The organism is Azospirillum sp. INR13 (assembly GCF_015390205.1).
GTDB lineage: Bacteria > Pseudomonadota > Alphaproteobacteria > Azospirillales > Azospirillaceae > Azospirillum.
Genome location: NZ_VUOI01000018.1, coordinates 22,501 through 78,241 on the forward strand (window position 1 = coordinate 22,501; position 55,741 = coordinate 78,241).

General features: G+C 68.9%; 51 protein-coding genes, 1 tRNA gene, 2 rRNA genes and 6 pseudogenes (1 of these 60 cut by a window edge). 46 read left to right on the top strand and 14 right to left on the bottom strand.

All coding sequences use genetic code 11. The features are described 5' to 3' along the window. From F1643_RS14040 to F1643_RS14050, 3 genes are all read left to right on the top strand, one after another. Positions 1-888: ribosomal RNA gene (locus F1643_RS14040) — 23S ribosomal RNA — on the top strand; it begins 1,873 nt to the left of the window's first position. Positions 889-1,032: 144 nt separating this feature from the next. Beyond that, positions 1,033-1,148: ribosomal RNA gene (gene rrf, locus F1643_RS14045) — 5S ribosomal RNA — on the top strand. Positions 1,149-1,229: 81 nt separating this feature from the next. Next, a tRNA-Met gene (locus F1643_RS14050) sits at positions 1,230-1,306 on the top strand. 251 nt (positions 1,307-1,557) lie between these two features. Here the strand turns inward: F1643_RS14050 and F1643_RS14055 are convergent. The 3 genes from F1643_RS14055 to F1643_RS14065 form a co-directional block, all read right to left on the bottom strand. Next, complete coding sequence (locus F1643_RS14055) at positions 1,558-3,765, bottom strand: ATP-dependent RecD-like DNA helicase (RefSeq protein WP_194913803.1); 2,208 nt, start codon at positions 3,763-3,765, stop codon at positions 1,558-1,560. A gap of 196 nt (positions 3,766-3,961) precedes the next feature. Next, positions 3,962-4,165, bottom strand: coding sequence for a hypothetical protein (locus F1643_RS14060; protein WP_194913804.1), 204 nt, complete (start codon positions 4,163-4,165; stop codon positions 3,962-3,964). Beyond that, positions 4,165-4,983 carry a DUF123 domain-containing protein gene (locus F1643_RS14065; protein ID WP_206692492.1) on the bottom strand — a complete coding sequence of 273 codons (819 nt, stop codon included), beginning with the start codon at positions 4,981-4,983 and terminating at the stop codon, positions 4,165-4,167. Before F1643_RS14065 ends, F1643_RS14060 begins: the two co-directional genes overlap by 1 nt. Before the next feature lie 375 nt (positions 4,984-5,358). Here F1643_RS14065 and F1643_RS24875 point away from each other — a divergent pair. From F1643_RS24875 to F1643_RS14090, 6 genes and pseudogenes are all read left to right on the top strand, one after another. After that, positions 5,359-5,634: pseudogene (locus F1643_RS24875) on the top strand (DUF6878 family protein); the annotation flags it as partial. Next, entirely contained in the window at positions 5,558-5,863 is a 306-nt protein-coding gene (locus F1643_RS24880) for a DUF6878 family protein (RefSeq protein WP_370540614.1), read from the top strand. The pseudogene F1643_RS24875 and the gene F1643_RS24880, both read left to right, overlap by 77 nt. 11 nt (positions 5,864-5,874) lie before the next feature. Beyond that, on the top strand, positions 5,875-6,234 hold the full coding sequence (locus tag F1643_RS14075) for a hypothetical protein (RefSeq protein WP_194913805.1): 360 nt from the start codon (positions 5,875-5,877) through the stop codon (positions 6,232-6,234). Positions 6,235-6,413: 179 nt separating this feature from the next. Next, a complete protein-coding gene (locus tag F1643_RS14080) occupies positions 6,414-7,361 on the top strand; it encodes an ArdC family protein (protein ID WP_194913806.1) in 948 nt (315 codons plus the stop codon). Beyond that, the gene (locus F1643_RS14085; RefSeq protein ID WP_194913807.1) at positions 7,361-8,305 is read left to right on the top strand and encodes a hypothetical protein; all 945 of its coding nucleotides are present in this window, start codon (positions 7,361-7,363) and stop codon (positions 8,303-8,305) included. Before F1643_RS14080 ends, F1643_RS14085 begins: the two co-directional genes overlap by 1 nt. A gap of 82 nt (positions 8,306-8,387) precedes the next feature. Then, entirely contained in the window at positions 8,388-8,615 is a 228-nt protein-coding gene (locus F1643_RS14090; protein WP_194913808.1) for a hypothetical protein, read from the top strand. Positions 8,616-8,627: 12 nt separating this feature from the next. Here F1643_RS14090 and F1643_RS14095 read toward each other — a convergent pair whose 3' ends face one another. Next, on the bottom strand, positions 8,628-8,816 hold the full coding sequence (locus F1643_RS14095) for a hypothetical protein (protein WP_194913809.1): 189 nt from the start codon (positions 8,814-8,816) through the stop codon (positions 8,628-8,630). 208 nt (positions 8,817-9,024) lie between these two features. On the opposite strand from F1643_RS14095, the gene F1643_RS14100 reads away from it, so the two are divergent. From F1643_RS14100 to F1643_RS14125, 6 genes and pseudogenes are all read left to right on the top strand, one after another. Continuing rightward, a complete protein-coding gene (locus F1643_RS14100; RefSeq protein ID WP_194913810.1) occupies positions 9,025-11,142 on the top strand; it encodes a ParB/Srx family N-terminal domain-containing protein in 2,118 nt (705 codons plus the stop codon). 61 nt (positions 11,143-11,203) lie between these two features. Continuing rightward, a complete protein-coding gene (locus F1643_RS14105; protein WP_194913812.1) occupies positions 11,204-11,593 on the top strand; it encodes a hypothetical protein in 390 nt (129 codons plus the stop codon). A gap of 72 nt (positions 11,594-11,665) precedes the next feature. Beyond that, the gene (locus F1643_RS14110; RefSeq protein ID WP_194913813.1) at positions 11,666-11,896 is read left to right on the top strand and encodes a DUF6117 family protein; all 231 of its coding nucleotides are present in this window, start codon (positions 11,666-11,668) and stop codon (positions 11,894-11,896) included. A gap of 91 nt (positions 11,897-11,987) precedes the next feature. Next, positions 11,988-16,363: pseudogene (locus tag F1643_RS14115) on the top strand (strawberry notch-like NTP hydrolase domain-containing protein). A 13-nt stretch (positions 16,364-16,376) separates the two neighbouring features. Continuing rightward, positions 16,377-17,404, top strand: a pseudogene (locus F1643_RS14120) (toprim domain-containing protein). 300 nt (positions 17,405-17,704) lie between these two features. Then, a pseudogene (locus F1643_RS14125) lies at positions 17,705-18,640 on the top strand (DUF2493 domain-containing protein). Between the two features lie 234 nt (positions 18,641-18,874). Here F1643_RS14125 and F1643_RS14130 read toward each other — a convergent pair. The 3 genes from F1643_RS14130 to F1643_RS14140 all read right to left on the bottom strand — a co-directional run bounded on the left by F1643_RS14130 (position 18,875) and on the right by F1643_RS14140 (position 20,463). Continuing rightward, positions 18,875-19,399: a hypothetical protein gene (locus F1643_RS14130; RefSeq protein ID WP_194913814.1), complete on the bottom strand. Its 525-nt coding sequence runs from the start codon at positions 19,397-19,399 to the stop codon at positions 18,875-18,877. Beyond that, positions 19,386-19,718 carry a hypothetical protein gene (locus F1643_RS14135; protein ID WP_194913816.1) on the bottom strand — a complete coding sequence of 111 codons (333 nt, stop codon included), beginning with the start codon at positions 19,716-19,718 and terminating at the stop codon, positions 19,386-19,388. Before F1643_RS14135 ends, F1643_RS14130 begins: the two co-directional genes overlap by 14 nt. A gap of 121 nt (positions 19,719-19,839) precedes the next feature. Then, positions 19,840-20,463, bottom strand: a complete 624-nt coding sequence (locus tag F1643_RS14140) for an arsenic resistance protein (RefSeq protein ID WP_370540611.1) — start codon at positions 20,461-20,463, stop codon at positions 19,840-19,842. Positions 20,464-20,941: 478 nt separating this feature from the next. Here F1643_RS14140 and F1643_RS14145 point away from each other — a divergent pair, with 478 nt between their 5' ends. The 4 genes from F1643_RS14145 (at position 20,942) to F1643_RS14160 (ending at position 28,304) form a co-directional block, all read left to right on the top strand. Beyond that, on the top strand, positions 20,942-22,510 hold the full coding sequence (locus F1643_RS14145) for an ATP-binding protein (protein WP_194913819.1): 1,569 nt from the start codon (positions 20,942-20,944) through the stop codon (positions 22,508-22,510). Further along, positions 22,444-24,558 carry a hypothetical protein gene (locus tag F1643_RS14150; RefSeq protein WP_194913820.1) on the top strand — a complete coding sequence of 705 codons (2,115 nt, stop codon included), beginning with the start codon at positions 22,444-22,446 and terminating at the stop codon, positions 24,556-24,558. Before F1643_RS14145 ends, F1643_RS14150 begins: the two co-directional genes overlap by 67 nt. A gap of 54 nt (positions 24,559-24,612) precedes the next feature. Then, entirely contained in the window at positions 24,613-26,952 is a 2,340-nt protein-coding gene (locus tag F1643_RS14155) for a hypothetical protein (RefSeq protein WP_194913822.1), read from the top strand. Positions 26,953-27,146: 194 nt separating this feature from the next. Beyond that, complete coding sequence (locus F1643_RS14160; RefSeq protein ID WP_194913824.1) at positions 27,147-28,304, top strand: hypothetical protein; 1,158 nt, start codon at positions 27,147-27,149, stop codon at positions 28,302-28,304. A 14-nt stretch (positions 28,305-28,318) separates the two neighbouring features. On the opposite strand, the gene F1643_RS24885 is transcribed toward F1643_RS14160, so the two are convergent. The 6 genes and pseudogenes from F1643_RS24885 to F1643_RS14180 form a co-directional block, all read right to left on the bottom strand. After that, the gene (locus tag F1643_RS24885; protein WP_370540615.1) at positions 28,319-29,104 is read right to left on the bottom strand and encodes a 3'-5' exonuclease; all 786 of its coding nucleotides are present in this window, start codon (positions 29,102-29,104) and stop codon (positions 28,319-28,321) included. Between the two features lie 65 nt (positions 29,105-29,169). Beyond that, positions 29,170-29,757, bottom strand: coding sequence for a UvrD-helicase domain-containing protein (locus F1643_RS24890; RefSeq protein ID WP_370540616.1), 588 nt, complete (start codon positions 29,755-29,757; stop codon positions 29,170-29,172). After that, a pseudogene (locus F1643_RS24895) lies at positions 29,705-30,541 on the bottom strand (UvrD-helicase domain-containing protein); the annotation flags it as partial. The pseudogene F1643_RS24895 and the gene F1643_RS24890, both read right to left, overlap by 53 nt. 224 nt (positions 30,542-30,765) lie before the next feature. Beyond that, the gene (locus tag F1643_RS14170; protein WP_194913828.1) at positions 30,766-33,000 is read right to left on the bottom strand and encodes a RecQ family ATP-dependent DNA helicase; all 2,235 of its coding nucleotides are present in this window, start codon (positions 32,998-33,000) and stop codon (positions 30,766-30,768) included. 4 nt (positions 33,001-33,004) lie between these two features. Then, on the bottom strand, positions 33,005-33,553 hold the full coding sequence (locus tag F1643_RS14175) for a hypothetical protein (protein ID WP_194913830.1): 549 nt from the start codon (positions 33,551-33,553) through the stop codon (positions 33,005-33,007). Positions 33,554-33,834: 281 nt separating this feature from the next. Then, positions 33,835-34,104: a helix-turn-helix domain-containing protein gene (locus F1643_RS14180; protein ID WP_194913832.1), complete on the bottom strand. Its 270-nt coding sequence runs from the start codon at positions 34,102-34,104 to the stop codon at positions 33,835-33,837. A gap of 220 nt (positions 34,105-34,324) precedes the next feature. Between F1643_RS14180 and F1643_RS14185 the strand changes: the two genes are divergently transcribed. The 4 genes and pseudogenes from F1643_RS14185 (at position 34,325) to F1643_RS14200 (ending at position 37,933) form a co-directional block, all read left to right on the top strand. Then, a complete protein-coding gene (locus F1643_RS14185; protein ID WP_194913833.1) occupies positions 34,325-34,966 on the top strand; it encodes a hypothetical protein in 642 nt (213 codons plus the stop codon). A gap of 357 nt (positions 34,967-35,323) precedes the next feature. Next, complete coding sequence (locus F1643_RS14190; protein ID WP_194913835.1) at positions 35,324-35,866, top strand: flavin reductase family protein; 543 nt, start codon at positions 35,324-35,326, stop codon at positions 35,864-35,866. Positions 35,867-37,006: 1,140 nt separating this feature from the next. Next, positions 37,007-37,304, top strand: a pseudogene (locus F1643_RS14195) (DUF736 domain-containing protein). Between the two features lie 356 nt (positions 37,305-37,660). Further along, positions 37,661-37,933 carry a hypothetical protein gene (locus F1643_RS14200; RefSeq protein ID WP_194913896.1) on the top strand — a complete coding sequence of 91 codons (273 nt, stop codon included), beginning with the start codon at positions 37,661-37,663 and terminating at the stop codon, positions 37,931-37,933. A 681-nt stretch (positions 37,934-38,614) separates the two neighbouring features. Here F1643_RS14200 and F1643_RS14205 read toward each other — a convergent pair. Continuing rightward, positions 38,615-38,887, bottom strand: a complete 273-nt coding sequence (locus F1643_RS14205; RefSeq protein ID WP_194913836.1) for a helix-turn-helix domain-containing protein — start codon at positions 38,885-38,887, stop codon at positions 38,615-38,617. Positions 38,888-38,998: 111 nt separating this feature from the next. Between F1643_RS14205 and F1643_RS14210 the strand changes: the two genes are divergently transcribed. The 23 genes from F1643_RS14210 (at position 38,999) to F1643_RS14305 (ending at position 55,729) form a co-directional block, all read left to right on the top strand. Continuing rightward, a complete protein-coding gene (locus F1643_RS14210) occupies positions 38,999-39,268 on the top strand; it encodes a DNA -binding domain-containing protein (protein ID WP_194913837.1) in 270 nt (89 codons plus the stop codon). A 213-nt stretch (positions 39,269-39,481) separates the two neighbouring features. Continuing rightward, on the top strand, positions 39,482-39,784 hold the full coding sequence (locus tag F1643_RS24900; RefSeq protein WP_370540612.1) for a transcriptional regulator domain-containing protein: 303 nt from the start codon (positions 39,482-39,484) through the stop codon (positions 39,782-39,784). After that, positions 39,768-40,256 (top strand): DUF2285 domain-containing protein, encoded by a 489-nt coding sequence (locus F1643_RS14215; RefSeq protein ID WP_370540613.1) that lies wholly within the window; start codon positions 39,768-39,770, stop codon positions 40,254-40,256. The genes F1643_RS24900 and F1643_RS14215 overlap by 17 nt, the downstream gene beginning before the upstream one ends. Positions 40,257-40,392: 136 nt before the next feature. Further along, positions 40,393-40,638: an AlpA family transcriptional regulator gene (locus F1643_RS14220; protein WP_194913840.1), complete on the top strand. Its 246-nt coding sequence runs from the start codon at positions 40,393-40,395 to the stop codon at positions 40,636-40,638. A 12-nt stretch (positions 40,639-40,650) separates the two neighbouring features. Further along, positions 40,651-41,451: a replication initiator protein A gene (locus tag F1643_RS14225; protein ID WP_194913842.1), complete on the top strand. Its 801-nt coding sequence runs from the start codon at positions 40,651-40,653 to the stop codon at positions 41,449-41,451. 211 nt (positions 41,452-41,662) lie between these two features. Continuing rightward, positions 41,663-42,301: a ParA family partition ATPase gene (gene parA / locus F1643_RS14230; RefSeq protein ID WP_194913843.1), complete on the top strand. Its 639-nt coding sequence runs from the start codon at positions 41,663-41,665 to the stop codon at positions 42,299-42,301. After that, on the top strand, positions 42,298-42,531 hold the full coding sequence (locus tag F1643_RS14235) for a chromosome partitioning protein ParB (protein WP_194913845.1): 234 nt from the start codon (positions 42,298-42,300) through the stop codon (positions 42,529-42,531). Before parA ends, F1643_RS14235 begins: the two co-directional genes overlap by 4 nt. Next, positions 42,528-43,181 carry an AAA family ATPase gene (locus F1643_RS14240; RefSeq protein ID WP_194913847.1) on the top strand — a complete coding sequence of 218 codons (654 nt, stop codon included), beginning with the start codon at positions 42,528-42,530 and terminating at the stop codon, positions 43,179-43,181. Before F1643_RS14235 ends, F1643_RS14240 begins: the two co-directional genes overlap by 4 nt. A 357-nt stretch (positions 43,182-43,538) precedes the next feature. After that, positions 43,539-44,279, top strand: a complete 741-nt coding sequence (locus F1643_RS14245) for a hypothetical protein (RefSeq protein ID WP_194913848.1) — start codon at positions 43,539-43,541, stop codon at positions 44,277-44,279. Further along, a complete protein-coding gene (locus tag F1643_RS14250; protein WP_194913849.1) occupies positions 44,276-44,623 on the top strand; it encodes a hypothetical protein in 348 nt (115 codons plus the stop codon). The genes F1643_RS14245 and F1643_RS14250 overlap by 4 nt, the downstream gene beginning before the upstream one ends. Positions 44,624-44,633: 10 nt before the next feature. After that, entirely contained in the window at positions 44,634-46,112 is a 1,479-nt protein-coding gene (locus F1643_RS14255; protein ID WP_194913850.1) for a type IV secretory system conjugative DNA transfer family protein, read from the top strand. A gap of 16 nt (positions 46,113-46,128) precedes the next feature. After that, positions 46,129-46,473 (top strand): hypothetical protein, encoded by a 345-nt coding sequence (locus F1643_RS14260; RefSeq protein WP_194913851.1) that lies wholly within the window; start codon positions 46,129-46,131, stop codon positions 46,471-46,473. After that, a complete protein-coding gene (locus F1643_RS14265) occupies positions 46,470-47,507 on the top strand; it encodes a CpaF/VirB11 family protein (RefSeq protein WP_194913853.1) in 1,038 nt (345 codons plus the stop codon). Before F1643_RS14260 ends, F1643_RS14265 begins: the two co-directional genes overlap by 4 nt. Beyond that, positions 47,491-47,784, top strand: coding sequence for a hypothetical protein (locus tag F1643_RS14270; protein ID WP_255542798.1), 294 nt, complete (start codon positions 47,491-47,493; stop codon positions 47,782-47,784). Before F1643_RS14265 ends, F1643_RS14270 begins: the two co-directional genes overlap by 17 nt. Before the next feature lie 337 nt (positions 47,785-48,121). Next, positions 48,122-50,248 carry a conjugal transfer protein TrbE gene (locus F1643_RS14275; protein ID WP_255542799.1) on the top strand — a complete coding sequence of 709 codons (2,127 nt, stop codon included), beginning with the start codon at positions 48,122-48,124 and terminating at the stop codon, positions 50,246-50,248. After that, positions 50,182-50,592 carry a hypothetical protein gene (locus F1643_RS23325; RefSeq protein WP_255542800.1) on the top strand — a complete coding sequence of 137 codons (411 nt, stop codon included), beginning with the start codon at positions 50,182-50,184 and terminating at the stop codon, positions 50,590-50,592. The genes F1643_RS14275 and F1643_RS23325 overlap by 67 nt, the downstream gene beginning before the upstream one ends. Beyond that, entirely contained in the window at positions 50,589-51,494 is a 906-nt protein-coding gene (locus F1643_RS14280; RefSeq protein WP_194913854.1) for a hypothetical protein, read from the top strand. The genes F1643_RS23325 and F1643_RS14280 overlap by 4 nt, the downstream gene beginning before the upstream one ends. Before the next feature lie 3 nt (positions 51,495-51,497). Beyond that, complete coding sequence (locus F1643_RS14285) at positions 51,498-51,692, top strand: hypothetical protein (protein ID WP_194913856.1); 195 nt, start codon at positions 51,498-51,500, stop codon at positions 51,690-51,692. 6 nt (positions 51,693-51,698) lie between these two features. Then, positions 51,699-53,012, top strand: coding sequence for a type IV secretion system protein (locus tag F1643_RS14290; protein WP_194913865.1), 1,314 nt, complete (start codon positions 51,699-51,701; stop codon positions 53,010-53,012). Next, positions 53,009-53,608 carry a hypothetical protein gene (locus F1643_RS14295; protein WP_255542801.1) on the top strand — a complete coding sequence of 200 codons (600 nt, stop codon included), beginning with the start codon at positions 53,009-53,011 and terminating at the stop codon, positions 53,606-53,608. The genes F1643_RS14290 and F1643_RS14295 overlap by 4 nt, the downstream gene beginning before the upstream one ends. Then, a complete protein-coding gene (locus F1643_RS23330) occupies positions 53,572-53,778 on the top strand; it encodes a hypothetical protein (RefSeq protein WP_255542802.1) in 207 nt (68 codons plus the stop codon). The genes F1643_RS14295 and F1643_RS23330 overlap by 37 nt, the downstream gene beginning before the upstream one ends. Beyond that, positions 53,775-54,731, top strand: a complete 957-nt coding sequence (locus F1643_RS14300; protein ID WP_194913866.1) for a TrbG/VirB9 family P-type conjugative transfer protein — start codon at positions 53,775-53,777, stop codon at positions 54,729-54,731. The genes F1643_RS23330 and F1643_RS14300 overlap by 4 nt, the downstream gene beginning before the upstream one ends. Further along, positions 54,728-55,729, top strand: a complete 1,002-nt coding sequence (locus tag F1643_RS14305; protein ID WP_194913867.1) for a TrbI/VirB10 family protein — start codon at positions 54,728-54,730, stop codon at positions 55,727-55,729. The genes F1643_RS14300 and F1643_RS14305 overlap by 4 nt, the downstream gene beginning before the upstream one ends. Positions 55,730-55,741 lie beyond the last annotated feature (12 nt).

Here is a 55,741-nt window from a genome sequence, read left to right on the forward strand (position 1 = left end):
CACCAACTCAGCGAAATTGAACTCTCCGTGAAGATGCGGAGTTCCCGCGGTCAGACGGAAAGACCCCGTGCACCTTTACTACAGCTTTGCAGTGGTGCTAGGGACTTCATGTGTAGGATAGGTGGGAGGCTTGGAAGCCCGGGCGCCAGCCCGGGTGGAGCCAACCTTGAAATACCACCCTTGAAGTCTCTGGCATCTAACCGTGGCCCGTGATCCGGGTCCGGGACCCTGCATGGCGGGTAGTTTGACTGGGGCGGTCGCCTCCCAAAGTGTAACGGAGGCGCGCGATGGTGGGCTCAGAGCGGTCGGAAATCGCTCGTCGAGTGCAATGGCATAAGCCCGCCTGACTGCAAGACTGACAAGTCGAGCAGAGACGAAAGTCGGCCATAGTGATCCGGTGGCTCCACGTGGACGGGCCATCGCTCAACGGATAAAAGGTACGCCGGGGATAACAGGCTGATGACTCCCAAGAGTCCATATCGACGGAGTCGTTTGGCACCTCGATGTCGGCTCATCACATCCTGGGGCTGGAGCAGGTCCCAAGGGTTCGGCTGTTCGCCGATTAAAGTGGTACGTGAGCTGGGTTTAGAACGTCGTGAGACAGTTCGGTCCCTATCTGCCGTGGGTGTCGGAGTTTTGCGAGGATCTGTCCCTAGTACGAGAGGACCGGGATGGACATACCTCTGGTGCACCGGTTGTCACGCCAGTGGCATGGCCGGGTAGCTAAGTATGGACGGGATAACCGCTGAAAGCATCTAAGCGGGAAACCCACCTCTAAACCAGAGCTCCCTTGAGAGCCGTGACAGACCATCACGTCGATAGGAGGCATGTGGACGGGCAGCAATGCCTGAAGCTAAGCCTTACTAATCGCTCGATCGGCTTGATCTCGACACCACAAACCGCGCCATGCGCAGCAGCAAGCCTGCTTGGAAAGGCCCTGCTTGACGCAACGCCGCCGGTTCGATACATCCTCAATCACTTGCACTGAACAGCGATACGCTTCGGAACAGCGTCGGTCTTGAGCCTTGGTGACCTGGTGGTCATGGCGAGGTGTCAAACACCCGATCCCATCCCGAACTCGGCCGTGAAAAGCCTCCGCGCCAATGGTACTGCGTCTTAAGACGTGGGAGAGTAGGTCGCCGCCAGGTCACTCAGGCTCAAGAGACGTCAAACCGAAGCTCAAATCGCCGGCATCGTCACGACATCCATCACCCTATATGAGAGACATCCGCGGGGTGGAGCAGCCCGGTAGCTCGTCAGGCTCATAACCTGAAGGCCGCAGGTTCAAATCCTGCCCCCGCAACCACTTCCAAGCCCTTGAAAACTAACGGTTTTCAAGGGCTTTTCCATGTCCGCGAAAAGCCCTCTCGCGCCCGTCCGTGGCAGCGTCGTGGAAGCACCAGGGCGGAAACTCCCGGATAGATTCGGCGGCCAGAGTTGCGCCATTGCGATGGCTGGCACGTAGATACTGCATACCTTGAGGGGTGAAATTGCCCCTGGAAAGGGCGAGGCCGGTGGGGCGGGGGCTCTCGCCGAACCGTGGCGGCGGGGACTGCGTCAGCGATTCGCCAGCCAGTCGCGCAGCTTCGACCAGCGCCGCCCCTCGTCCGAGGTCCGCACCGCGAGCGCCAGCGCCCGCTTCTGGCCGACCAGCACCACCAGCCGCTTGCCCCGCGTGATCCCGGTGTAGATCAGGTTCCGCCGCAGCATCATGTAGTGCGTCATCGCCACCGGAATCACGACGGCGGGATACTCGGAGCCCTGCGCCTTGTGGATCGTCGTGGCGTAGGCCAGTGTCACCTGGTCCAGCTCGCCGAACGGGTAGGGGACGAGGCGGCCGTCGAACTCGATGGCCAGTTCCCCCTCCTCGGCGTCCAGCCCGACGATGGTGCCGATGTCCCCGTTGTAGACCTCCTTCTCGTAGTCGTTCTCGGTCTGCATCACCTTGTCGCCCACCCGGTAGGTCCAGCCGAACTTCTCGACGGACGGCTTCGACGCGTCGCCGTTCAGCGCCTCCTGAAGCGCGAGGTTCAGCCCGCGGGCGCCGAGCACGCCGCGCTGCATCGGCGCCAGCACCTGCACGTCGCGCACCGCGTCCAGACCGAAGCGGCGGGGGATGCGCTCGCGCACGATCTCCACCACCTTGTGGGCGCCGTCCTCCGGATCATCGGCGGCGACGAAGTAGAAGTCGCTGCCGCCCTCCGCCGGCACCTCCAGGTCGGGCATGCGCCCGGCGTTCACCCGGTGAGCGTTGATGACGATGCGGCTTTCCGCCGCCTGCCGGAAGATCTCGCTCAGCCGCGCCACCGGAACGGCACCGGAGCCGATGACGTCGGCCAGCACCTGCCCGGCGCCGACCGAGGGCAACTGGTCGACGTCGCCGACCAGCAGCAGCGCGGCTTGCCAGGGCAGGGCGCGCAGCAGCGCCGCCATCAAGGGGACGTCGACCATCGAGGTCTCGTCCACCACCAGCAGGTCGCACTCCAGCGGGGCCTCGGCACCGCGCCGGAAACCGCCGTTGGCCGGGTCGGTCTCCAGCAGCCGGTGGACGGTCTTGGCCTCCAGGCCGGTGGTCTCCGACAGCCGCTTGGCTGCCCGCCCGGTCGGCGCGCACAGCGCCACGCGCACACCCTTGGCGGTGAGGATCGTCAGGATCGAGCGCACCAGGGTGGTCTTGCCGACGCCGGGGCCGCCGGTCACCACCAGCACCTTGGAGGCCAGCGCCCTGGCCACCGCCTCCTTCTGGCTGGCCGCCAAGGCGATCCCAAGCTTCCCCTCCGCCCAGGGAATCGCCTTGCCGGCGTCGATCACCCCCCAGGAGGGGGCACCGTCGGCCAGGGCTGTCAGCCGGTCGGCGATCTCGCGTTCGGCGTGCCACAGGTGCATCAGGAAGATGCAGCGCCGCTCCTTCACCGTGTCGGCGACCACGCTGCTCTCGGTGATCTCCAGCCGCACCGCCTCGGCCAGCGTCGGCTGCGGGATGTCGAGCAACTCTTCGGCCAGCTTGAGCAGCTCATCCTCCGGCAGGCCGCAGTGGCCGTTGGACACCGCCTCCAGCAGGGCGTAGGAGACGCCGGCCCGCGCCCGGATCATTGAATCCTTGGGAATGCCCAGCCGTTCGGCGATGGTGTCGGCGGTGCGGAAGCCGATGCCGCGGATGTCGCGGGCCAGCCGGTAGGGGTTCTCGGTCACCAGCGGGATGGCGTCGGCGCCGTAGGTCTTGAAGATGCGCACGGCGCGCGAGGTGCCGACGCCGTGGCTCTGCAGGAAGACCATGATCTCCCGCACGATCTTCTGCTCGGCCCAGGCACGGGTGATCTTGGCGATGCGCTTCGGCCCGATGCCGGGCACCTCGATCAGGCGCTGCGGCTGGGTCTCGATGATGTCGAAGACCTGTTCGCCGAAGGTGCGGGCCAGCTTCCTGCCGTAGACCGGGCCGATGCCCTTGATCAGGCCGGAGCCGAGGTACTTCTCGATGCCCTCCAGGGTGGTTGGCGGGGCGGCGCGCAGGAAGGCGGCGCGGAACTGCGGGCCGTGCTCGCGGTGCTGCTCCCAGCGGCCCGACGCCTGGATGTATTCGCCGGGGGAGACGGAGGCGGCGTGCCCGACCAGGGTGACGAGATCCTTGTGGCCGCGCACCTTGACCCGCAGCACGCAGTAGCCGTTCTCGGGGTTGTGGTAGGTGACGCGCTCCACCAGCCCGGACAGCGGCTCGCGGTCCTCGGCGGCAGAACGGGTCGAATCGGAGAGCGGCGGCTTCGGCATGGCCCTTGAGCATGGAGCAGCGGCGATGTGCTGTCACCCGGTCCCGACCGCGAGGCACGCGGAGCTTCACCATGGTCTCCCCTGAGGTGGGGAAGACGATCCGGCACAAGCTCCGCTTCTTCAGCGGGGTGCCGGCTGTCCAGGTGCCCTGATCGGCTCAGCGTTTGCGGTGTGAACAGCGCCGTGCTCACCCTTTTCACAGTCGTCTGAACAGGGTCGGATCGGTGAGCGCGGAGACCGCAATCAGCCGGCGGTCCCCACCGTTCGGTGCCGCGGACACGAACGCGTGCGGTGGCCGACCGGGACGGTTGTCCAGAGCCATCACGATGAACACCCGTGACGGCTGGCCGACCTTGGTGAACTGGTCGCCGATCGAGACGCCTGCCGGACGCCCGAACATCAGCGGTCCTCCAGCCGGCGCGCGAGCTCGTCGATGAGGTGACCATAGCGCTCCGGCGGGAGATGCCGCGGGCTGGCCGCCATGGCCCGCAGCGCGGCGTAACCCGCCGCGGTGAAATGGGCGCGGGGAAACCCCCGATCCGTTTCGGCGATCGTCACCAGCTCGCGCTCCAGCAGGCTCTGGACGATGGCCGGGAGCTTCGGTTCGCCTCTCCGCGGGCCGGTCGCCCACCGTTTCAGGAGGATGCCGTCCGCCAGCCGCGGCGGTTCCGACCAGCGGCTCATGAACGCGCGGCGGATCAGGTCGCGTTCGGCGGCGGTGAAGTCCACGGTATCGGTCATGGCCGCGACCGATAGCACCCGGGCGACGTCCGGTCCAGCGGCGGTCGGGGAAACATCGGGTGCGCCGAAGGGCAGCGCGACGCCATCGGGCCACGCCAGGAGATGGCTCCGGCAAACGGTGCAGTCGCTGCTGCCGAACCCCGGGATCGGGACCGGCAGGGCGGCGAGGCGTGCGACCAGCGCGCATTCGTCGCCGGCGGGAAAAACCCAGCAGCCGGTCACGGTACCCGCTGTGGTCAGGCGGTCGATGTGCCAGCGAACGCTCTTGTCCCGGCGCATGTGACGGCCAACGCGGGCACGCAGTCCACCCGGGCCGCGGGCGCTGCCGCAGTACAGGTACCGCCCCGGCGGCAGAATGGCCTTGGCCCGGCCGGGCAGGGCGACGTCCATCGCCTCCGCCAGCCTGACGAGCAGAACATAGGCGCCGGCGACGGAAGGGACCGCTTCCGCTGTGCGGTGGAACTGGGAAGCCTGCATGGACATCATCACCGCCACTTCAGCGTGGCTGCCGTGAGGCGTCAACGGGAGACCGCCGGTTTCGCCCTTGATCGGAAGGCCGCGTCCGCGATGACTTTCTTCGTCTCCAGCTTCACCGACCGGGTGCGCTGCATTCGGCCGGTCCTCCGGATGGGCCGGGCCCGCCCCCTTCCTCCCGGTATCGATCCCGTCACCGACGGCTGAGGGTTCTCCCGCTCCATACCACGAACGGCCCGGCGTCAGAGCCGGGCCTTTGTCTGGCCGTCCGTCCTGCCGGAAGGCGTGGGACGGGGAGGGAGAGGGCCGAGGCGGTGTTTGCGACGGGCTTGGGGGCTGGGAGACAGGCTTCCGGCCGGCCTGTCGCGGAGACCGGACATGTGCGCTTCCAACCACGACGAGACCATCGGCGGGGTGCCCGCCGCACCACCGGCCGAAGCCGAGCCGGCCTTGTGGCAGGCCCGGGCCGAGGCGCACGGCCGCCTCGCCACCGAGGCCCGCACCCTCAACAAGGACGCCGTCCTGGCGGCGCTGGCCGCGGCGGGGCTCTCCATCGTCACCGTCACCTTCGACGGCTATGGCGATTCCGGCCAGATCGAGGCCATCCACGCCCAGGCCGGCAAAACCGAGATGCCGCTACCCGACGGCACCGCCGAGATCGTCACCCCCGCTCTGGGACGGCTCGGCCCTGGAGCGGCGGCCCCTGCCGCTGGGCGAGGCCGTCGAGGCGCTGACCTACGACCTGCTCACCGCCACCCACGACGGCTGGGAAGACGGCGACGGCGCGTTCGGCGTCCTCGTCCTCGACGTTTCCGGGCGGGCGGTCCGCCTGGAATACAACGAGCGCTATACCGCCAGCGACTACTACGAGCATGACTTCTAAGGGAGGCCGCCATGGCACACGCGTATCATCATGCCCTGTCGTCGGCACGCACCTGGGGAGGGACGGCGGACGAGTACATGGCCCTGCACCAGTGGATCGACGGCTCGAAAGCCATAACCGCTGATTTCCGCCACCGGGCCCTGCGCCATCACGCCGAGGGCATCTTCCTGCTGGAGACGCTGTACGGCGTCACGCTGACGCTGTCCACCGGCCGCGTCGTGCCGGTGCGGCTGATCGGGGAGCAACACGTCCGCGAGGACCTCGGCTTCATCCCCGGCTTTGCCGACTGGGTGCGCTGCATCCGGCCGGAACCCTGGATGGGGCGGGCCCAGCCCCTGCACCACGGCGTCGATCCTGGCGACGGCGGCTGACGGCCTGCCCCCTTTCCATCTCGAACGGCCCGGCATCAACGCCGGGCCATTTTTTGTTTGGCCATCCTGTCGGCCGGCAGGAGGCGGGCGCACCAAGAGGGAGAGGGCCGAGGCGGTGTTCGCGACGGGCTTGAGGGCTGGAGGACAGGCTTCCGGCCAGCCCGTCGCGGAGACCCGCCATGCCCGACACCGCGCCAACCGGCCGCTCCGGTTCCGACCGGACCAGCCTCTACGCCGAGATCACCGCCCGCATCATCGCCGAGCTGGAAGCCGGCCGGCTGCCCTGGGTGCAGCCTTGGGGAACCCCGGCCGCCGCCGCCCCGCTCGGCCTGCCGCGCAACGCCGCCACCGAACGCGCCTACACCGGCGTGAACGTGCTCATCCTGTGGGGCGCCGTCGTCGCCCGCGGCTTCTCCGGCCAGAATTGGCTGACGTTCCGTCAGTCCCTGGCTCTGGGCGGCCACGTCCGCAAGGGCGAGCGCGGTACCACCGTCGTCTACGCCGACCGCTTCATCCCCGACGACGAACGCCGCCGCGCGCGGGACGCCGGGGACGAGCCCCAGGCAGTCCCCTTCCTGAAGCGCTTCACGGTCTTCAATTGCGACCAATGCGAGGGCCTGCCCGAGGGCATCGCCGTGGCGCCGCCGCCGATCCCGGAGGGACTGATCCTGCCACGGGCCGAGGCGCTGATCCGGGCCAGCGGCATCAAGTTCCGCATCGGCGGCACCCGGGCCTTCTACAGCCCCCAGCACGACTACGTGCAGGTGCCGCCTCCGCAGGCCTTCTTCGAGCCCGTGAACTGGCACAGAACGGCTCTCCATGAGCTGAGTCACAGCAGTGGCCACTCGGAAAGGTTGAATAGGGATCTGTCCGGGTCCTTCGGCTCCCGCAAGTACGCCTTCGAGGAGCTCATTGCCGAAATTTCGGCCGCCTTTCTCTGCGCGGCGCTCGGCATCGTCCCCACCGTCCGCCACGCCGATTACCTTGGGGCGTGGTTGGACGTCCTTCGCGCGGACAATCATGCCATCGTCCGCGCCGCCAGCCAAGCCAGCAAGGCGGCCGACTATCTCCTCGGCTTCCTGCCCGAAACCGTCCCCGTGGCCGGTGACGAGCGGGAGACCGTGTGATGGGCGCGCTCTCCTCATGGTGCCCGCCGCCTGAGCCGGCGGCGGAGGCAATCCGGCTGCGCGTCCTCAGCCTCGGCGCTGGTGTCCAGTCCACCACCCTGGCCCTGATGTCGGCGCACGGCGCCGTCGGCCCGATGCCCCACTGCGCCGTCTTCGCCGACACCGGTTGGGAGCCGCAGGCGGTCTATCGCCACCTCGCCTGGCTGATGGCACCGGGCGTGCTGCCCTTTCCGGTCCACGTCGTCTCGGCCGGCGACCTCCGGGCCGACCTTCAGGCCGGGGTGCGGGGACAACGCCGGGCGTCCATCCCCGCCTACACCCGCACCGTCATCCCGCCCGGGACCGTGGTCCCGCTCGTCGGCGAGGACGGCCAGGGCGGGACGGTCGTCGTCGGCACGCGCGTCCTGCCGGCCGGCCGCGTCACCATCGGCATGATCCGCAGACAGTGCACCGGCGACTACAAGGTGGTGCCGATCCGCCGCAAGGTGCGCGAACTGGCCGGGATCGCCGGCCGGCGCTCGCCCAAGACCCCGGTGGTGGAGGCGTGGCTGGGGATTTCGCTGGACGAGGCGGCGCGCATGAAGCCGTCGGTCGAGGGCTGGCAGGTCAACCGCTGGCCGCTGGTCGAGCGGCGGATGACGCGGCGCGACTGCCTGCTCTGGCTGGCCCGGCACGGCTATCCGGAGCCGCCCCGCAGCGCATGCATCGGCTGCCCCTTCCACTCCGACGCCCACTGGCGGCGGCTGCGCGACGGCGATCCCGACGCCTGGGCCGACGCGGTCGCGGTGGACCGGGCCATCCGCACCGGTTTTCGCGGCATCCGCGGCGAGGTCTATCTCCACCGCTCGGCCGTGCCGCTCGACGAGGCGGACCTGGCGACCGATGCCGACCGCGGCCAGCTCGATCTCTGGCCCAACGAATGCGAGGGCCTGTGCGGTGTGTAGCTCCTGGTTCCGAAGGGAACGAGGACCGTCCGAAGCCGGCCCTGCCTCCCTTCCCGACGCAGCCCTTGCCGGAGGATGTGTGATGACCCCTGTGAAACAACCGGCCGCGTCCTGTTTCATGGTCGAGGTCGTGTTCTCGAACGCCGGTGCGGTGTACGGGATTGAGACCTACCCGGTCGAAGCGGCCGACCGCGCCGAGGCGCGCGGGATCGCCCTGCGGCGATCGGAAGACAGCCCCTACGACGACGCCCGCATCCCCGATCGTCGGCGCACGGCGCGGGTGAGGCGGTCCGTCATGACGGCGCGGTGACGGACCGGGCGTTCAGGCGGGTGGCCTCCCGGACGCCTCCGGGGAGCGGCACCACGAGGCGATGGTGCGCACCACCCGCAGGGCCTCGGCGTTGTCGTCGATGCACACGTGGCGCCGCAGTTCCGCCACCGCCGACCATTCGCCGCGTTCGTCGTAGGCCCGGCGCACCGCCGCGGCCATCACCTCGTCCACCACAAACACAAAACCCTCTCCGAACGCGCGGCTGCCTTGGACGGGATGATGCGCGTGGCGGTGCCCTCCCGGCAAGCGGCCGTTCGGGCAGGAAAGAGAGCGCCGGCCGCTTGCGGAACCGTGCCGCAGGGAAGAGGGAAAGGAGGGCGGACATCGGGGTGACGGATGAGGAGGTTGGGAGAAAGGCTCCCGGCCGTCCGTCGCGGAGAAGTTCGATATGGCCACGCCCAAGATCGTCCTCAACACCTCGCGCGACATCCCCTTCAACAAGCTGGTGCTGTCCCAGGCCAACGTCCGCAAGGTCAAGGCCGGCGTCTCCATCGAGGAGCTCGCCGAGGACATCGCGCGGCGCACCCTGCTGCACAGCCTCGCCGTCCGCCCGGTGCTCGACGCCGAGGGGGTCGAGACCGGCGTCTTCGAGGTGCCGGTCGGCGGCCGCCGCTTCCGGGCGCTGGAGCTGCTGGTCAAGCAGAAGCGGATGAGCAAGACGCAGCCGGTGCCCTGCGTCGTGCGCACGGCCGGCCTTGCCGAGGAGGACTCGTTGGCCGAGAACGTCCAGCGGGCACCCTTGCACCCGCTCGACCAGTTCCGCGCCTTCCACACCCTGCGCGAGGCGGGGCTGGGCGAGGAGGAGATCGCCGCCCGCTTCTTTGTCGCCCCCGGCGTGGTGAAGCAGCGCCTCAAGCTGGCCGCCGTCGCGCCGGCCCTGCTCGACGCCTACGCCGAGGACCGCATGACGTTGGAGCAATTGATGGCCTTCACCGTCAGTGGCGACCACGTCCGTCAGGAGCAGGTGTGGGAGGCGCTGTCGCGCGCCTACAGCCGCGAGCCCTACCAGATCCGCCGGCTCCTCACCGAAGGCGCGGTGCGGGCGTCGGACAAGCGGGCGCTGTTCGTCGGCGTCGAGGCCTACGAGACGGCCGGCGGGGCGGTGATGCGCGACCTGTTCCAGCACGACGACGGCGGCTGGCTGCAGGACCCGGCGCTGCTCGACCGGCTGGTCGCCGAGAAGCTGGAGGCCGAGGCCGCCACGGTGCGGGCGGAGGGCTGGACGTGGGTGGAGGTGGCGCTGGCCTTCCCCTACGGGCACAGCCGGGGGCTGCGCCGTCTGGTTGGCGAGCCGGTACCGCTGAGCGAGGCGGAGCAGGCGACCTACGACGCGCTGCACGCCGAGTACGAGCGGCTGGAGGGGAGCGAGCCGGCGGAAGCGGAGGAGCTGGATCGGGTGGCGCACCGCCTCGCCGAGATCAATGTGGAGCTGCGGGCGCTGGAGGAGCGGCCGCTGGTCTACGAGACCGCCGAGGTGGCGCGGGCCGGGGTGTTCGTCAGCGTCGACGTCGAGGGCCAGCTCCAGGTCGACCGTGGCTACGTGCGGCCGGAGGACGAGGCGCCGGTCGAGCCGGTGGCTCCGGCCGGTGGCGAGGAGACGTCCGCCGTCCCGGCCGGTGGCGGGCCGGTGGCCGCCCAGCCCGCCGCGATCGCCGGCGGTGCCAGCGTGTCGGCCCCGGTGCCGGTCACCGAGTCGGCCACCGCGGAGGAGGACGAGGGGCTGCGGCCGCTGCCCGAGCGGCTGCTGATCGAGCTGAGCGTGCACCGCACGCTCGCTTTGCGCGACGCGCTGGCCAACGATCCCGACACCGCCTTCCTGGCGGTGCTGCACGCGCTGTGCCTGCGCACCTTCACCCAGCGCCCCGGCGCCTCCTGCCTGGAGCTGGAGCTGAAGAGCGCCGGCTTCGGGTTGCAGCCGCCCGACCTCGCCGCCAGCACCGCGGCCCGGGCGATCGACGCCCGCCAGCGCGCCTGGAGCACCCAGCTGCCGGGCGAACCGGCCGCCCTGTGGGAAATGCTGGTGGGGTTCGACGGCGACAGCCGGGCCGCCCTGTTCGCCCATTGCGTCTCCTTCGGCGTCAACGCGGTGCACGAACCGTGGAACCGGGCGCCGCAGCGCGCCGCCCACGCCGACCTGCTGGCCGCGGCGGTCGGTCTCGACATGGCGGCGGCCGGCTGGACGGCGACAGTGGACAGCTACCTCGGCCGGGTACCGAAGGCGCGCATCCTGGAGGCGGTGCGCGAGGCGCGTGGTCCGGAGGCGGCGCAGCTGATCGACCACCTGCGCAAGCCGGACATGGCCAAGGAGGCCGAGCGGCTGCTGGCCGGCAGCGGCTGGCTGCCCGAGCCGCTGCGCCGGCCGCTGGAGCCGGCGGCCGACGGCGATGCCGGCGCGGAGGGCGATGCGGAGGGCGGCGACGCCTCCCTGCCGGCCTTCCTGACCGGCAACGGGGAGAGCCCGGACGGTGGGGACGATGCGGACCGTACCGAGGCGGCCGCCGCGTGACCCGGAAGCTGCGGAGCGGCTCCGGCCGCTCCGCCTCCGTCCTCGTTTCTGGAGGTTCGTCATGACCGAGCCCTTCGTCACCCTGGTCGTGCGTCTGCCGGCCGCCGCTCTCGCTGGCGGCGCCCCGGTCCTCGTGATCACCACCGAGGCCGTCGTCATCGTGATGCCAGCCCACGGTGAATCCGCCCTTCCGGATCGGGGGATGCAGCGGGAGCATGTCCTGCTGCACCTGGCCGAGGAGAACGTCCGGGAGGAAATCCGTACCGTGATCGAGACCGACAACACGCTGACCCGGCTGGCGCCGGAGATGGTCGGCGACGCCGACATCCATGCCGCCTGCCGGGCCGTGGCTTTGAGCGCCGACTTCAGCGAGGAGCATGGCGCCGCGCGGTTCCGGGCGGCGCTGGCCGCCATCCGTGCGGCCGAACGCCGCCTTGGCTGCCTCGCATGATCCGTACCCCTCACCTTGTCCCTTGTCGAGCCCGGCCGCCGCGCCGGGCTCCTGTCTTCTGGGAGAACCGCCATGCCGATCCCTGACTTCGTGAAGGCGAATTTCGAGACGCTGCTGCGCGCCGCGGCGGCCGGCGATCTGGCGTTGGTGCAGGGCACCGACGCCCGCACCGGCGAGACCCGTTTCATTCTGTGCGCTGTCGCGCAACGCGGTGGCGAGGTGGTGCTCACCCCCTTCGGGCATCTGGCCGACGGGAACGCATTTGAGCTTTACGACCCGCCGTTCGATCCCGGCGGCGGGTAGAGGGCGAGGAGGGCGGGGGCGGGGTGAGCCGGAGCGGATCGAGAGAGCGTCCGCCGGCCGCTGGTCTCCCCGCTCTCCCGGACCCTCCGCCATGACCCTGACCGCCGACCTCCGAACCGATGCTGCCGCCCCCTGTTCCCCGCCCCCGGTGGACACCGCGGCGGCCCTGCTCGCCACCGCGGAGCGGCTGCTGCCCGGCCTCGAACGCGGCCGGGCCATCGACGCCGGCACGCTGCGCGCCGCGATGACCGCGGCGTTCGGCGGTTCCGACGCCGAGGGCGTGTGGAGCTGGAAGCTGGCCTACGACGCCGGCGAAGCGGCGCAGGTGCTGTTCCTGCGCCGCTTCGGTCCGGCCATGCAGGCACGCGCCGCCAGCCCGGCGGCGTTCCTGGCCATGCTGGAGCGGGTGGCGATGCTGCTGCCCAGCCAGACCCGCCGCTCCGAGGAGAGCCAAGCGCGACAGCAGTTCTCCACCCCGCTGCCGCTGGCCGGCGTGGTGGCCGCCGCCGCCGCGCTCACCCCGGCCGACCGCGTGCTGGAGCCCTCGGCTGGCACCGGCCTGCTCGCCGTCTTCGCCGAACAGGCGGGGGCACCTCTTGTCCTCAACGAACTGGCGGAAGCCCGCGCCGCCCTGCTGGAGGGCCTGTTCCCCGGCGTCCCGGTGACCCGCTTCGACGCCGCCGCCATCCACGACCATCTCGATGCCGCGGTCCGGCCGACGGCGGTGCTGATGAACCCGCCCTTCTCGGCGCTGGCGGCGGTGGACGGCCGGGTGGCCGACGCCGCTGTCCGCCACCTCGCCTCGGCCCTGGCCCGGCTGGCCGAGGGCGGGCGCCTCGTCGCCGTCACCGGCGCCGGGCTGGCGCCCGGGCATCCAGCGTGGCGCGACGCCTTCGTTCGCTTGCAGGAGCGGGGCCGTGTCGTCTTCTCCGCCGCCATCGACGGCCGGGTCTACGCCCGCCACGGCACCACGGTGGACACCCGGCTGACGGTCATCGACCGTGTGCCTGCCGACGACCCGGCGGTCTTCCCGGCCTCGCCGGGCATGGCCCCGGATGCCGCCACGCTGCTGGACTGGGTCCGGCGCGGCGTGCCGCCGCGTGCTTCCGTTTCCGCGTCGGCAGCGGCTCCGTTGCCGGTGCTGGCCCGCGCCACGGTGGCACGGCCCGTGCGCCGGGCGGCGGCTGTGCCGACGGTGTGCACGCCAGCGTCCGGCCCGGTGGTCGCCGAGTTGGAATACGAGCCGCGCGACTGGACACCGGAGGCGGGCGCCCGCCTCACCGCCGTGCTCTACGAACCCTACGCGCTGCAATCCATCGCCATCCCCGGCGCCCAGCCGCACCCGACGCCGCTGGTCCAGTCCGCCGCCATGGCCGCGGTCGCCCCGCCCAAGCCCCGCTACCGCCCGCACCTGCCCGCCACCCTGGTCACCGGCGGCGTCCTCTCCGACGCCCAGCTGGAAAGCGTCATCCTGGCCGGCGAGGCGCACGCCGGTCATCTCGCCGGCGCCTGGACGGTGGACGAGACCTTCGACGTCGTCTCGGCCGCGCCGGACGATGCCGCGGACGCGGTGCGCTTCCGCCGTGGCTGGTTCCTCGGCGACGGCACCGGCGCCGGCAAGGGCCGGCAGGTCGCCGGCATCCTGCTCGACAACTGGCTCAAGGGCCGCCAGCGGGCGCTGTGGATTTCCAAGTCCGACACCCTGATCGAGGACGCCCGGCGCGACTGGTCCGCCCTCGGCCAGGAGCCTCTGCTGGTGACCCCGCTGTCCCGCTTCCGCCCCGGCGTGCCGATCGCCCTGGAGCGCGGCATCGTCTTCACCACCTACGCCACCCTGCGCGGCGACGGCAGCGAGGGCGCTGCGCCGCGCGTCCAGCAGATCGTCGACTGGCTGGGCCGGGAGTTCGACGGGGTGATCGTCTTCGACGAATCCCACGCCCTGCGCAACGCCGGCGGCACCGCCGGCTTCGGCCGCGAGGGCAGTGCTGCCGTCCCTTCCCAGCAGGGCCGGGCCGGCCTGCGCCTCCAGCACGCCCTGCCGGACGCCCGCGTGCTCTACGTCTCGGCCACCGGCGCCACCACCGTGCACAACCTCGCCTACGCCCAGCGCCTCGGCCTGTGGGGTGGGGCGGACTTCCCCTTCGCCACCCGCGCCGAGTTCGTCCAGGCCATCGAGGCCGGCGGGGTCGCCGCCATGGAGGTGCTGGCCCGCGACCTCAAGGCTCTCGGTCTCTACGCCGCCCGCTCGCTCTCCTTCGAAGGGGTCCGTTACGAGATGGTCGAGCACCGGCTGACACCGGGACAGGTGGCGATCTACGACGCCTACGCCGCTGCTTTTCAAGTGATTCATACCAACTTGACCGCGGCGCTGGAAGCCGCCAACGTCACCGGGGCTGGCGGCACCCTGAACCGCGCCGCCAAGGCCGCCGCCCGCTCGGCGTTCGAGGGTGCCAAGCCAAAGATTTTTCAACCATCTGATCTCGGCGATGAAAACGCCGACCGTGCTCAAGTCCATCGAGCGCGACCTTGCCACCGGCTATGCCGTGGTGGTGCAGCTCGTCTCCACCGGCGAAGCATTGATGGAACGCCGCCTGTCTGACATCCCCACCGAGGAGTGGGACGATTTGTCGATTGACGTCACGCCGCGCGAACTCGTCCTCGAGTACCTCGTCCACTCCTTCCCGGTGCAGCTGCACGAACCCTTCACCGACGCCGACGGCAATCTGTCATCGCGCCCGGTGTGGCGCGACGGCCAGCCGGTGCCGTGCCGCGAGGCGGTCGAGCGGCGCGCCCGCATGATCGAGCGGCTGGCGGCGCTGGAGCCGGTGCCGGGGGGCGCTCGACCAGATCGTCCAGCGCTTCGGCGCCGCCATGGTCGCCGAGGTTACCGGCCGCTCGCGGCGCATCGTGCGCAAGACCGATCCCGGCGGGGACGAGCGGCTGGTGGTGGAGAGCCGCCCCGGCTCGGCCAACCTCGCCGAGACCCGGGCCTTCCTCGATGACGAGAAGCGCATCCTGGTCTTCTCCGATGCCGGCGGCACCGGCCGCAGCTACCACGCCGATCTCGGCGCCAAGAACCAACGGCTGCGGGTGCATTACCTGCTGGAGGCCGGATGGAAGGCCGACGCCGCCATCCAGGGGCTGGGCCGCTCCAACCGCACCAACCAGGCGCAGCCGCCGCTGTTCCGTCCGGTCGCCACCGACGTGCGGGCGGAGAAGCGCTTCCTCTCGACCATCGCCCGCCGGCTCGACACGCTGGGCGCCATCACCCGCGGCCAGCGCCAGACCGGCGGGCAGGGCCTGTTCCGCGCCGACGACAATCTGGAATCCGTCTACGCCCATGCCGCCCTGCGCCAGCTCTACGGCCTGCTGCACGCCGGCAAGGTCGAGGGTTGTTCGCTGGGCGCGTTCGAGGCGGCGACCGGCTTGGCGCTGTGTGACCGCGACGGCGGCCTGCGTGAGGAGCTGCCGCCGATCACCACCTTCCTCAACCGGCTGCTGGCCCTGACCATCGGCTTGCAGAACACGCTGTTCACCGTGTTCGAGCAGTTGCTTGCCGCGAAGATCGAGGGGGCCATCGCCTCGGGCACCTACGACCGCGGCGTCGAGACGCTGGTGGCCGACAGTTTCACGGTGACGAACCGGCGAACGCTTTACACCCACGCGGCGACCGGAGCGGAGACCCGGCTGTTCATGCTCGCCCGGCGCGACCGGAACCAGCCGCTGGGCCTGGAGGAGGCGCTGGAGAAAGGGACCGGACCGCAGGCGCGGCTGCTGGTGAATGCCCGCTCGGGCCGGGCGGCGGTGGCGGTGCCCGCCGCCGGGCTGATGCTGGACGACGGCACGGTGGAGCGCCGGGTGCGGCTGCTGCGGCCGATGGAGCGCCTGACCGTAATGGTGGCCGAGCTGGCGCAGAGCCACTGGCGCCCAGCCGAGCCGGAGGCCTTCGCCGCCGCCTGGGAAACGGAGGTCGCCGTGGTGCCGGAGTTCTCGACCAGCACCCTGCATCTGGTGACCGGGCTGCTGCTGCCGGTGTGGCGGCATCTGCCGGACACGAACCTGCGGGTGGTGCGGTTGCAGACCGACGACGGCGAACGGGTCATCGGCCGGGTGGTGGCGCCGGACGCCCTGGCCGAGGTCGAGCGCAATTTCGGTGCCGGCGCCGGTGCCGTGCCGGTGCCGTCGGCGGAGCAGGCCTGGGCCTCGGTGCTGGAGGGGCGGGCGGTGCTGCATCTGGCCGACGGGCTGCGGCTGCGCCGGGTCACGGTGATGGGCACTCACCGGATCGAGCTGTCCGGCTTCAGCGAAGGGATGGTGGAGCGGCTGAAGGCGCTGGGGCTGATGTCCGAGATCATCGCCTGGACGTTGCGTCTGTTCGTGCCGGTGGGCGAGCGCGGGCCGGCGGTGTTCGCCGCCCTGCTGGCCCGCCACCCGCTGCTCCGTGTTGTCGGCCGGACGGGGCCGTGAAGGGGCCGGCGCCATGTCCGTTGCGTCGGAGATGGCGCAGCGCCTCGCGCGGGAGGCCGAGGCGGTGTGCCGCCATTACCTGCCGCATGGGCGGCGGGAAGGACGTTACTGGCGGGTCGGTGACGTCCACGGCACGCCGGGGGAGAGCCTCTACGTCCGGCTGCATGGGGGTGCTATCGGCAGATGGGCCGACGCTGCCACCGGCGAGCACGGTGACCTGCTCGACCTCATCGGGCTCAACCGCGGTCTCGATCGGCTGGCCGCGGTGCTCGACGAGGCCCGTGTCTTCCTCGGTTTCGTCGCGGGCGCCGCCGGAGCCGCGGTGGGAGCCTCCAGCCCCCATCGGATCGCCGGAGGCCGCCCGCCGCCTGTTCGCCCGCTCCCGGCCGCTCGCCGGCACGTTGGCCGAAGCGTATCTGCGCAACCGCGGCATTCCGGATGTCCGGAAATACGGCTCCCTGCGCTTCCAGCCGCGCTGCTGGTACCGCGACGCCGATGACCGGCTCGCCCAAGGCCCGGCGCTGATCGCTGCCGTCACCGGTCTGGATGGCGGCCTCACCGGCGTGCAGCGCACCTGGCTCGACCCGTCCGGCCGCGGCAAGGCGGCGATGCCGTCACCGCGCCGGGCGCTGGGCCAGCTGCTCGGCAATGGCGTCCGCTTCGGCACGGCCCGCGACGTCCTGGCGGCGGGGGAGGGCGTCGAGACCATGCTGGCGCTGCGCACCGTCCTGCCGGCCGTGCCCATGGTCGCCGCACTGTCGGCCGGCCACCTCGCCGCCCTGTGCCTGCCGCCGATGCTGCGCCGCCTCTACATCGCCCGCGACAACGACGCCGCCGGACGCTCGGGCGGCGGAGCGCCTGGGGAACCGCGCCGAGGCCCTCGGCATCGAGGCGCTGGTCCTGGCACCGGTGCTGGGCGACCTCAACGACGATTTGCTGGCGCACGGCATTGCGGCGTTGCGGGCGCATCTGCGGACCCAGCTCGCCCCGGAGGATGTGGCGCGCTTCTGGATGGGCGGCGGCTGGCGGTGGGGAGCCTGAGCCTCGGCGGACGGTCGCCGGTCGGAGCGGGCGGATGCAGGTCCCGCCGGCGGGAGGCCGCGGCCCCGGCCTTCCAGCGGGCGATCGGGCGGCCGCCGGGCCGGCTCCGCAACGGCGGGGAGCAACTTTCTTCCCCGGCCGGCCAAGCCGGCCTTCCTCGCGGGACAAGAAAGCCGCCCCCCGCCGTCCTCCGCTGGCGCTGCGGCCCAAGAGGGTGCGGACCCGCCCCGCCCGCCGCTGGGGGATCGCCACGAAGGCCGCGACGGGCGCGGCCGATCCTCCAGCCGAAGGGCAGCCGCCATGATCACCGACACCGATGCCGCCGGGCTCCGCCACGCCTCCTCCCCCACCGACCACGCCCTGACCGAACTCCAGCTCTACGGCCACCGGCCCTTCGAGGACGATCCCGATCCCCGTCCGCTGCCCGACGAGACCGCCATCCGCGCCGCGCTGGCCGACGTCTTCGACGCCCTGGTCTCCACCCTGCAGGACACCCGCCTGGAACCCGACTTGGCCGACCTGCTGTGGTCCACCGTCAACCTGTTCCACCGCGCCGCCGACCGCGTGCAGCGCGAGCTCGACGACAACGAGGACGCCCAGAAGCGCAGCCAGCGCGAGCAGGACGGCTCGGAGATCCGCTCGGTCGAACTGGAACGGCTGCTGGCCGAGGGGCTGACCTTGATCGAGCGCCGCACCGCCATGGAGGCCTTCCGCGACCACGCCGCCGAGCTGTTCGAGGTCCACACCGGCTCAGGCTGGCGACCGCGTGCCGGTTCGCTGGTCAGCCACCGCACCCTGACCGCCGCGCTGATCGACAGCCGCGACTTCCTCGCCGCCAAGCGGCGGGCCGAGACCGAGCCGCTGCTGCCCGGCGGGTCCCCGCATCGCCCTTCACCGGCGGGGTGGAGTGCAACGACCACCACCGCATCTGGGCGGTGCTCGACAAGGTGCGCGCCAAGCACCCCCGACATGGTGCTGCTGCACGGCGGCAGCCCGAAAGGGGCCGAGCGGATCGCCGCCTGCTGGGCCGAGCACCGCAAGGTGGTGCAGGTGCTGTTCCGCCCCGACTGGGCTCGCCACGCCAAGGCCGCCCCGTTCAAGCGCAACGACCGCCTGCTGGAGGCGCTGCCGATCGGCATCGTTGCCTTCCCCGGCTCGGGCATCGCGGCAAACCTCGCCGACAAGGCCCGGCGCCTGGGCATTCCGGTCTGGCGCTTCGGCGACGGCGGCGCCTGAGCGCCGCCAATCCGGCGATCCGCACTGGCGGATCGCCGACTTTCCGTAAATCCGTTGTCCTGGACAATCCGGATCGGCGGCTATGCGCCGATGGTGTTGAAAAGCCGGGTTCCGGTACCCGGTCTGCTCGAGCCCCCGTCGGCGTTGCGCTGAGCCTCCTCAAGGCCGCTCCGCCGACAGAGGCCGAAGCGGCGTTGTTAGGCTGCAGCTGCTCCGCGCGCTCCTGCATGCGTGCTACGGCCCCGGAAATCGAGTCGATGTCGGGAGCGAACAGATGGGGCATTGCGTCGAGCAGCCCGCGGCAATTCGAACAACCGGTTCCGCGCAAGATGATCGAGCGCCAGCGTCCGGGCGGGACCGTGTGACCAAGCGATCGTACCGGCCAGCGTCGGGAAATGGGTTTTCCTTTTCGATCCCGCGGATCCAAAGCCATGGATCCAGGCGCGTGATCCCGCCATCGGTGACGTGCCACAACGGCTTGTAGTCCCGGGCGAAGGTCACGGTGGAACCATCCTTGAGCGTCCAGTAGCCATAAGGCAACCACAGGCGGCTCGGAGCGAAATCCTCCAGCGGCACCCTCGGGGTCACGACCTCGAAATCGGCGCATATGCCGTAGCCCGTATCGTAGAAGAGGTGCGTGGGTCGTCCCATCGATTTCAGATAGGCCGGGGTTCTGTTCGAGCCGGGTGCCTTCACCCGGACGATGGTGCCAGCCTTGCCGCGCCCGGGCGGACCGAAGAACCGATCACGCCAAATCATGGGTGCGGAGCCTGAGGGCGTCGTCGAGTGTCAAATCGCCCAGCAGGCGGGACTTGGACAGCGCATACTGCACGTCGCCATGATCGGCCGCCAACCTGTCTGCGACCGAGAAGATGATGCACTTGGCCTGCTCGAGATTTATCCGCGTGGCAGGCACCGGGCTGACCAGCGTGGACGAGACCATATCGTGCCAGTCGCGGTAACCGATCGCGCCTGCGACCGCCTCCTGTGCAGCTGACAGTTTCACATGGTGCGCGTGGCGGGCGAGCAGCTTTGCGGCCGCCTTGGGCCGGTTGAGATTGGAGAAAAAGAGTCGCATGTGAACCACTCCGGCGGTGCTTGAAGAGGCGTGTCCACTAGGCCCGCGCGCACCTGGAAGGGTCCGGGTCGCGATCATACTCCTGCCCTCGGGCTGTGCCAATGTGGACGGCATGGCCGGATCAGCCGTACGCAGGATGACGGACTTCTCGACGCGGTTCAACTTTTACAAGCCCGAACGGGTCAACGAGTGCCTCGTACGAGTCCCGCGTCGCGGTGACGATTCGCACGACGGACAGTATGACTGCCACCTTGACCAGCACCTCGACGACCGTAGTCAGAGCTGTGCCTGAGTGCAGGCCGAAGAGGCTGACCGCCGCCGCCACAGCCAGTTCAAAGAAGTTGGACGCGCCGATGAGTGCCCCCGGCACCGCGACGCACCAGACAACCCCCAGCCGGCACGACAGCCAGTAGGCCAGCCCGGCGTTCAAGTAGACCTGGATCAGGATCGGCACCGCCAGCAGCAGGATGACCAGCGGTTGCGCCAGCACCTGTTCTTCCTGGAAGCCGAACATCAGCACTAACATTGCCAGCAGCGCTACCAGCGGTACTGGCTGGCGCCTCGTCAGGATCCCCTTCAGGACGGTCCTGTCGCCCGCCGCCAGTGGGCCGCGCCGCCATAGCTGCGCCACCACCACCGGGACGACGATGTAAAGAGCACCACCGAGGAGCAACGGCGTGTCCCACGGCACGGTGATCGACGCCACTCCAGCAGCAGCCCGACGATGGGGGAAGGCGAACACCATGATAAGGAGGCGCTGCTCTCTTTCTACTGAGACGCGAAAGTGGTACGGTACCGGCCGCGGTTAAGGTGGTTAGTGACGGGCGGCGGACATGACGGACGGCATAGGGGAGGTTCCGCCAAGCGCGACGGTTCCGCAGACGCGCGAACTCGCCCGCCTATCCTTTCAGGAGACCATTCAGTCCCTTCTGGCTGGATGCACCTTAAAGCTGGCAACGGCGATGACTTTTCCATTGGTGAGTCCGCGCGGAAGATTCTTGCCTTTTATGCTCCACCGGCTCGACGTCTCTTGTGGGAGAAGGAAGCGAAGCAGGGATCGAAGAAAGAGGCACTGGAGCTTCTTGATGCGCTCAAAGCTCCACTGACTCATACGGACGCACCTGCGCTATCCGGCAGTGCTGCTGTGGTCGAATGGCACCTCGTCCGAGTGGTTATCAATCAGTTTTGGAGGACTGCACCGCCATTGTGATTCGGCGGGCAACGTGCCGGAGCCGATCGTCATTGACCTAGGCCAGCCCATCAATCTGCTGCGCGGTCGCAACGCGGCTGGAAAGAGCCAGTTCGCCCGCGCGCTCACCTGGGGGCTGACGGGCATATTCCGCGTGCGCAGGCTGAACCCGAGCCCGCGAGGCATTGACCAACACCTACACCCTGCCGCCGCGGACAGTTCAGGTAGGCGCGACAGTGTGTCGTTGCCGGTAATCGTGCCATTTCCAGAAGGGAGTGATCTCGCCTGCCGGTCCGACGGCAAGCCCCTGCTCGCCACCTCCGTTACCATGACGTTCGAGGCCACCGACGGCACGGCTCGTGTTTGCCTGCGACGCACGCTGGCGGCGGAGAAAAAGGGATTCTCCTGTCCTCTGGAGGTGATCGATCCTGCTGGTAGCGTGCGACCAGTGGCCTCGGTGCACGAGGTGCTTGGCGTGTCGGAGATCGCAGTTGAGGCTGCGGCGCTCACCATGGCCCGCCTGCCGGTGCTGCAGCTGGATAGCCCTAACGCGCTGACACGGGGCATCGCCGTCCTAACGGGACTCCATCCCCTGAAAATCCTGGGAGAACGGCTGAAGACCACTGTCCGACGTTACGTCAAGACTGAGATTCCAAAGGACACGAGCAAGACGCTGAAGGAGATTGAGGGGGCCTTCCAGAAGAAGGTGGATCTTATCTCTCAGCAGTTTCGTCTGGGCGAGGCGCTGCCGGCTGAGGTGCTTCCCGCGCCTCCAGCGGCGGCCGACGAAGGCGCCGCCTGCGCGGCTGGCCTGACCGCGCTCGCCGCCGAGCTGAATCGCCGTGACACGGCGATGCGTGAGGCCATTCGCGCGGCCACCGGCCTGGACGTCGAGGCAGCTGACCTAAAGGTTTTGCGGAAGAAGATCGATGCCGCCCGCCAAGCGCTCCACCCGGACAATCTTTCCCGGCTAGCGGAGTTCACCACGATCGAGCGCATGCGGACGCTATCCTCCGCCGACCTTGACTCCGCTGAGGCGCTGCTGGCCAACGCCCAGGTGCTGGCTAAAGCATTCGCCCGGTTGGACGCGGACAAGCGGCAAGCAGCGCGGCGGCGCCTCTACACCGCCATTGACCAGTGGCGCCACGCCAACAACGTAGAAGCCTCCTGGCCGCCGGATTGCTGCCCAGTGTGTGCCTCGGACCTTTCCGGCAGGATAGACGGCGTTCTCGGCAAACCCGTACGCGACGCGTTGACGGAGGCCGAACGGGACGAGGCGGCCTTGAATCTGGATGCTGATGACTGGAACCGCCGAGCGCGCCAAGATCTTCACGAGGCTTTGCCCCTCGCGGTTAGGCAGGCGTTGGACGCGCAGACCGGCACCGCGCCATCGGATCTGTTTCGCACCGCCTACACCACTGCGGCCGCGCGAACTGCTGGGCTGACCGGCGACCTTGCGCCACTCGCAGCCGAACTTGAGGCGGAGGTCGCACGGTCGCCGCGGCGCTCCCTGCCGATCCTGAACCGGTCTCGCTGGTGCTGCCGGACAACTTGCGCGGGTGCGCGTTCGAAGCTATGGCGAACCGGTTGCTTCAACTGGTGACTCAGGCGCGTTGGTGTCACGCAGCAACAGCCGACCTCACGCGCATCTGCGCCGCCCTGTTCGCAGAGCTTGGCGAGGATGGCGACTTAGCCACAGCCGGCATTATGACCCGGCGGCTGGCCGCTATTGACCAAGCGCTGATCAGCGCCGACCCGCTGGAGGCAGCCAAGGCGGCGCTGAGGGACCTGAAATCGCTGAAGGATGGGTGGGATGCCGGCCGGTTGACGCTTAGGCTCGCCACGCAGGCCGTCCCTGCGGTGGATGAACTAGCTAAGCTGGACGGTGTGGTGTCGGCACAGGTTGATGCTCTGCTGAGCGCGCTCGACGGCCGCACGGTAGCATGGACGGATCGCTTCTACCTGCCGACCTCCAGCACTGCACCAGCGCTGCGCGGCACGCGAATCAAAGATGGCTCCCTGCACCTGCCTGCCGAGCGCGGTGGGGTGGAGGGCGAGGGGCGCGAGCTGCTGAACGGCTCTCGCCTGCGCACCCATCTGTTTGCCTTCGCGCTCGCCTTGGCCGAACAGATCCGGCGGCGCGACGGTGGCCTGTCGCTGCTGCTATTAGATGATCCGCAGACATTGTTCGATGAGACGAACCAGCGTCAGCTTGCCAAAGGGCTAGGAACTCTGCCGGGCGACGGTTTCCGCCCTTTGGTCGTCACATTCGACCACCACTTCGCGGCCAGCTTGTTCCGCCAAGTACTCCGCCCTGACATGATCACATACTTGGAGATCACACCACGCTCGACCGGGCGGGATCGTGTGCGCATCGCTCGCCACCGCCTGCACATCGACCGTGAGCGAGAGATGTGGCGGGCTGAAGACCACGACCCGGTCCGGCTTGTGGCTTTCTGCACGGAGGCGCGGCGGACCTTGGAATGCGCGTTCCGCGACCTAATCTGGCCGAGTAGCACCGCTGTGACTGGCGACGAGACGCTGCAGCCGCTACGTGAAAAGCTGCGCGCTCTGACGCACCGCGCTGACGTGTATGCTGAGAAGCCGTTCAAGGATCTAGTGGGGCACGCAGCTTTTGATGACCCCATGTTCCGCAATGGAATTAATTGGGCAGCCCACTTCCCGTCGGAGCAGGTGGTCTTCGCCCATGCCGAACGGGTAGATGCCCACCTGGACGCGCTGCTGCGACTGATCGATGCTGGGCAGGCCCTTCTGGATCGCGCGTTGACCAATGCCCCACTGCCTGCTGTCGCGACGATAGTCCCGTTTCCCATTCGCCCATGTCCGGCGGCAAAGCTGTCAGAAATCGGGCGAGCTGCGGCGCAGGACGGCACTGCCGTAAATGGCGAGGCGGTGGAGGAGGCGAGCGGACCCGTGCGGTTGATACCAAGCCGCCATCGTCTGCTCGCGATTGGGCGTGGACTCGACTGGTTACCTGGCGTGCTGACCGCTGGAGACGTGATCGTCGTAGATGCTGACGAGAGACCGGAAAAGGGCCTTGCAGTTGTGTGGGACGGGGAGCGGCAAACACCATTCGTCGGCTGGCTCCAGCCCGGTCGAGGTGTGGAAAGCACGATCGTCCTGCATGGCACGCCCGTCCAGCGCATGGCCAAACGGAAGGGTTTTGCTCGGGTTTTTGACAAGGATCGGTGCACGGTACATGGGGTCGCTGGCATCCTGTTCGCCAAAGCGGCGGCACCTGCGAAGCCTCTTGATTTCCATGACGACGACACGCCATTTGCCGGCATGGAGGGGGCGGTATTGATCGACGCGGGCTGGAGCGCGGCGCCGGTGCTGCTGCCGGGACACCATGTCCTGGTCGGACCAGCATTAGGCAGGGTCGATTTGACTGATGCTTTGGCCGGCCGCGTCTTCGCCGTGCGTCTCGACAATGGTGACCAGATGGTAAAGCGTATAGGCAGCGCGCTGGACCGCGCAGGCGCGGCCCGGGTTCTGGAAAGCATCGGTGAGGAAGGGGATTCGCCGCCGGTGCGTCTAGCTGAAGGGACCGGCCCTGAATTTGCCCATCTGCCCGCGGTAGACGAAATGCGTCCAGTGCTTGGCTACTGGTTCGCCGCTGCCGGTTGGTAGCTGGCGGTTGCCGCTGCAGCCGGGCTGATGGAGTGAGGAACAGTGGAGCAAGGGATGGTTGACTCCGCAACAGATCTCGTTCTGACGAATCAGCAGCCAAAGCGTGTGGCCCACGGCCCTTGGTCCGATCTGGCACTGCATACGATTGGTTGGCGGGCGTTCCAGGATCTGTGCTCACAGGTCTGCGAGGTAGTTCTCGGTAGACCGGTGGAGATTTTTCGAGAAGCGCAAGATGGCGGCCAGGATGCGGTTTTTCTAATTCCAGCTAAAGACGTCGAAAGAGATGCTATCGGGAGTGTACAGTGCAAGCATAGTTCGGAGCCAGGGAAGACATTAAGGCTGTCTGATCTTACACCTGAGCTCGATCACGTCAGAGAACTCGTTCGTCTCGGGCAGGCCGATACCTATGTCTTTATGACAAATATGGGCGTCAATGCGCCTACAGCAATAGAAATTCGCCAGAAACTGCGCTCCATGGGCGTACGAAAAGCACATGTGCTCGGAAAACAGTATATTGTTCGCACAATTCGGAGCAGTCCGCGCCTTCGAGCTTTGGTACCTCAGATTTATGGTTTGGGTGATTTGACGTCAATACTTGATGAACGCCTCTCACAACAAAGCCGCGCGCTGCTCGATCACTGGATTCCGAAGCTGAAGGCTTACGTGCCAACCTGCGCCCATCGCTCGGCAGTGAAAGCGTTGTCAGAACACGGGATCGTTTTACTCCTTGGGAATCCTTCAAGCGGTAAATCAGCCATTGGGGCGATACTATCAACAATAGCCTCAGAAGACCCCAATCATACGGTCTTGGCTCTGACAAGTCCACGAGACTTCGAGGCGGGCTGGAATCCAAACGATCCGGGAAGGTTCTTCTGGATTGACGATGCTTTTGGGCCAAATGTGCTTCGAGAAGACTATGTTCAAGACTGGTCATCGGCATTTCGCAAGGTGCAGGCGGCAATCTCAAAGGGCAATCGGTTTCTTCTGACCTCCCGCAAGCACATCTATGAAGCAGCTAAGCGACGGCTTGGCCAGCGCAATCTTTCCGTATTCATTGATGGAAGTGCGCTCGTGGATGTCACCGAACTGTTGCCTGAGGAAAAATCGCAAATCCTATATAACCATATCAATTATGGTACTCAGAGTCAAAGCTGGAAGGCAGGCGTAAAGCCACATTTGCAAACAGTAGCCGCAGCCCCCGGATTTTTGCCAGGAATAGCCGAACGCCTTGGTAATCCTACCTTTACGAAGAGTTTGGCTATTCGCAGAGAAGCTCTGGTAAGGTTCATGAGTGAGCCACGCGAACACCTCATAGATACTATCAACGCCTTAGATGAGGTCTCCCAAGCAGCTCTTCAGCTGGTGTACGTTCATCAGGGAGCGTTCGACTCAGGCGCACCGGATCAGGCCGCAGCCCAGGCAGTCACGGACCTCACGGGTATCACGCTTCCGCGGATCCTCGACAGCTTCTCCGACCTAAAGGGTTCCTTCTTGCGGGGGCCGGCATCAGGCGACCGGGTCTGGTCGTTTGCTCACCCGACGATCGCGGACGCCCTAACGGAAATTCTACGGGGGAAGCCGCACATGATGGAGGCTCTACTCCGGGGCGCCACCATCGACACGATCCTAAGCAGCTTCGTTTGCGAAGGCTCTGCCTCGATTCGTGATGCTCTCACACTCCCTGCAACACTGAACGCTCTTCTTGTTACCCGACTACTGAATACGCCTGATGAGATTGGTCGCACTTGGTCGCTATTCTGGTTCTTAGCCTTTCGCGCGAGTGATGCTGTTTTTCGAAGCGTCGTCCAGGCTGATCCAACTATGCTCGAGCGGAGCAGCTGGAGCGGTAGCACGATCAAGTATGACCCAAGAATCAACGTCCACGCACGTGCCCATAGCGCCGGCTTGTTGAACGACTTGCTGAGGGAAGTGTCGGCGTCGAAGTTGGAGGAAGCGGCACAGATCAACTTCGACTTATCATACTTCGATAATCCGGAAATCATGAACTTGATCCCACCGATGCGCTTAGTCTCCCTTGGCATCAAATTGCGGACCTGCTCCCTTCTGAATACCGAGGAGCGGATCTCTGACCTTGCCGATGAGGCCGATCTCGATGCGGAACCAGATAGCCATTTCGACGTGATCTCTAGCGCGCTACAGACACTTGAAGGCCTAACCGACGATGAGGAAGCGGTACATCTAATCAGCTCCGCCCGACAAAGGATCAGCGACGAGATTGAGCGGCTGGCTGAGCGCAAAAGGGAACGTGAAAATGAAGACGAAGATGATGTTGATTGGACGCAGATTTCTACTGTATCGCAGAGAAAAGATCAGATTGGAACGCCTTTTGACAATATCAATGTCCGATCTATATTTGATGATGTTGATCAATAAATGAATCACACATTCATTTCAATTAATATTGACTAACGATCTCCAAAGTGTATTTGATAATTTTCAATTATGATTGTTGTGGATAGTAGGGTGTGGAACGTGTTTCGGCCGTGTGAACAATGCCATATCATCAGTAATCATGGAAAGAGGAATATACAATTATGATAATCAGACGGAAGTGGTGTTTATTATTCGTGACTTTTTGGCTGTTGATGCTTCCTAAGCACGCCGCTTTGGCTCAAACTACACTAACCGGAAGTAAGTCTATCTTTGAAATCTGGATGCCTGCGGTCGCTGCATTGGTGGGGGGCTTGATCAGCGGTATATTGGGGCCGTTGTTGAAAGATGTTGTTATCCAACGTTGGAATGAACGTCGTGCTGATAAGAAGTTACAAGATCAGATCGAGCGGAGTTATTTTGCTCCAATCAGCGCCAGCGCAGAAAAGGTAATTTGGAGAATGTCCGAGATTATTTTGGAAAAGAGAGCGCATTTTCTTTTGCTTAAGACATGCCCTAGGAATTTTAGTCAATATAAACGCATCAGCACTTTATACAGGATCGCAGCGTTGCTCGGCTGGATTCGCGCGATTAGTCTGGAGCTTAGCGCCCTGCCGCGCGGCGGATTTGGCGCGACCTCACCAGTGTTCAAGGCGCTTGCGAAAGTGCAGTCTGCCTTAGCTGATGGTCACGGCGTCGAGAAACGACGAGTCCGTTCGTTTTGCACGGGTTGTGGCATTGATGTATCAACGCTTACCGAAAGTCAGTTCGCTTCACTTGCAGCCAGCTTTGAGGTAGCTATGTATGCCTTGGCGACTGACGAGCTAAGGAAAAATCATCACCATCTTGTTGATTCTACAACTTTACAGCAGGAATTTGTCTGTCGTGGGTTATTAAAATTATTGGAAGATCATGGGCTTAATCATTCGCTTGAAGATCAAAAATTTCTGTCGTCTATTCCAAGTTTGATTGGTTTCCTCGGCTACCGTGAAGCGCTGATTTATCGGGAATGGCAAGATGCGATCGGCGATGCTATGATTGTGAAAGACGAACTCTCAACGGCGCGACGCTATCGCATCATTGGGTTTGAGGAATTTGAGCGATTGATCGCCTCTGGAACTTTCAACTGGATCGAACCTTTCCGAGAGTTCATTGAGGATGTTGATTTCGAAACTCCCGACCTGACCGACGAGCGACCTAAGCATCTACGTGATTTGGCTGAGGGTGTTGCGGCGGTGCTTGTCGCCATTTCAGACAGCAGCCAGGGTGAACTCGTTAACCCTGAAGCCCTGAAGCGGGCTCGCCAAATTTTGGGATCCCGGCATAGTGACAAGAACTCGATGAGCGTCACCTGAGAGTAGGTGTGATGTCAACGGACAGAGTGCGTCCAGATTTCAATTACCGGGAGCTCCCAGCTTTCAGTCTTGAGCTGGCCGCGCCAAGCCTCCGCGCAGTCTTTCCGATGCCGGCGAACCACGGCATGCACACGGACCTGTTCAACCGCGGAGATCAGACAGGACCAGTGCCGGCTGGCCGCTTCCGAAAGGCGCGCAATCACCGTGCCGTCAGCGCTGAGCACCGACACCCGGTCCGTCGCCGAGCGTGCCGCCCGCAAGGTCACCGCGTCGCCCGGCCGTAGGGCCGCCATCGCCCGGTGAACGGCCGCCGTTGCCGGCTGGCGGCCGGCAAAGTCGATGTGCAGGTCGCCGAGCCCGAGTACGGTGCGCTGGCGGCTGAGCACTCTCCGGTCGGCACGCCCGGTGTCGGCGCAGGCAACACAGTCGACGCCATCGAGCAGCGACAGATGCGGATTCCTCACATCCGCACGGCGCATCAGGCACAACGTCTCCCTTGCTCGCGTCATGCCGACGTAGAACAGCCGCCGCTCCTCCTCGCTGTCCGCGGCAGCCCTGTCCGATGGCCGGCCGTCCCATCCCCCGTCAAGGAGGATGACGTGCCGGAACTCCAGCCCCTTTGCGCCGTGCAGCGTCCCGATGTGGATGCCGGCGCCGGTCAAGCGCTCGCGGCGCAGCTGGGACAGCCCTTCATACAGGGCCTCGCGCACCGCTTCCGGTTCCGCCGCCCGCCCGGCGCTCGTCGTCGCCCAGCCGCCGAGCAGTTGCTCCACCAGCCCCCACCATGGCGAGGCGCTCATCTCCTGGCGCAGGTCGGCCAGCTGCGCCTGCAACCATGTTCCGTCAACCCGTGCGGTCGTCGGCTTCAACCGGTCGAGGAAGGCCACCACCTCGCGCAGCCGGTGCAGGGGAAACCGGTCGGACGTGGTGTCGTAGGCGGGATCGCAGGGGATGCCGGTGTGGTCGCACACCGCGTGGAACGGCGCCAGGACGTGGCGTTGACGCGCCAGCACGGCGAAGTCGCTCCACGACGTGCCGGAATGTCGAGCCCGCCGCTGCTCGATGACGTCCAGCACCGCACCGATCTGATGCGCGATGGTCTCCACCGCCAGGACCCGCACGGTTCGCCCGCCGGATCCTCGGCCCGCGCCCGGTCGATGCGGATGGGGTGCTCGGTCTTCATCCGGTCGGTGTTGTGCCGGATCAAGGTGTTCGACGCGGCGATCACGGCGGCGGTGGAGCGGTAGTTCTCCACCAGATGGTGAACCTCCGCCGTGTAGTCGGCCTGGTACCGGCGGATGAACGCGACATCGGCGTGACGGAAGCCGTACACCGCTTGGTCGTCGTCCCCGACGGCCATCAGCGCGATCCGCGCTTCGGGCATCCTTCTCCTGGCGGCCGGCGATGGCGGAGACGAGGTCGTACTGCTCCTCGTCGATGTCCTGGTATTCATCGATCAGGATGTAGCGGTAGCGCGCCAGCAGCCGCTCCCGCACGTCCTCGGCGTCGAGGCCGGGAAAGGCGCTTTCCCCGCGCAGAAGTGCTGTGGCGTCGCCGATCACCCCGGAGAAGGGATCGGCGGGCGCGCTGTCCGGCCGATGTTCCAGGCGCTCGGCGACGCTCGCCCCAACCAGGCGCATGGCCAGCGCGTGATAGGTGTAGGCGTCGATCCAGCCGGCCTCGTCGCCGATCAGGGCGCGCAGCCGCCGTCGGATCGACAGGGCGGCCGCGTGGTTGTAGCACAGCACCAGGATCGCCTGCGCCGGCACCCGCAGCACCCGCATCAGGTAGGCGCAGCGGTGGACGATGACGCGGGTCTTCCCGACCCCGGCCCGGCCAGGACCAGCAGGTTGCGCCCGACCGGCGCGGTCATGATCGCCTGCTGCGCCGGATTGGCGAGATCGGTGACGATGCGGGCATAGCTGTCCGCCGACACCGGGCGGGCCAGTTCGGCGCGCCGGCCCGGGAAGTGGCGGGCGAGCAGCCGATCCTCCGGCAGGGCGAAGTAATCGGCGGCGAAGGCCGCCGCCCGCTCCGGGCTGGCGAGCCCCAGACGGGCGTATTCGCCCATGGCGTGGATCTGGGAAGGTGCGGCCGGCGTAATGGCGGGTCAGCGGTTCATGGTCGTCCTTGGTGTAGCGCCGCCCCCGCGCCGCCTCCGGCAGCCGCAAGCTCAGACCCTGGCGGAACACCGACAGGCCACCTTGCAGCAGGATCACCTTCCAGTCGTGCAGCATCAGCAGGGCCGCCTGGACCGCGGCGACCGGATCGGTCACCTCGGCGGCCAGCGTCAGGTCACCGGTCACCGCCTGGGCCAGCTCCTCGACGGCGAAGGGCACCACCGTCTTGCCCGCGCCATCGGTGGCCCGGCCGGCCGCCAGCAGACGGTCGAGCACCAGGGAGGCGACCGCTTCCTGCCGGCGCAGGCCATCCTCCAGGCTCTGCCACGTTCCCGACAGCGTCAGGCTGTACCGCCAGCGTGCCACCGTGGCGAGACGCAGGCGCGCGCTGCCCCCACGTTGGTGTCGGACAGCGTCTTCAGCAGCCGCAGAACCACTTCGGGCTGGCACTCGGCGCAGCCCCGGTCGCGCAGCCGCTGGGTGGCCGCCGTCAGCGACAGGCACAGCTCCTCCCCATCCGGCGCCTCCTCCCGCAGCATCGCCAGCAGGCTGCGGGCAGCACCGGAAAACTGGGCCAGGACGCGGCGCGAGGCGTTGACGCCCGACGGCCGCACCTGTGCGGTCAGCACGGTCCCGCTCTCGATCAGGCCGTGACCGGCCATCGCGGTCAGCACCGTCAGCACCTTGGCGGTCGCCTCCTGCGGCGGGCCGGCGGTGTCGGCCGCCAGGGGATCGAGAGCGGCCAGCGTGTCGACAGTCAGCGGGTGCTCCTCGCTGGGATCGGCGGCGACCGCCACCAGCGTGCGGAAGATGGCCATCCACTGGGCCACCGTGGCCGCGGGCAGACCCAGACGCTCGATGGCGGTGCGCGCCTGCTCCAGCGACAGCGGCTTGGGCCGCGCGGTGATGACGGAGGTCCGGTTTTCGGACCGGATCACCAGCCCGGCGCGCTCCAGCCAGGACAGCGCCGTCTTCACCTTGGTGTCGGCGTCCGAATCGTCGGCCGCGAAGCCGAGGTCGAGTTCCGGATCGGCCACCAGCTCGCCCGCGGTGGCCACCACCTCGTCCTTGCCCAACCGCTGCGACAGCCGCCGCACGCCCCGCAGGATCTGTCCGATGTCGCGCCGCCGCAGTTCCGACCGGGCGGCGAGGCGAAACTGGTCCTCCAGATCGTCGGGATCGAACAGCAGCACGCAGGCCGCCGGCAGCCCGTCCCGCCCGGCGCGTCCGGCCTCCTGCGTGTACGCTTCCAGCGAGCCGGGCACATCGGCGTGCACCACCAGCCGCACGCTGTCCTTGTCGATGCCCATGCCGAAGGCGTTGGTGGCGCATACCACAGGGATGGAGCCGCCGATGAAGCCCGCCAGGACCTCCGCCTTGTCGGCGGCCTTCATGCCGGCATGGAAGGCGGCGGCCGGCCAGCCGTATCCCATCAGCGCGTCCCGCAGCTCCTGGGTGCCGCGCCGGGTAGCGGCGTAGACCACAGCGCAGGCCGACGCTCCGCCCCGCCGGACATGCTGCTCCAGCAGGACGGCGATGCGCTCGACCTTCTCCGCCGGCGTGATGCTCTCGACGGCGAAGGTCAGGTTGGAGCGCTCGGCGCCCCCGGCGTACAGGTCGAGTTCTTGCCCCAGCCGGTCACGGATGTGGCCGCGGATCTCCTCGACGACCTCGTGCTTGGCGGTGGCGGTCAGGCAGGTCACGGGTGGTGGCGGCGTGCCCTGGCGTTCGGCCAGTTCGGCGATGAAGCGCGCGGTGTAGAGATAGTCGGGGCGGAAGTCATGGCCCCACTTGGACAGGCAGTGCGCCTCGTCGAACACCCAGGCGCCGATCTCCCGCTGCTCGATGGTGCGGACGACGGACGGGTTGCGCAGCTGTTCGGGGGACACATAGAGGAGCGCGATGTCGCCCTGGCGCACCCGGTCCATCACCGCCCCCCGTTCCGGCAGGGTGAGCGCTCCGTAGAGCGCGGCCGCCGCCGCCGGCCGGCCGGTCTTGCTGCGGAAATTGTCCACCTGGTCCTTCATCAGCGCCTGCAGCGGCGATACCACCACGGTCAACGCCCCGGTGCGCTGGTGGCGGGCCAGGGCCGGCACCTGGAAGCACAGCGACTTGCCGCCGCCGGTGGGCAGCACCGCCAGCGCCGGCCGCCCGGCGAGGCCGGCCTCGACGATGCGTTGTTGTAGGCTCCCGCCGTCGGGCGCGGCCGGCTTGGGCCGGAAGACGTCGAACCCGAAGGTCTCCCGCAGCCAATGCGTCGCGCTGAAGGCGGTGCGGCACCACGCGCACGCGGGATCGTCACACGGTGTGTCGCGCAGGTCGCGCAGCAGCGGCCCGACCGCCGGGTGCTGATGACGCACCCAGGCCGGCAGCACCGAGGCGCCGCCCGCCACGCCGAGCCACGCCAGCGCGTGGGCGAAGGCGAGGCGCGCCGCGGACGGTTCCAACTCGGCCGCAGCGAGGCGGGCGGACGCGGCCGTGCACACGCGTGCCGTCGCGCACTGCATCCACAGCGTGAAGGCCGCGGACGCTGTCGGCGGCAGGGGGGCGCCGCACAGGCCGAGCAGGTCGGCCATGCCGCTATGGCCTGGGCCAGACAGCGCGAAGCGGTGGAACGCGGCAGCGTCCGGCGTCTGCCGCCACCAAGCGGACAAAGGCATCGATCTCGTCGCGCAGCACCGCCCGGCACAGCCGGGCGTCGGCGACCGGATCGTTCACCGCATCCTTCTCGAGCTTGTAGCCCTTGATCAGCCGGTGGTAGGGGTTGGCCGGGAAGGCCAGGGGCGAGAGCACCAGCGTGTCCACCACCGGCAACGTCCATGCGGCCAGTCCCGGCACCGCATCGCGCAGGATCGGCAGGTCGTGCGCCAGGATGTTGTGGCCGGCGATGCGCTCGGCGCCGCGGGCGAAACCGTCCAGTCCAGCGGAGGCGAAGGGCCTGGAACCACGCTTCTCCCATCGGAAGATCCGGTCGTCCAGCACCGCGCCGACCGCATTCGGGCGCCCGCCACGGTCGGCTTCGACGTCGATGAACAGCGTCTTTGCCAGATAGGTGTCCACGCTCGCATCGGACAGCGGGGCGCGGGATTGCCGTTTCCTGAGGAGCGCGTCGAGAGCTTGGGACAGCAAGGAGGAAGTTCACTTCAAAGGCGATGCAACCGTCGCGAAAACTTCTACAGCGTGCGGATGCACAACCACAACGACGTTTTTCCGCTTTGTCTTTTCGGCGGCGATCCGGATACCCGGAATGATGGATTTACGGGGAACCGGCGGCCCGCGAAAGCGAACCGCCGGATCATGCCTCAAGGCGTGGTCCGTGTGGGCAATGGCACCGGTGGCGACCGGGGCGGTCCGACCGGCCGGTACGTCCGATGGGGTGACGGTGGGAATGGGTGCGCCTTTGGTGCGCCTCAATTCCCACCATGGTTCGGCCCCATCGGCGGCTCGGTGCCTTTGCGCAGGCGGACGCCGACACCTTCACCATTGCTGGGGATGAAGATGACGCCGGCCGCCTCGAGCGCGTCCTTCAACGCCCGCAGAATGGCGGGTATGGGGGTGCGCCCGCCTTTCTCGAAATGCGTGATGGTGCGCAGGCTCACGCCGCTCGCCTCGGCGAGCTGCTGTTGGGTCATGTTCACCAGACCGCGGGCGGCGCGGCATTGAGCGGGCGTCAGGTTCATGTCCCGGATGGTAGGCGGGTACGCAGAAAGCGCAAGGAGACGGAAAATACGCTTGCGCTCTATACGCATAAGTGCGAAAAATACGCACTCATCTGAACCGTCAGGAGCTCGGCTTCGCGTGGGTATGCCCCTGGTGTCCTGGCCGACAGGCCCAAACTCCCATGCGAGTCGGTCGCTGAAGCGACGCTGACTGACCCAGCTGGAAGGGAGGGGACCGATCATGCAACGGGAGACGCGCACGCCAAGAGCGAGGACCAGCAAAGCATCACGCCGCTCCGCCTTGTCCGCGGCGATCCGGGTGCTGGAGGCCGCCCCGGACGGGAATGGTGCGGAGCCCCTCCTCGTTCTCTGGAGGGAATGGCGGGCTGCCTTTCCCCTGTCGGAGCATCTCTGCCGTGAGGCGCAACGTCTGGAACGTCACCTGATCGGCCGCATCGGCTTGCCGGCCATCGAGATCCCGATGAGCGATCCCGGACGGCCGATGGTCCGGGCAACGGATCCGCGCCAGATCGACCGGGTGCTGGGCACGGCCCCGGAGACATTGGCGCAACGCCGCCGCCTGAAACGCGCTCTGGGGGCGGCGCGTGCCCGTTGGAACGCCGAAGCCGCCGCCTGTGGGCTCACCGCGGCCATCCGGTCGGAGGTTGCCGCCGACCACCGCGTCGATGAGCTGCTGCGCATCGCCGCCGTGACGCCGGCCCACTCGCTGGTGGGCGCGATTGCCAAGCTCGTTGTCATCGAGCAATGGGGAGAGCGGGAACCGGAGGGCGACGACCTTCCCTGGCCGTTTCTGGGCAGCGTGCTGTCCGACCTCGTCACCCTGGTGGCGGCGGAGCAGCAGCGTCCGACGCTGTCCGGCTGAGCCGGTCGCCGACCCTTTTCCTGAATTGCGGCAAAACACCCGTGGCGCCATCTGGACACACGCTCCGTTTCCTTTCGGACGGATGGTGCGTCTGTCGGGTCGCGCCCTGTCGGCCCTGTGCACCGATGATGGCGTCCGTCGGCCGAGGCGCGGGCGCCTTTCCCTACCCAATTGCCCCCCCAATTGCCCCCGCGGCGGCGGAAAGGCCGTGGGCGTTGAGCAAGGCGTTGACCGGCGTGCATCCGCCGGCGTAATCAGGGGGGCGTGCGCAGCGGGCCTCTCATGTCCACCGGGCCTGCCGCCTTCTCCACCTCACGGCTTTCGCAGGAACGCATCGTTTGCGGGAGGGAGGCAGGGTTGGAAGAGCTGCCGATCGGCAAGGCGTTCACGCTGATCGAGCCGGGGCCGGTCGTCCTGGTGACGACGAGCGACGGCCGCACGGACAACGTGATGACCATCTCCTGGACGATGGTGCTGGATTTCACGGCGAAATTCGCCATCACCACCGGGGCCTGGAACCACTCCTACGCCGCGCTTACCAAGACGAAGGAGTGTGTGATCGCGGTCCCCACGGTGGATCTCCTCGACACCGTCGTCGGGGTGGGAACCTGTTCGGGGAGGGACACGGACAAGTTCGCGAGGTTCGGGCTGAGCCGTGTGACGGCGCAGCACGTCCGGGCGCCGCTCATCGCCGAGTGCCTCGTCAACATCGAATGCCGCGTCGCCGAGATCATTGGGCATCACGACATCGTGGTGCTCCAGGGTGTAGCCGCCCATGTCGACGGCGGCCGCAAGGAGAAGAGGCTGATCCACGCCGTCGGCGACGGCACGTTCGTGGCGGATGGCCGGCGTTTCGACCGGAGAGAGGCGATGCGGTCCAAGCTCCCGGGTGGTGTGTAGGCCTACCGGCCGGTCCATGCTAACCCTATGCCGCGGATGCGGATGATGATGGCGTTCGTCGGCCGAAGGGCCGTGCCATGGGCAGGGAGCATCTCCAGGAATGCGCGTCCTGCGGACGTTCCCATATGATGGTGCAAAGCCGCCGCTCCCGTTGTCCACCGAAGGGTAACCGAGGTCCTTCGTTACAAGCGAACATGGCGCCCGCGCGGGCAAGCCCACGCGCCGGGCTCTCGTGAATCGAGCCTCCTGCGGAGTCTCGAGTCTGACGACCGTCGATCCCTGGCGCATCTCCCGCGACGTACCTTCCTCCTGCAAGGGTGGCGACGGCAGGATCCGGGTCCGGGTGCAGGGCGATCCCAACCGTGATGGGGCTATCGGTTTCCTCCGACGACACTCCGTCATCGTCAGCCTCCGGCACCTTACCCATGGCGATCGCCCGCCACCGGCCATTCCCTGTGCCTGAAGGTTTCAATTCGCCGTGGCTGTTCGTGGTGCTTCGTCGCTGTCCATGCGGACACCCGCGGCTTCGAAGGCCCGCCGGAGACTGCCCGGCACATAGCCCCGCGACGAACCCCTGCCGAGTTCGAAGGCGCGCCACCGCCGACACCGACAGCGTCGCCTTCTCGGCGAGGGCTTCCTGCGACCATCCCAGTTGACGCCGGAAGAACCGGCACCGCTCCGGGGTCATGCATCCATCTCCGATCAACCGCTCCATCGGGCGACGCTACCACGGCGGGTGGGAGCCGTTCATGGTCCTTCTCCCAGGCGAGGCCATGTGACCGGGGAACCGTGCCGTTTCCGGCACGATTGCATCCGGCGTTGCGCTGCGGCGCCGTGAGCGGTGTCGTCTCCGGCGGAACGGCTCGCGGCTCGACCACGGCGGCCTTTCCTGCTGGCGACCCTGACGCCGGGTGCGGCTGCGGGGCAGCCCGACCTCGATCCCGCAACGGCCGTGGGCCGGCCTTCTTCCCCGCCGTGCTCGGCTGCGCCTGTGCGCGGCTTCCTCGCGAGGCAAGAAGCCCGGCCCCCGGCCGTCCTCCGCTGCGCTGCGGCCCTTGCGCGTGCGGGCCGGTCGCTCGGCGCCCTTGTGATCGCCATCAAGGCCGCGGTGGTCGCGGCCGAACCCCGCAGGAGGCGACTATGGCTCAGATCGGCACCTTCATCCGCAACGACGATGGCTCGTTTGCCGGGACCATCAAGACGCTCACCCTCAACATCAAGGCCCGTTTCGTCCCGGCCGCGAAAGGACAGCGACAAGGCTCCCGACCTTCGCGCCGTGAGCAATGGGATCGACATCGGCGCGGGCTGGCGCAAGACCGCCAAGGAGACCGGCCGCGACTACCACTCGGTCAAGCTGGACGACCCCAGCTTCCCCGCCCCGATCTACGCCAGCCTGGTCGAGGTCGACGGCGGCTACGCCCTGATCTGGTCCCGCTGAGGTCGGCCACCGGTTGCGGCGCTCCCCCGGGGCGCCGCGGCCGGCTCCGGGCCACGACGGACGTGCTGGAACGCGCCAAGCGGCTGGCACCGCCGCTCGTGAAGGCCGTGATCGCCGTGCGACCGATCGCGGGCCGAGATGGGGAGCCCCCGTGCTCCCGAAGGTCCGTCTGTCTCTTCAGACCTCCCAGCCTACCATGCCGGTGCGGCCCGCCTCGAGGACGAGCGGTCCCCCCAAAAGGCTGCGCCTTTTGGCTCCCCCGCTCGCCGGCAGGCCGGTCGCCTGCGGCGATCCTCGACCCGGACCGCCCCGGCATCGTGACGCCCCCTCGTCTTCAAAACCAGAGGAGGGGAACGATGCTCACCATCCACGACCAGGTCAGGGAACTGCGGGCCGAGCTGGCGTCCTGTGCCCTGACCCGCCGCGAACGCGCCCAGGCCCGTGCCGAACTGGATCGGCTCCTGGCCCGGCAGGCGAGGATGGACCGCACCGCCGACGCGCTGGTGTCCACCGAGGCGGCGCCGTGCGCCGCAACCAGGAGGCTCGTTGCGCGGCCGGAGGGCGCCGGCCGGTGTCGTCGGCTCCCGAAGACGCGAGCGGGGCCGATAAATCAGCAGCCGGCCCCATAATTCTGCGAACATGGCCCCTAACCGTGCGACTGGCGGCCCTTTATTTTGCGACTGGCGCATAAGCAGCTCGACGCCGTGGCGCGCTGATGCGGCGTCGGACCCATGTGCAGAGAGGGTGCACGGCACGATGCCGGCCGCATCGACGGCCAGTTCGACCGGTCTGCCGTCGCGCACATCGGCCATCCGTCTGTCCGGCGGTGCGCCAGCGATCCTCCTCCATCTCCGCTGGTCGCCGTCATCGGTCGCACGGCTCCTGTCGGTTTCCCATAAAAGGTGAATGGCAGCGGATGAATGATTGAAACGTTCCTTAAATCGTGGACTCGTGTCCCTTAAATCGTTGAACGGGATTTTCTTTTATTCGTGGACTCGCGCATCGGTGCGGCCCCATCGACGCGGGTCTGTCCGGCGGGTGCGCCGGTGATCACCGCCGGTCGCCGCCATCGGGCGCGCAGCTCCTTCCTACCTGGATTTACGGAGAACCGGCGATCCGGATATCCGGCTGTCCGTCGATCCGGGACTCCGGAGCGCCGTGAACACGGGAATGCACTCCCGGCCACTGCCCCGATTGGCCGGCATACGCCTAAAAAGTCACGCACCTCTCCCGGAAACCGTTGGCATCGCCAACCCTTTCGCCCCAAAAGCAATGGTGGTGGACATGGGGTGTCCTACCCACGTATGTCGTCACGCACCGCCGTCACCGTCTCGGGTGGGGCCGGCCAGTTCGGAGAGGAAGGGGTGATCGGGGGGCAGCGCCAGCAGATCGCCGGGAAGCACCTTCAGCGCCCGCGCCAGCCGGCCGAGCGTCACCACACTCGCCTTGTGCTCGGCCCGCTCGATCTGGCCGACGTAGCTGCGGTCGATGCCCGACAGGTGCGCGAGTTCCTCCTGCGTGATGGCACGCTCACGCCGCAGGCGCCGGAGGTTCGCGGCCAGGATATCGGGCAGGTCTTCCATCGCCAGGATGGAGCCCCATTGAGGAAAAAGTCTCCACGGGATACATCTCCCATTCGGCCGCCGGCCCATGGCCGGCGGGTAGTCTCCAACACCGAAGGAAGGAGCCTGCGCATGAGGAAGCCGCGCATCGACGCGCCGGTGTTCGACGTGGCGCCCACCGGCGAGGCGCTCACCGACTACGACCGGCTGCATCTGGTCACCTACCTGCGCCTGCTCGACGCCGCGGCGGACGGGGCCGACCCCGACGAGGTCGCCCGGATCGTGCTGCGCATCGACCCGGACGAGGAACCCGAGCGCGCCCGGCGTGCCCACGCCAGCCATCTCGCTCGCGCCCGCTGGATGACCGAAAGCGGCTACCGGCATCTGCTCGTTTCGAATTAAGCCGCCATCGCCGCACGGCGCGTCCGGCAGTGCCGAACGCCGGCTGGGCGGCTCTTTTCCTGTCCGATCAAGCGTTTCCTCCCCTTTCGATCGGGGTATGCTGGTTGCATCGATCCCCCGATACGCCGCGCTGGCCTACCGATCCGGTCGGCGCTTCGCAACCTGAGCGTTTGGGTGCGCATCCGTCCCTTCATCCCTGACGAGGACGGTTTCATGACAGGCACGAGAGACTGGCGGTCCGCCGCCGCCTACACCGACACGGCAGCGCTGCCGGTGGCGGGCTGGGCGTGGGAGTTCCTGCGCCGCAATCCCGAGTACCGGGCCGCGACGCGGGCCGCCGCGCCGCGCTCGGCGGAACATGCCGCCGTTGGCCGGCGCTGGGGGTTGTCCTTTCGCCGAGGACCCGGATCGCTCCGCCCACGACACGGCGATTTTCTGGACGCCCGACCTGCTGCCGGACCTGGTGCGGCTGGTCCCGGTTCCCAGGCAGCCGATCCCCGTGGCTCCGGACGCTGACCCGCTGGCCGGACCGGGGCGGCGGGCCGTGCTGCCGACGCCGGACGGCTTCCACGTGGTGATCGCCGACGGTGCCCGGGAGCGGCGCTTCCTGGTCCTGGCGCCGGACCTGCCGCCACCGGGAACGGCGCTGTGGGCCACCGTGGCGTTCGACCGGCCGCGGGCGCCGCAGGTCGCCGGGATCGAGCGCTTGGCGGCGCTGATGGCGGGCCGGCCGCCGCCGCCCGAGCTGACGCCCATCCAGACCGGCCTGCTGCGCCACGCCCTGCAGGCGCTCGACGCCGCCCTGGCCGGCGCCAGCCTGCGCGACACCGCCGAGGCGGTGTTCGGCGAGCGGCGGGTGGCGGCCGACTGGTTCCGCTCCAGTCCCCTGCGCGACCAGGTCCGCTACCTGGTCCGCCGCGGGCGGCGGCTGATGGCCGGCGGCTACCGCGAGCTGCTGGCTGGCCGCCTCGGGCGCGGCCAGCGGTAGACCGCTCTGGGGAGGGGCCGGGGGACTCCGGCCCCGCCGGTCTTTCCCCTCCCCGGCGCTTCCGTGTTTCCGCGAGCCTTCCGCCATCGCGCCCCGCCGCTCCCGGCGGCGCGCTCCGGAACACGGAGGCTCGACCATGCACGACAGCACCGACGACCTGCCGCACCGCTTCCTGCGCACGGCCGAGGCCGGGCGCTTCCTCGGCCTGTCCGGCCGGACGCTGGAGAAGCACCGCGTCTACGGCACCGGCCCGCGCTACCGCAAGATCGGCGGGCGCGTGGTCTACGCGCTCGACGACCTGAAGGCCTGGGCCGACCGGGGCCTGCGCACCTCCACCTCCGACCCCGGTGCCGGCGCCGTGCGGCCGGCCCGCCGTTCGTGACCGGAGGCGGCCATGGAGAACGCTTCCCTTCCCGCCCGCCGCACCGACATCGCGTTGCGCGACGTGGCCGACCTGATGGTCTGGCCGTGGTTCAGCCTCGCGAAATCCCCACGCCACGCGCCCATCACCTTCGAGCAGGGGGCGGTGCGCATCCGGGTCGAGCCGGCGGGCGACCTCGGCATCGCCACCCTCTGGGACGCCGACGTGCTGGTCTGGGCGGCCAGCCAGCTCACCGAGGCCCTCGACGCCGGCCGGACGCCCACCCGGCATCTGGAAACCCCGGCGTATCCGCTTCTGCGCTTCCTCGGCCGCGGCGTTGGCCGGCACGACTACGCGCTGCTGCGCGCCGCCTTCGACCGGCTGGCGGCCACCCGGGTCGAGACCACGCTGCGCGCCGGGCCGGAGGGGCCGGCCCGTTTTTGCTGGCTGGAGGGGTGGGAGCCGACCGCGGCCGGCGTCCGCCTGACGCTGCCGGAGTGGCTGTTCACGGCGGTGTGCGAACGCCGGGTGCTGACGCTGGATCCCGGTTACTTCGCCCTCACCGGCGGGGTGGCGCGCTGGCTGTACCGGCTGGTGCGCAAGATGGGCGGTCGGCAGCGAGGCGGCGGCGCCATCGGCCTGCGCCGCCTGCACGCCCGCAGCGGCAGCCCGATGCGTCCGGCCGAATTCGCCCGTCACATCCGGCGGATCGCGTCCATCGGCCTGCCGGGCTACCGGCTGTCCATCGAGCGGGGCGGCGGCGAAGAGCGCCTGCTGTTCTCCGAGCGCGACCCTTGGCGAACCTGTCCACAGCCCCTTGTGAACAACCTGTGAATGATGACGGGACATCGAAACTATCGAAAAACGGGAGATCGCCATGCCGACTCGCGGGGGAACGCCACCCCGACTCGGAGTCAACCCCTTGTCCCGCCTCACCGATTCGCCCCTATAACTTTTATAACGTTACTAATAACAGACTCTTGGCGGCTGACTCCTCGACTCCTCCGCCTGTGGATAAGTCCTCCGGAGCGGGGAGGGCGCAGCGATGATCGTGGCCTTCCTCAACCAGAAGGGGGGTGTCGGCAAGACGACGCTCGCCCTCCACCTCGCCGGCGAGTTGACCCGGCGTGGCCATCGCGTGCTGCTGATCGACGCCGATCCCCAGGGCTCGGCGCTCGACTGGGCCGAGCAGCGCAACCGCGAGGGGCTGCCCCGGCTGTTCGCCATGGTCGGGCTGGCGCGGGAGACGCTGCACCGCGAGGTGCCCGACCTGGCCTCCGGGGTCGAGCACGTGGTCATCGATGGGCCGCCACGGGTGACGGCCCTGGCGCGCTCGGCGATCCTGACCGCCGAGCGGGTGCTGATCCCGGTGCAGCCCAGCCCGTTCGACGCCTGGGCCTCGGCCGAGCTGTTGCGCCTGCTCGACGAGGCGCGCGGCTGGCGGCCCGGCCTGTCCGCCCGCTTTCTGCTCAACCGCTGCATCGCCCGCACCCGGCTGCTGGCCGATGCCCGCCGCGAGCTGGCCGGGGTGGTGCCGCCGGCGATGGCGGCGTCGGTCGGCCAGCGCGTCGTCTTCGCCCGCTGCGTGCGCTCCGGCCGGCTGGCCTTCGAGAGCGAACCGGGTTCCACGGCGGCGCACGAGATCGCGGCCCTGGCCGCCGAGCTGCTGGGGACCGGGCCATGACCGGCGGGCGGATCGGCTTCGGCGCCCGGCCCGGCGCACCCGACGCCTGGGTGCGCCGGGGCGAGGGCGGGCCGGCCAAGGCGGAGATCTACACCGCGCGGCTGACGGTGGACATCACGCCGGAGCTGCGCGGGCGGATCCGGATCGCCGCCTTCCGGCGCGGCGTCACCATGGCGGCGCTGCTGCGCGAGGTGCTGGAAGCCCGCTTCGCCAGGGAGGAGGGGGCATGATCGCCGCCCTGGTCAACCTGGCGCCGGGGGTGGGCCGCACCACGCTGGCGGTCAACCTGGCCGGCGAGCTGGCCCTGCAAGGCAAGCGGGTGGCGCTGCTCGACGTCGATGGCGCCTCGGGCGTGCGGGAGTGGGCGGGGATGCGCCGGCGCAACGACCTGCCGGCCCTGTTCGACACCGTCACGATCACCAGCGCTCAGCTGCGCTGCGGGCTGTGGGGGCTGGGCACCAGCTTCGACCACGTGGTCATCGACACCCCGGCCCGTTCGCCGGCAACGGTGCGGGCGGCCCTGCTGGCGGCGGAGACGGTGCTGGTGCCGACGCTGCCGGACCGGGAGGCGGTGGGGCGCTGTGCCGCCACGATGCAGCTGGTCGTCGAGGCGCTGGCGGCCGAGCCGATGCTCAGTGCGTCGCTGGTGCTGACGCGGGCGCCGGAGGAGCTGCTGGTGGAACCGGGTACCGAGGCTCAGGTGCTGGGGCTGCGTCTGCCGGTGTCGGCGGCGGTGGTGCGGCAGCGGCTGGCCTTCGCGACGAGCCGGAGCACCGGGCTGCTGGTGCCGGAACTGGAGATGGCCGGGCGGGCCGAGGCCGACGTCCGCGGCCTCGTCTCGGAGGTCTTCGGCCTGGGATCGGTCCCGGTGGCGGGCTGATCGGGCAGGGCGGCGGCCCGCTTCGCCCGCGAAGGAACGCCGATCGCACTATGGCGCGCAAAGACAGGAAATCGGACAGTGTGTCCAAGCTTCGGCGGGCTTTCGTGAGCGCGTGCGGAAGAAGATAAATCAACGGTCAGCAAGATAAAGGGGCGGTTCGCCGTCGTTCGTGGCCGTTGATTTCCTTAGAGTTTTCCTGTGTACGCGCTTTTTTTGGCGAACATTGGCGAACCTGTCCTTTGAAATCCCGTCATACCTTTGAGTTCTGTTCAAGACATGGCCTTCGACGCATCGTCGATCCGGTTTTGTCTTCCGGCCGGCCCTGGAGCCGGTCCCGGTTTGCGGAGGAGTACTGGCATGCGGTGGCGCGGGTCGATCTTCGACGGCCTCTCGGCCGACGACGGCTTCAAGGCCCGGATGAAGGCGCTGGCCGACCGCGGCCGGGCGCTGGCCCGTGGCTACGTCCGCCGCTCCGAGCGCCGGGTCCGGGTGCGGGCCGCGCCGGCCAGTCCGAACGCCTACGCCCGCCCGGTCAACGTCAAGCTGCTCTACCACGACCGCGCCCGCGGCGCCTTCCCCAACTCGGTCGCCGTGCTGGCCAACTACCTCGCCAAGGACGGCCCGCTGTTCGACCGCGACCGCCTCGGCATCGACAAGGGCGAGGTGGCCGCCGCCTGGTCGGACGACCGCCGCGTCTTCCACGTCATCGTCAGCCCGAACGACGGCCACCGCATCGACGACATGGTGGCCTACGGCCGGGAGGTCATGACCGCCTGGGAGCGCCGGGTTGGTGAACTTGAATGGGTGGCGGCGGTCGAGCGCAAGCCCGACATGGCCCATCCCGACGGCAACCAGCACCTGCACGTGATGATCCGTGGCGTCCAGGACGACCGCGACCTGTACTTCGAGCGCGACGTCGTCACCCACTGGTTCCGCCACGACGCGGTGGAGGCCACCACCCGGACGCTGGGCTGGATGGACGAGCGCGAGCGGCAGGCCTACGAGCGCCAGCTCTTCGAGATGCAGCGCCTGCGCGAGGAGCGCGGCCGTGAGATCGGGCGCGACGGCCTGGACGATCTCGGAGGGCGCGAGCTGTGACGCGGCCCCTCCTCCTCATCCTGCTCGGTTGCTGTGTTGCGTGGCTGCTGTCGGTGGCGATCGTCACCGAGCTGGTCGGCTGGCTGTTCGGCTGGCCGGCCGTCTTCGGCGGGCTGCCCATCGGCGACATGGTGCTTTATTGGCCCGGCCAGTTCCTGACTTGGCGCGGCCTGCTGGCCCCTGGCCACCGCTGGATGGTCACCGTCGCCGTCCTGGTCTGCACCGCCACCGTCCTGGCGCTGGCGGTGCGCGTCGGCCTCGCCCTGCGCGGCGACCGCTCTCCCCGCTTCGGCGCCGGCCGTTGGGCCGACGGCGCCGACGTCCGCCGCAGCGGCCTGTTGTGAGGAGGGGGTGATGACGGACTCCTGCATCGTTCTCGGCGCCTGGAACGGCCGGCCCCTGCGCGAGCGCACCCTGCAGCCGGTGCTGGTGATCGGCCCCACCGGCTCGGGCAAGACCACCACCACGGTGCTGCCCACCCTGTTCGCCGGCTGGCGCGAGAGCGCCGTCGTCTGGGACTTCAAGGGCGTCATGGCCGGCGACAGCGGGGCGGCGCGCGAGCGCTTCGGCGACGTCATCGTGCTCGACCTCGCCCGGCCCGGCGGTCCCCGCTACAACCCGCTCATGGCGGTGCGCCCCGGCCCGCATTTGGTGCCGGACTGCCAGCACGCCGCCCGCATCCTCACCGAGGGCGAGAAGGAGGGGCACTGGCGCAACGCCGCCTTCTCCTACCTCACCGGCGTCTTCGTCTACCTGCTCACCGTCGCCGCGGATTCCGAGAAGTCGCTGGCCGGGGCGCGGCGGCACATCCTGCTCGGCGACGACGGGCTGACGCTGATGCTGGCCGAGGGGGTCCATCCGACCGCGCAGCGCGCCGCCCAGGAGCTGTGGGACAAGAGCGTCGCCGCCGACGCCGAGCCGGACGAGGACGGCAAGAAGGACGGCCCGGCCCGCAAGGGCGGGCGGGGTGGGGCGGTGGACAAGAGCCTGCATTACCGCAAGTCGGTCTACGTCACCGCCTCGGTGCTGCTCGCCGAGTTCGAGGATTCCGTCCTGGAGGCGCAGACCGCCGCCAGCGACTTCTCGATTTCCGATCTCGTGGCCGGCGAGCAGCCGGTGACGCTCTACATCGTCGCCCGGCCGATGGACGCGCGGCGCTTGCGCCGGGTCTTCACCCTGATCCTCACCCAGATGATCGACTTTCTTACCGTCGATCGGGACCGCGCCGACGACGGGCGGGCGCGACGCTGGACGCTGCTGGTGGCGCTGGACGAGTTCCTCCAGTTCCGCATGCCGGAAGCCGCGGAATGGATCCGCTACGTCCGCGAATACAGCATCCGCCTGCTGCTGCTCGCCCAGAGCCTGGGCGAGGTGGAGGAACGCTATGGCAAGGGCTTGACCGCCAACACTCGGTTGGTGGTGTTCCGGCCAAACTCCTCGGACGAGGCCGAGCGGATCAGCCGGATGGTGGGCGAGGCCATCGAGGAGGTGCCGACGCGCTCGACCTCCAAGGGCCTGTTCGACCTTTTCCCCACCGTCAGCCGCGGGGTGCGGGTCGACCGCAGGCCGGTGCTGCCGATGCACGCCGCCCTGGAGATGGACGGCAACGACCTGATCATCTTCGGCTACGGCAAGCCGATCCGCGCCACCCGCCTGCACCCCTACGCCGATCCGGCCTGGAAACCTTTCTATGGCCCGCCGGTCCGCGGCTGGACGCTGCGGCCGGAGGCCAACCGCTGGTTCGGCGTCCCGGGCGGGCAGGGGGCTGGACCGGACGTCCCCGCGAAGCCGCCGCGCCCCGTCCGCCCGTCCCGCCGCAAGACCATCATGTGAAGGGAACCGCCCCACCATGAGCCACGACGCTGACACCCCGGGCAAACTCCGCCACATCTCCGCCCGCATCCCCGAGGCTTTGGCCCGGCAGATTGAGATCGTCCAGGAGCGCCACCGGCTGCGCCACTTCGCCGAGGCCGTCGCCCTGGTGGTCGACCGCGGCCTGTCGGCGCTGGCCCGCGCCCGCGTCGAGGAGGACCAGATCGAGGCCACCATCCTGCGCATCGAGGACATGGTGGTGACCCAGCTCGCCCTGCTCAACGTCGGGCTGGAGGTGGACGACGAGGCGGTGGCCGAGACCCGGGCGGCAATCCTGGAGGAATGGAAACGCCGCGGCCGCCGGCCGGGAGGGGCAGCATGACCGGGCTGGTGGTGATCGACGAGCCGGCGCGGCACGAGATGCTGCTGCTGGCCCTGCGCCGGCTGATGGACGGGCTGTTCGGCGACCTGCTCTCCCGTGAGGACGTCGCCAACGTCCTGGTGCTGCCGCCGCTGCGCGGGCAGGGGGCCTGCCGGGTGCTGGTCAAGAACGGCCCCTCGCCGGAGTTCGTCCGCGAGGCCGACCCCGATCAGGTCCGCCGCTTCCTCGCCTACGTCGCCGGCTTCCAGCGCAAGGAGCTGCGCCGCGACCGCCCGACGCTCGACGTCACCTTGCCGGAGACCGGCGAGCGCATCCACGCCGACATCGAACCGGTCACCACCGGCCCGGCCTGCTCGATCCGCAAGCCCTACCGCGGCCGCATCACGCTCGACGACTGGGTGCTCTCCGGTGCCGCGACAACACTCCAGGCGCGGATCCTCCGCCAGCTGATTGATGGGCGCCGCACCGTGGTGATCGCCGGCGACGTGGACACCGGCAAGACGACGCTGCTGCGCGCCTGCCTGGAGGAACCCGCCTTCATGACCGGCCTGCCGGCGGTGCTCCAGGACCCCTACGAGTTCGAGCCGCCGTGCCCCTTTGCCTACGCCATGGTCGCCGACCCGTGGGCCGAGCCGCCGGTCACCCTGGAGATGCTGGTCGCCAACGCCCTGCGCGTGCCGATGACGCATCTTGTGCTGGGCGAGGTGCGCCGGGCCGAGGCGCGGCAGATGGTCGTCGGCTGGACCACCGGGCATCCGGGCCTGTGCACCGTGCACGCCGGCTCGGCCTGGGACGCCCTTGACCGCATCGCCCAGATGGTCGGGCTGGGCGGCGTCGCCATGGACGCCCTGCAGATGCGCTGGATCGCCAAGGCGGTGCACGCGGTGGTGCACCTCGCCCGCCGCTCCGATGGGCGCCGCTTCGTGAACGAGATCGTCCGGGTCGAGCGCTTCGACCCGGAGCACGGCTTCGTCCTCCGCCCGCTGGGGGCGGGGGAGCTTGACGGTGGAGGTGACGATGCGACGCAACGGTAACGCGCGCCGGGGGCTGGCCTTGACGCTGGTGCTGGCGTGGACGGCGCTGCCGGCGCACGCCCAGGTGATCGCCAATCTGGGCGCGGAAACTGCTGTCCTGGCAGGCGGTGTTCGACACCAACTTCGTGCCGATCGCCGTCACCGCCGGCCTGCTGCTGGCGCTGGTCGCGGGCGATGTTCTCCCGCCATCGCCGGCGTGGTGGTGTTCGTCTTCACCGTGGCCGGCGCCGCCGCCTACGGTGCCCGCGACGCCATCATCGCGCTGGCGGGGGGCTGAGTCGTGGAGACCCCGCTGCCGCCGCCATCTTTCCCGGATGGCTGGGAGAAGCCGGTGCGCCGCACCTCGGTGCGGCCGACCAAGATGCCGCTCGGCGTGCCCATGGAGCTGCTGGCCATCGCCGTCTGGCTGGCCGCGGAGCTGTGGCTGGCCCTGGCGCCATCCCCCAGGCGGTGGCGGGTTCCTGCTGGTCTTCCTGACGGCGCGCACCCTGACCCGCCGCGATCCCTGGTGGCTGGAGATCGTCCGCCAGAACGCCTCGGCCTGGCTGCTGCGCGCCCTGCGCACCCGCGGCGCCTCGCTGTCCCTGTCATCCTACCGCGCCCCGAGGTGAGGCATGCTCGACCTGACCGCCTTCGACGACGGCTTCGACTCCCTGTCCCGGCACCTGCCGTGGGACTGCTTCGTCTGGCCCGGCGTGGTGCTGCTGGAGGAGGACGGCGCGCTGATGGCCGTCGTCGAGTACGGCGGCCGCGACCAGGACGGCCAGGACCCGGCCGAGCGGATGCAGACGGCGCTGGCCGCCGGCAACGTGCTGTTCCCCTTCACCGGCGGCTGGACCTTCCATTTCGAGACGCAGCGGCGCGAGGTCGGCGGCTACCCGCGCAGCACGGGTGCGCACCCTGTCTCCGAGCTGATCGACCGGGAACGGCGCGACCGCCTCGACGAAGTCGGCCGGCAGCTCCGGACGCGCACCTTCGTGGCGATCACCCACACGCCGTCGCGGCCAACCACCCGCACCGTGGCCTCCTGGTTCACCCGCAACCCGCCCGAACGAGCCCGGCCGGACGTGATGCGCGACCACGTCGAGCCGTTCCGGCAATTGGTGCTCCAGTTCGCCTCCCTGTTCGGCCGCGCCGTCGGCTGGGCCAGGATGCTGGACGACGACGGCGTGCAGACCCTGCTGCACAACTGCGTCTCGCCGCTGTACCAGCGCCACGTCACCGCCCCCGATATTCCCGGTTTCCCGATCAAGGCCAATCTGGTGGACGTCGGCTTCAAGCCCGGCTCGTTCCCGGCCTGGAGCAACGGCGGGACGGAATGGCCGGTCCGCCTGATCGGCATCGGCGGCTATCCAAGGTCAGCCATCCCGGCCTGCTCAACGTGCTGGACAAGCTGCCCTTCGAGTTCCGCTGGTCGGTGCGCTTCGAGGCGATGGACCACGTGCAGGCGCGCGGCGTCTTCGCCGCCCTGTTGGCGCAAGCACGACGACACCTCCTACGACTGGCGCTCGGTGCTGCTGCGCGCCATCGGCGGCTACGCCGCGCTGCGCCACGACCCGGTCGGCGTCATGGAGGCGCTGGAGGCCGAGGCCGCCCGGCTGGAGGCCGAGCAGGCCGGCACCAGCTCGGGCTGGATGACGCCCACGGCCGTGCTGTGGGGCCGCTCCGTCGAGGAGGTGGAGGAACGCCGGGACGAGCTGGTCAAGGCGTTGCGCACGCTGGGGTTCACCGTGATCGAGGAGACCTGGGGCGCCGAGCGGGCGTGGTACGGCACGCTGCCCGGCCATGTCCGCCCGAATCCCCGCAAGGTGCCGCTGACCCAGGTCCAGCTTGCCGACTTCCTGATCCTGTCGTCGGCCTGGGGCGGGCCGGAGCGCAACCCGCACCTCAAATGCGATCCGCTGATGCAGGTCGAGGCCGAGGGCGGAACCCCGTTGATGGTCGACATCCACCAGGGGCAGGACGGGGCGGCGCTGGTGATCGGACCGCCGCGCACCGGCAAGTCCACCGTCTTGGCCTTCATGGGCCACCAGTTCCTCGCTCGGGTGCCGAATGGGCGCGTGGTGTGGATCGACGTCGATGCCACCGAGAGCACGTCGCTGGTGGCGACCTGGGCGGCCGGCGGGGAGTTCCTGTCCATGGGTTCCGGCGACGGAGCGCTCGGCGACCTTGCCTTACAGCCGCTGGTCGACGTCGACACCCCCAACGGCTTCGCCTGGGGGCACGGCTTCATCATGGATCTGCTGCGCCTTCAGGGCGTGCTGGCGCCAGGCAACCTGTCGGCGGCCGAAGCCGGCGACGCGGTGGACGCCGCCCTGCACTTGCTGGCCGTCTCGCCGCCGACCGAACGCACGCTGTCGCACCTCGCCCATCTGGTGCAGGACAACATCATCCGCATCGCGCTGGAGCCCTATTGCCGCGGCGGCCCCTACGGCGACCTCGTCGATGCGGCGGAGGACCGCTTCCTCGGCTCCGCCTGGACCACGGTGGACATCGGCGCGCTGATCGACCGCGGTCCCGGCGCCGCCCCGGTGATCACGGCGCTGTTCCGCCGCTTCTACCGCTGTTCGAGGACGGTCGGCCGACGCTGTTCCTGGTGGATGAGGCGTTCAAGGCGCTCAAACACCAGCCGGCCGAGCTGGACGAGCTGCGCCGGCGCGGGCCGAAGAAGAACGTGGCCCTGGTTCTCGCCACCCACCAGCTCGACGACATCGAGGGTTCGGCCATCGCGGCGATGCTGAAGACCATCCAGGTCCTGGTGCTGCTCGCCGACCCCAACGCCGCCAAGCGCTCCATCCTGCGCGACTGGGGACTGAACGCCACCCAGGCCGCTCAGGTCGCCCGCGCCATACCGCGCCGCGACGTCTTCTTCAAGACGCCCGAGGGCAGCCGGCTGGGGCAGCTCACCCTCGACCCTGCGGCGCTCGCCGTCTGCGGCTGCGGTGGGGCCGCCCACAAGCGCCGGGCTTTTGAGCTGAGGACCGACGTGGGCCCGCAACGTTTCGCGGCCGAGTGGCTGCGCCGTCACGGCTTGGCCGAGGCTGCCGACACCCTGGAGACGACCTATGAAGGAGACTCCCCATGAGAGCCAAAACCCTGCGCGCCGCCACGGCGGCGCTCGCCCTCACGGTCGGCCTGACCGCCGGCCCGCCTCCGGCCCACGCTTTCCTGGGCGGGCTGCTCAACAGCTTCTTCGGCGGTGGTGGCGGAGGAGGCTGCTTTTCCGAGGAGGGCGATGGGCTGTTCGGCACCGCGCTGTCCGTCGTTGCCGGTTATGTCACCGGCGGAGCCGCCGGAGCCGTCATGGGAGCCGCATCCGGCGTGACGGGGAGCGGCGGCTCCCAGGCGCCCGGCTGCCCGATCGTGGAAAGCCGGCCGCGCGTCGTCGAGGAGATGGTGCAGCGGCAGGAGGTCGAGATCATCGCCCAGACCGCGCACATGCTGACCCAGATCGACAACATGATCCGCATGCGGCGACTGTCGGATCTCGACACCCGCGTCGCGGTGGCCGTCCGGCTCGGCGAGGCCCGCCGCGCGGCCGGTCTGGTGGACCGGGTGCTGTGGAGCCTGGACGGCGTCGGGCAGCAGTTCGCCGACCTCTACCCCGACGCCCTGCCCGAGGGCATGTCCGCCGAGGCCCTGGCGGAGCATCAGGCCGAGCAGGCGCGTCTCGCCCGTGACGCCAGCCGGGCGAGCAAGCTGGTCTCGGCCGACGTCATGACCGGGATCGAGGATTACCCGGCGCGCGCCCAGGCGCTGATGGCGGCGCTGAAGGCGTGCGACGGCCAGACCTGCGCGATCGACGCCGGCACCCAGGCGACGCTGCTCAACGCCGAGGTCGCCGGCCAGCTCCTGATGATGCAGGCGGCCCACCACCGGGCGGCCGAAGCCCAGCTCGACTACGAGCAGGCCGCCGTCGAGCGCGCCCGCCAGCACACCCGCATCAACTGGCAGGGCCTGGACACCTATGGCACCCCGGGGAGTTGAATCATGACCGCACGCTCGATCCTGATCGCGCTGGGCGCGATGCTGCTGGTCAGCATCGCCGGCGCCGTGGCCCTGACCCTCTACGCCCGCTCCGACGACGGGGCGTCCGCCCTGGAGCGGCTGGAGCGTAGCAACCCGGCCTGGGAGGGCATCGGCCGCTACCAGAGGCCGGTGCCGGCCGATCCTGTGCGGGAGTGACCGGCCATGGACGTCAGCGGCCTGTCGACCGCCCTGCACCAGCTCACCGCCGCCGTCATCACCGGGCTCGGCCTGCTCGGGCCGGACGTGCAGACCGCCCTGCGCCTGCTGATGATGCTGTCCTACACGCTGGCGCTGCTGCTCTGGCTGTTCGAGGGCAAGGCGGCGGTGCACGGCCCCTTCCTGCGCATGCTGCTGAAGTTCGCCGCCATCGGCGCCCTGGTCGAGTGGTTTCCCGCCGGCTCGGCCGCGCTGATGCAGGCTGCCGCCCAGCAGGGGCTCAACCTCGGCCCTGGCGGCGGCTTCTCCCTCGACGACCCCGGCTACATCGCCCACCTCGGCATCCAGGCGGTGATCCCGCTGATGCGGCGCGTCAAGGAGATGCTGGGACCGGTCGATTTCTTCCTGAACTTCGTCGAGATCGTCATCTTCCTGCTGGCAGCATTGGTGGTGATCGTCAGCTTCTGCATCCTGGCCATCCAGGTCTTCCTCGCCTTCCTGGAATACCGGCTGCTGTCGCTGGCCGCCTATCTCGCCATCCCCTTCGCCGTGCTGGGGCCGACCAGCTTCGTCGCCGAACGCGCCATCGGCTACATCGCGGCCTCCGCGCTCAAGCTGCTGGTGCTCGGCTGCGTCATCGCCATGTGCAGCGCCACGCTGCTGGCGCTGACCTTCCAGGGCACGCCGACGCTGGCCCAGGCCTTCGGGGTGGCGGTGCTGGCCGCCGCCATCTTCGTGCTGGCGATCAAGGCGCCGCGCGCCGCCGCCGGACTGGTCAACGGCGGACCGGTGATGGACGGCATGACGGCGCTGGCCGCGCTGTGGACCGCCGGCTGGCTCGGCATGCGCAGCATGGCCGGGGCGGCGGCTGCGACCACCGGGGCGCCCGGCAGCCTTGCCGTCGGCGCCTCGGCGGTGTGGAGCGGCCTGCGTCATGTGACGACTGGTGCAACCGCGTCCGTCGGCAGCACCGGCGGGACCGGGGGCGGCGCTGGTGGCGGGACCGGCGGTGATTCCACCGGGCGTCGTTACCCGGCTGGCCGCTTCGGCGGTTCCCGGGCTTCGGCCCCGCGCGGCAGCGGCTGGGACAAACCGATGACCGACGCCCAGCGCGGCGAACTTGACCGTCTCGCCGCCGGCCGCACCGTCGATCCCAATCTCACCCGCGGGCAGGCCAGCCGGCTTATCGAACGCTGGGGCGGCGAGGATTCCTGGCTGCGCCGCCCTGCCTCCAACGCCACCGAGCGGCCGCAGGACCCGCCGGGCAAGACGCCCGGAACGGATCGCCGCGCCGACGACAAGGAGATCGACCCGTCATGAAGGAGCGCGTCGTCAACGTCTACGACCTGCCGCCGGCGGCCGTGCCCGACAGCGCCAAATACCTCGCCGCCATGACCTACCGCGCCAGCCGCGAGGCCAAGGCGCTGCGGCTGAAGCGCTGGACCTTCGCCCTGGCGGTGCTCGGCCTGTCCTGGGGCTCGCTGATGACCTGGGACAACCTGCGCATCGCTGGCAAGCTGGTGGAGATCGCCCGGTACAAGCCGATCTACCGGGTGGAGCAGGCAATGGATGGCCACCAGCGCCTCGTGCTGCTCGACAACACCCTCACCGTGACCAAGGGCGCCCGGATCAACGCTGTCCAGTGGTTCGTGCGCTGGCAGCGGCAGATCGGCACCGATCCGGTGATGCTGGCCAAGGACCGCGCCGCCGCCCGGGCCCGGCTGACCGGCGGGGCCGAACGCAAGTGGGACGCCCTGCTGGCCGTCGACCTCGCCCCGGCGAGGGCTGGACCCGCGACGTCGCCGACGTCCGCGTCCAGGAGCGCGAGGCCGACCCGAAGACCGGCGCTACCGCCTTCTACGTGGTGTGGACGGAGACGGTGTACCGGGACTTCAAGCCGCGCGCGAAGGCGATGATGAGCGCGGCCGTGGTCACCGTGGACGGCCCGTCGCGCGAGGGCGCGCTCGACGGCGTGTCGATCTCCGGCTTCTCCGAGCCCAGCGGCACCCCGCTGAAGGCCGAGACGAAGGAGCCGGCTAAAGCCCACCCCATCCCCCAATCCGAGACGATGGAGCCCCAGCCATGAGACTCCCGGTTTCCCTGCTGGCGCTGCCGCTGCTCGCCGCCTGCGCCACCGAGCCGTCCTCGGCGCCAGCCGCCGGTCCCGCCATTCCGCAACGCCCCTACACGCTGGCCAACCTGCACATCCCACCGACGGCGATGGAGCGCGAGCCGAAGGAAAAAGCGGGGCCGCGGCCGTCGCGGGTGCAGACGCGTAACTGGGTCGGGCAGGCCAACGAGGCGGCGCTCGACCTGCCGACGCTGACCTGCTTCAAGGGCAAGAGCTGCGAATACTGGTACCAGCCCGACCTGCAGTACCTCGTCTACATGGCCGAGGGGAACCAGACGCTGGTCTGCCTGAAGCCGGGCGAGGTGGTACGCGACATCGTCGCCCCCGGCGCCCAGGTGTGGATTCCCCACCAGCCCTACAGCTTCGGCAAGGGCGTCCAGCGCACCGAGTGCATCGCCTTCATGCCGCGCCGCGCCGGCCTCAACCAGCAGATCTCCGTCTTCACCAGCGAGCGCAAATACGATCTCAACGTCGAGACGCACAGGCGCACCCACCACGTCGAGGTGCGCTGGCGCTACCCTGAGGACTACCTCGCCACCCTGAACGGTCAAGCAGCCGCTCTTCCCAGCGCCGCCGGCGACCGGCGCGACCGCACCACCGAGCTGGCCTACCGGGACCGGCGCTGCACCTACACGCTCGACGGCGACACGCCGGAGTGGCGGCCGGTGCCGACCCCCGACGGCCAGCCGCCGGTGTGCGACGACGGCGAGGTGACGGTCATCAACTTCACCCCCGGCGCGCTCGGCGCCTACGGCGCGCCGATCCTCTGGCGCATCGGTGCCGACGGCACCCGCATCCCCGTCCAGTACGGCCGGATGAACGCCACCTACCGCGTCGCCGGCATCCACGACCACCTGCTGCTGGCCATCGGTACGCAGGAAGTCCACATCCGGAGGGCCCGCCCGTGACATCGGTCAACGACACCCCACCGCCGCTGCCGCCCGATCCGCTGGCCCGCCACCGGGTGATCACCTCCGGTCCGCACGTCGTCCGCATCCTGCTGGTGGCGGCCGTGGTGATCGGGTTGGGGTTGGCGGCCTACATGCTGGGCCGCAGCCAGGGGGCCGGGGGCCTGCCCAAGCTGTCCGCCGCCCTCGGCCCGACCCAGCCGGAGCCGCAGCTGCCCAGCTACGAGGACATGGCGCCCAAGCCGGCCCCGCCGCCGGCTCCCCGCATCGAGAAGAAGGAGCCAGCCCCACCGCTGCCCCGGCCGCAGGCCAAGGAGCCCCCGAAGGAGGACGAACTGCGCAAGAAGGCGATGGAGGCCGGCGTCGGCGGCTGGAGCCGCAAGGAGGATACGGGCGCCGTGACCGCCGTCCAGGCCGGAACGTCGGACTTCGCCGTCGCCGGTTCCGACTGCTTCGTGCCGCCGGGCATGCCGATCCCCTTGCTGACGGTGAACCGCGTGGTGACCGAGCGCGGCGGCATCGTCACGGCGCGGGTGACGCAGGACGTCTGGGACGCCGGCTTCTCCTGCCTGGCGGTGCCGGCCGGCTCGGTGGTGACGCTGGACGTGGGCAGCGGCGTCACCAAGGGGCAGAAGCGCATCGAAGTGGCCAACCCGGTGATCACCCGGCCTTGGCCGCGCAATGACATGGTGCGTGTCGCCGCTGTCGGAGCGGACGCCACCGGTGCGGCGGGGCTGGCCGGGTCGGTGGAGGTGCCGTGGCTCCAGACCGGCTTGCTGATCGCCGCCAGCGCGGCAACGGACGTCGCGGCGGCGGCGCTGACCGGCGGCGGCAGCCTGATCGGCGGCATGCTCGGACACAGCATCGATCGCCCCCTCGACAAGGCGGCCAAGGACCTGCTCGACCGGGCGCCCGTCATCACGCTTGATGCCGGAGAGCCGGTGCTGCTGCTGTTGCGGAGCGGTCTGAAGGCCGATGACTTCGGCCGGGCTCGCTGAGCGGCGGTTCGA

What these genes read in the sequence shown, in the direction of transcription:
- F1643_RS14055 (WP_194913803.1), bottom strand. Translation starts at nt 3,765, where the DNA reads ATGCCGAAGCCGCCGCTCTCCGATTCGACCCGTTCTGCCGCCGAGGAC.
- F1643_RS14060 (WP_194913804.1), bottom strand. Translation starts at nt 4,165, where the DNA reads ATGTTCGGGCGTCCGGCAGGCGTCTCGATCGGCGACCAGTTCACCAAG.
- F1643_RS14065 (WP_206692492.1), bottom strand. Translation starts at nt 4,983, where the DNA reads ATGCAGGCTTCCCAGTTCCACCGCACAGCGGAAGCGGTCCCTTCCGTC.
- F1643_RS24880 (WP_370540614.1), top strand. Translation starts at nt 5,558, where the DNA reads ATGGCGATTCCGGCCAGATCGAGGCCATCCACGCCCAGGCCGGCAAAA.
- F1643_RS14075 (WP_194913805.1), top strand. Translation starts at nt 5,875, where the DNA reads ATGGCACACGCGTATCATCATGCCCTGTCGTCGGCACGCACCTGGGGA.
- F1643_RS14080 (WP_194913806.1), top strand. Translation starts at nt 6,414, where the DNA reads ATGCCCGACACCGCGCCAACCGGCCGCTCCGGTTCCGACCGGACCAGC.
- F1643_RS14085 (WP_194913807.1), top strand. Translation starts at nt 7,361, where the DNA reads ATGGGCGCGCTCTCCTCATGGTGCCCGCCGCCTGAGCCGGCGGCGGAG.
- F1643_RS14090 (WP_194913808.1), top strand. Translation starts at nt 8,388, where the DNA reads ATGACCCCTGTGAAACAACCGGCCGCGTCCTGTTTCATGGTCGAGGTC.
- F1643_RS14100 (WP_194913810.1), top strand. Translation starts at nt 9,025, where the DNA reads ATGGCCACGCCCAAGATCGTCCTCAACACCTCGCGCGACATCCCCTTC.
- F1643_RS14105 (WP_194913812.1), top strand. Translation starts at nt 11,204, where the DNA reads ATGACCGAGCCCTTCGTCACCCTGGTCGTGCGTCTGCCGGCCGCCGCT.
- F1643_RS14110 (WP_194913813.1), top strand. Translation starts at nt 11,666, where the DNA reads ATGCCGATCCCTGACTTCGTGAAGGCGAATTTCGAGACGCTGCTGCGC.
- F1643_RS14130 (WP_194913814.1), bottom strand. Translation starts at nt 19,399, where the DNA reads ATGATTTGGCGTGATCGGTTCTTCGGTCCGCCCGGGCGCGGCAAGGCT.
- F1643_RS14135 (WP_194913816.1), bottom strand. Translation starts at nt 19,718, where the DNA reads ATGCGACTCTTTTTCTCCAATCTCAACCGGCCCAAGGCGGCCGCAAAG.
- F1643_RS14140 (WP_370540611.1), bottom strand. Translation starts at nt 20,463, where the DNA reads ATGGTGTTCGCCTTCCCCCATCGTCGGGCTGCTGCTGGAGTGGCGTCG.
- F1643_RS14155 (WP_194913822.1), top strand. Translation starts at nt 24,613, where the DNA reads ATGGTTGACTCCGCAACAGATCTCGTTCTGACGAATCAGCAGCCAAAG.
- F1643_RS24885 (WP_370540615.1), bottom strand. Translation starts at nt 29,104, where the DNA reads ATGAGCGCCTCGCCATGGTGGGGGCTGGTGGAGCAACTGCTCGGCGGC.
- F1643_RS24890 (WP_370540616.1), bottom strand. Translation starts at nt 29,757, where the DNA reads ATGAATACCAGGACATCGACGAGGAGCAGTACGACCTCGTCTCCGCCA.
- F1643_RS14170 (WP_194913828.1), bottom strand. Translation starts at nt 33,000, where the DNA reads ATGGCCGACCTGCTCGGCCTGTGCGGCGCCCCCCTGCCGCCGACAGCG.
- F1643_RS14180 (WP_194913832.1), bottom strand. Translation starts at nt 34,104, where the DNA reads ATGAACCTGACGCCCGCTCAATGCCGCGCCGCCCGCGGTCTGGTGAAC.
- F1643_RS14185 (WP_194913833.1), top strand. Translation starts at nt 34,325, where the DNA reads ATGCAACGGGAGACGCGCACGCCAAGAGCGAGGACCAGCAAAGCATCA.
- F1643_RS14200 (WP_194913896.1), top strand. Translation starts at nt 37,661, where the DNA reads ATGCTCACCATCCACGACCAGGTCAGGGAACTGCGGGCCGAGCTGGCG.
- F1643_RS14205 (WP_194913836.1), bottom strand. Translation starts at nt 38,887, where the DNA reads ATGGAAGACCTGCCCGATATCCTGGCCGCGAACCTCCGGCGCCTGCGG.
- F1643_RS14210 (WP_194913837.1), top strand. Translation starts at nt 38,999, where the DNA reads ATGAGGAAGCCGCGCATCGACGCGCCGGTGTTCGACGTGGCGCCCACC.
- F1643_RS24900 (WP_370540612.1), top strand. Translation starts at nt 39,482, where the DNA reads ATGACAGGCACGAGAGACTGGCGGTCCGCCGCCGCCTACACCGACACG.
- F1643_RS14220 (WP_194913840.1), top strand. Translation starts at nt 40,393, where the DNA reads ATGCACGACAGCACCGACGACCTGCCGCACCGCTTCCTGCGCACGGCC.
- F1643_RS14225 (WP_194913842.1), top strand. Translation starts at nt 40,651, where the DNA reads ATGGAGAACGCTTCCCTTCCCGCCCGCCGCACCGACATCGCGTTGCGC.
- parA (WP_194913843.1), top strand. Translation starts at nt 41,663, where the DNA reads ATGATCGTGGCCTTCCTCAACCAGAAGGGGGGTGTCGGCAAGACGACG.
- F1643_RS14235 (WP_194913845.1), top strand. Translation starts at nt 42,298, where the DNA reads ATGACCGGCGGGCGGATCGGCTTCGGCGCCCGGCCCGGCGCACCCGAC.
- F1643_RS14240 (WP_194913847.1), top strand. Translation starts at nt 42,528, where the DNA reads ATGATCGCCGCCCTGGTCAACCTGGCGCCGGGGGTGGGCCGCACCACG.
- F1643_RS14245 (WP_194913848.1), top strand. Translation starts at nt 43,539, where the DNA reads ATGCGGTGGCGCGGGTCGATCTTCGACGGCCTCTCGGCCGACGACGGC.
- F1643_RS14255 (WP_194913850.1), top strand. Translation starts at nt 44,634, where the DNA reads ATGACGGACTCCTGCATCGTTCTCGGCGCCTGGAACGGCCGGCCCCTG.
- F1643_RS14260 (WP_194913851.1), top strand. Translation starts at nt 46,129, where the DNA reads ATGAGCCACGACGCTGACACCCCGGGCAAACTCCGCCACATCTCCGCC.
- F1643_RS14265 (WP_194913853.1), top strand. Translation starts at nt 46,470, where the DNA reads ATGACCGGGCTGGTGGTGATCGACGAGCCGGCGCGGCACGAGATGCTG.
- F1643_RS14270 (WP_255542798.1), top strand. Translation starts at nt 47,491, where the DNA reads ATGCGACGCAACGGTAACGCGCGCCGGGGGCTGGCCTTGACGCTGGTG.
- F1643_RS14275 (WP_255542799.1), top strand. Translation starts at nt 48,122, where the DNA reads ATGCTCGACCTGACCGCCTTCGACGACGGCTTCGACTCCCTGTCCCGG.
- F1643_RS14280 (WP_194913854.1), top strand. Translation starts at nt 50,589, where the DNA reads ATGAGAGCCAAAACCCTGCGCGCCGCCACGGCGGCGCTCGCCCTCACG.
- F1643_RS14285 (WP_194913856.1), top strand. Translation starts at nt 51,498, where the DNA reads ATGACCGCACGCTCGATCCTGATCGCGCTGGGCGCGATGCTGCTGGTC.
- F1643_RS14290 (WP_194913865.1), top strand. Translation starts at nt 51,699, where the DNA reads ATGGACGTCAGCGGCCTGTCGACCGCCCTGCACCAGCTCACCGCCGCC.
- F1643_RS14295 (WP_255542801.1), top strand. Translation starts at nt 53,009, where the DNA reads ATGAAGGAGCGCGTCGTCAACGTCTACGACCTGCCGCCGGCGGCCGTG.
- F1643_RS14300 (WP_194913866.1), top strand. Translation starts at nt 53,775, where the DNA reads ATGAGACTCCCGGTTTCCCTGCTGGCGCTGCCGCTGCTCGCCGCCTGC.